At 55.6% G+C, this 43124-nt stretch carries 42 protein-coding genes and 1 other RNA gene; 34 read left to right on the forward strand and 9 right to left on the reverse strand.

The window, feature by feature from the left end; translation table 11 throughout:
* Positions 1-167 precede the first annotated feature (167 nt).
* The 5 genes from AB8B76_RS07540 (at position 168) to hisD (ending at position 4479) form a co-directional block, all read left to right on the forward strand.
* Positions 168-869 carry a phospholipid-binding protein MlaC gene (locus AB8B76_RS07540; RefSeq protein ID WP_405271414.1) on the forward strand — a complete coding sequence of 234 codons (702 nt, stop codon included), beginning with the start codon at positions 168-170 and terminating at the stop codon, positions 867-869.
* Positions 870-994: 125 nt separating this feature from the next.
* Entirely contained in the window at positions 995-1237 is a 243-nt protein-coding gene (locus tag AB8B76_RS07545; protein WP_405271415.1) for a BolA family protein, read from the forward strand.
* 15 nt (positions 1238-1252) lie between these two features.
* On the forward strand, positions 1253-2515 hold the full coding sequence (murA, locus tag AB8B76_RS07550) for a UDP-N-acetylglucosamine 1-carboxyvinyltransferase (protein ID WP_405271416.1): 1263 nt from the start codon (positions 1253-1255) through the stop codon (positions 2513-2515).
* 21 nt (positions 2516-2536) lie between these two features.
* Entirely contained in the window at positions 2537-3187 is a 651-nt protein-coding gene (gene hisG, locus AB8B76_RS07555) for an ATP phosphoribosyltransferase (RefSeq protein ID WP_405271417.1), read from the forward strand.
* The gene (gene hisD, locus AB8B76_RS07560) at positions 3187-4479 is read left to right on the forward strand and encodes a histidinol dehydrogenase (protein WP_405271418.1); all 1293 of its coding nucleotides are present in this window, start codon (positions 3187-3189) and stop codon (positions 4477-4479) included. Before hisG ends, hisD begins: the two co-directional genes overlap by 1 nt.
* A gap of 69 nt (positions 4480-4548) precedes the next feature.
* Here the strand turns inward: hisD and AB8B76_RS07565 are convergent, their stop codons facing one another.
* A complete protein-coding gene (locus tag AB8B76_RS07565) occupies positions 4549-5643 on the reverse strand; it encodes a trypsin-like peptidase domain-containing protein (RefSeq protein ID WP_405271419.1) in 1095 nt (364 codons plus the stop codon).
* A 75-nt stretch (positions 5644-5718) separates the two neighbouring features.
* On the opposite strand from AB8B76_RS07565, the gene AB8B76_RS07570 reads away from it, so the two are divergent.
* Positions 5719-6480 (forward strand): Nif3-like dinuclear metal center hexameric protein, encoded by a 762-nt coding sequence (locus AB8B76_RS07570; protein ID WP_405271420.1) that lies wholly within the window; start codon positions 5719-5721, stop codon positions 6478-6480.
* A 70-nt stretch (positions 6481-6550) separates the two neighbouring features.
* Here the strand turns inward: AB8B76_RS07570 and AB8B76_RS07575 are convergent, their stop codons facing one another.
* On the reverse strand, positions 6551-7027 hold the full coding sequence (locus AB8B76_RS07575; protein ID WP_405271421.1) for a YhcB family protein: 477 nt from the start codon (positions 7025-7027) through the stop codon (positions 6551-6553).
* Between the two features lie 200 nt (positions 7028-7227).
* On the opposite strand from AB8B76_RS07575, the gene zapE reads away from it, so the two are divergent.
* The 7 genes from zapE (at position 7228) to AB8B76_RS07610 (ending at position 13656) form a co-directional block, all read left to right on the forward strand.
* Positions 7228-8325, forward strand: a complete 1098-nt coding sequence (gene zapE / locus AB8B76_RS07580; protein WP_405271457.1) for a cell division protein ZapE — start codon at positions 7228-7230, stop codon at positions 8323-8325.
* Between the two features lie 165 nt (positions 8326-8490).
* Complete coding sequence (rplM, locus tag AB8B76_RS07585; RefSeq protein ID WP_405271422.1) at positions 8491-8919, forward strand: 50S ribosomal protein L13; 429 nt, start codon at positions 8491-8493, stop codon at positions 8917-8919.
* A gap of 8 nt (positions 8920-8927) precedes the next feature.
* Positions 8928-9320, forward strand: a complete 393-nt coding sequence (rpsI, locus tag AB8B76_RS07590; protein WP_405271423.1) for a 30S ribosomal protein S9 — start codon at positions 8928-8930, stop codon at positions 9318-9320.
* A 339-nt stretch (positions 9321-9659) separates the two neighbouring features.
* Entirely contained in the window at positions 9660-10283 is a 624-nt protein-coding gene (petA, locus tag AB8B76_RS07595; protein WP_405271425.1) for a ubiquinol-cytochrome c reductase iron-sulfur subunit, read from the forward strand.
* A complete protein-coding gene (locus tag AB8B76_RS07600; RefSeq protein ID WP_405271426.1) occupies positions 10283-12313 on the forward strand; it encodes a ubiquinol-cytochrome c reductase in 2031 nt (676 codons plus the stop codon). Before petA ends, AB8B76_RS07600 begins: the two co-directional genes overlap by 1 nt.
* A 326-nt stretch (positions 12314-12639) precedes the next feature.
* Positions 12640-13245: a glutathione S-transferase N-terminal domain-containing protein gene (locus tag AB8B76_RS07605; protein WP_405271427.1), complete on the forward strand. Its 606-nt coding sequence runs from the start codon at positions 12640-12642 to the stop codon at positions 13243-13245.
* 15 nt (positions 13246-13260) lie between these two features.
* Positions 13261-13656, forward strand: coding sequence for a ClpXP protease specificity-enhancing factor (locus tag AB8B76_RS07610; RefSeq protein WP_405271428.1), 396 nt, complete (start codon positions 13261-13263; stop codon positions 13654-13656).
* A 98-nt stretch (positions 13657-13754) separates the two neighbouring features.
* Here the strand turns inward: AB8B76_RS07610 and AB8B76_RS07615 are convergent, their stop codons facing one another.
* The 4 genes from AB8B76_RS07615 to AB8B76_RS07630 form a co-directional block, all read right to left on the reverse strand.
* Complete coding sequence (locus AB8B76_RS07615; protein ID WP_405271429.1) at positions 13755-14417, reverse strand: BON domain-containing protein; 663 nt, start codon at positions 14415-14417, stop codon at positions 13755-13757.
* 7 nt (positions 14418-14424) lie between these two features.
* On the reverse strand, positions 14425-14967 hold the full coding sequence (locus AB8B76_RS07620) for a phosphoheptose isomerase (RefSeq protein ID WP_405271430.1): 543 nt from the start codon (positions 14965-14967) through the stop codon (positions 14425-14427).
* A 53-nt stretch (positions 14968-15020) separates the two neighbouring features.
* Positions 15021-15377 (reverse strand): YraN family protein, encoded by a 357-nt coding sequence (locus AB8B76_RS07625; protein WP_405271431.1) that lies wholly within the window; start codon positions 15375-15377, stop codon positions 15021-15023.
* Positions 15378-15457: 80 nt separating this feature from the next.
* The gene (locus AB8B76_RS07630; protein WP_405271432.1) at positions 15458-17272 is read right to left on the reverse strand and encodes a penicillin-binding protein activator; all 1815 of its coding nucleotides are present in this window, start codon (positions 17270-17272) and stop codon (positions 15458-15460) included.
* A 69-nt stretch (positions 17273-17341) separates the two neighbouring features.
* On the opposite strand from AB8B76_RS07630, the gene rsmI reads away from it, so the two are divergent.
* The 21 genes from rsmI to mutT all read left to right on the forward strand — a co-directional run bounded on the left by rsmI (position 17342) and on the right by mutT (position 41271).
* Positions 17342-18181, forward strand: a complete 840-nt coding sequence (rsmI, locus tag AB8B76_RS07635) for a 16S rRNA (cytidine(1402)-2'-O)-methyltransferase (RefSeq protein WP_405271433.1) — start codon at positions 17342-17344, stop codon at positions 18179-18181.
* Positions 18182-18260: 79 nt separating this feature from the next.
* Positions 18261-18642: RNase P RNA component class A (gene rnpB / locus AB8B76_RS07640), an RNA gene on the forward strand.
* Between the two features lie 377 nt (positions 18643-19019).
* Complete coding sequence (gene mraZ, locus AB8B76_RS07645; protein ID WP_405271434.1) at positions 19020-19475, forward strand: division/cell wall cluster transcriptional repressor MraZ; 456 nt, start codon at positions 19020-19022, stop codon at positions 19473-19475.
* Entirely contained in the window at positions 19476-20402 is a 927-nt protein-coding gene (gene rsmH / locus AB8B76_RS07650) for a 16S rRNA (cytosine(1402)-N(4))-methyltransferase RsmH (protein ID WP_405271435.1), read from the forward strand.
* Complete coding sequence (gene ftsL / locus AB8B76_RS07655) at positions 20399-20677, forward strand: cell division protein FtsL (protein WP_405271436.1); 279 nt, start codon at positions 20399-20401, stop codon at positions 20675-20677. The genes rsmH and ftsL overlap by 4 nt, the downstream gene beginning before the upstream one ends.
* Positions 20674-22398, forward strand: coding sequence for a peptidoglycan D,D-transpeptidase FtsI family protein (locus AB8B76_RS07660; protein WP_405271437.1), 1725 nt, complete (start codon positions 20674-20676; stop codon positions 22396-22398). Before ftsL ends, AB8B76_RS07660 begins: the two co-directional genes overlap by 4 nt.
* Positions 22395-23870: a UDP-N-acetylmuramoyl-L-alanyl-D-glutamate--2,6-diaminopimelate ligase gene (locus AB8B76_RS07665; RefSeq protein ID WP_405271438.1), complete on the forward strand. Its 1476-nt coding sequence runs from the start codon at positions 22395-22397 to the stop codon at positions 23868-23870. Before AB8B76_RS07660 ends, AB8B76_RS07665 begins: the two co-directional genes overlap by 4 nt.
* Entirely contained in the window at positions 23867-25243 is a 1377-nt protein-coding gene (gene murF / locus AB8B76_RS07670; protein ID WP_405271439.1) for a UDP-N-acetylmuramoyl-tripeptide--D-alanyl-D-alanine ligase, read from the forward strand. The genes AB8B76_RS07665 and murF overlap by 4 nt, the downstream gene beginning before the upstream one ends.
* Positions 25237-26319: a phospho-N-acetylmuramoyl-pentapeptide-transferase gene (mraY, locus tag AB8B76_RS07675; protein ID WP_405271440.1), complete on the forward strand. Its 1083-nt coding sequence runs from the start codon at positions 25237-25239 to the stop codon at positions 26317-26319. Before murF ends, mraY begins: the two co-directional genes overlap by 7 nt.
* 20 nt (positions 26320-26339) lie before the next feature.
* On the forward strand, positions 26340-27689 hold the full coding sequence (gene murD / locus AB8B76_RS07680; RefSeq protein WP_405271442.1) for a UDP-N-acetylmuramoyl-L-alanine--D-glutamate ligase: 1350 nt from the start codon (positions 26340-26342) through the stop codon (positions 27687-27689).
* Positions 27686-28840 (forward strand): putative lipid II flippase FtsW, encoded by a 1155-nt coding sequence (ftsW, locus tag AB8B76_RS07685; RefSeq protein ID WP_405271443.1) that lies wholly within the window; start codon positions 27686-27688, stop codon positions 28838-28840. The genes murD and ftsW overlap by 4 nt, the downstream gene beginning before the upstream one ends.
* Complete coding sequence (gene murG, locus AB8B76_RS07690) at positions 28837-29910, forward strand: undecaprenyldiphospho-muramoylpentapeptide beta-N-acetylglucosaminyltransferase (RefSeq protein WP_405271444.1); 1074 nt, start codon at positions 28837-28839, stop codon at positions 29908-29910. The genes ftsW and murG overlap by 4 nt, the downstream gene beginning before the upstream one ends.
* Complete coding sequence (murC, locus tag AB8B76_RS07695; RefSeq protein WP_405271445.1) at positions 29907-31331, forward strand: UDP-N-acetylmuramate--L-alanine ligase; 1425 nt, start codon at positions 29907-29909, stop codon at positions 31329-31331. The genes murG and murC overlap by 4 nt, the downstream gene beginning before the upstream one ends.
* Complete coding sequence (locus AB8B76_RS07700; RefSeq protein ID WP_405271446.1) at positions 31328-32275, forward strand: D-alanine--D-alanine ligase; 948 nt, start codon at positions 31328-31330, stop codon at positions 32273-32275. The genes murC and AB8B76_RS07700 overlap by 4 nt, the downstream gene beginning before the upstream one ends.
* Positions 32275-33081 (forward strand): cell division protein FtsQ/DivIB, encoded by an 807-nt coding sequence (locus AB8B76_RS07705; protein WP_405271447.1) that lies wholly within the window; start codon positions 32275-32277, stop codon positions 33079-33081. Before AB8B76_RS07700 ends, AB8B76_RS07705 begins: the two co-directional genes overlap by 1 nt.
* A gap of 7 nt (positions 33082-33088) precedes the next feature.
* Complete coding sequence (gene ftsA / locus AB8B76_RS07710) at positions 33089-34321, forward strand: cell division protein FtsA (protein WP_405271448.1); 1233 nt, start codon at positions 33089-33091, stop codon at positions 34319-34321.
* Between the two features lie 61 nt (positions 34322-34382).
* Positions 34383-35564, forward strand: a complete 1182-nt coding sequence (gene ftsZ, locus AB8B76_RS07715; protein WP_405271449.1) for a cell division protein FtsZ — start codon at positions 34383-34385, stop codon at positions 35562-35564.
* A gap of 91 nt (positions 35565-35655) precedes the next feature.
* Positions 35656-36576 (forward strand): UDP-3-O-acyl-N-acetylglucosamine deacetylase, encoded by a 921-nt coding sequence (lpxC, locus tag AB8B76_RS07720; RefSeq protein WP_405271450.1) that lies wholly within the window; start codon positions 35656-35658, stop codon positions 36574-36576.
* A 279-nt stretch (positions 36577-36855) separates the two neighbouring features.
* Positions 36856-39576 carry a preprotein translocase subunit SecA gene (gene secA, locus AB8B76_RS07725; RefSeq protein ID WP_405271451.1) on the forward strand — a complete coding sequence of 907 codons (2721 nt, stop codon included), beginning with the start codon at positions 36856-36858 and terminating at the stop codon, positions 39574-39576.
* Positions 39577-39594: 18 nt separating this feature from the next.
* The gene (gene argJ, locus AB8B76_RS07730) at positions 39595-40833 is read left to right on the forward strand and encodes a bifunctional glutamate N-acetyltransferase/amino-acid acetyltransferase ArgJ (protein ID WP_405271452.1); all 1239 of its coding nucleotides are present in this window, start codon (positions 39595-39597) and stop codon (positions 40831-40833) included.
* Positions 40834-40839: 6 nt separating this feature from the next.
* Positions 40840-41271 carry an 8-oxo-dGTP diphosphatase MutT gene (mutT, locus tag AB8B76_RS07735; RefSeq protein WP_405271453.1) on the forward strand — a complete coding sequence of 144 codons (432 nt, stop codon included), beginning with the start codon at positions 40840-40842 and terminating at the stop codon, positions 41269-41271.
* Here mutT and coaE read toward each other — a convergent pair.
* The 3 genes from coaE to AB8B76_RS07750 form a co-directional block, all read right to left on the reverse strand.
* On the reverse strand, positions 41268-41888 hold the full coding sequence (gene coaE, locus AB8B76_RS07740; RefSeq protein WP_405271454.1) for a dephospho-CoA kinase: 621 nt from the start codon (positions 41886-41888) through the stop codon (positions 41268-41270). The two genes, mutT and coaE, sit on opposite strands and share 4 nt — an antisense overlap.
* Positions 41885-42766 carry a prepilin peptidase gene (locus tag AB8B76_RS07745; protein ID WP_405271455.1) on the reverse strand — a complete coding sequence of 294 codons (882 nt, stop codon included), beginning with the start codon at positions 42764-42766 and terminating at the stop codon, positions 41885-41887. Before AB8B76_RS07745 ends, coaE begins: the two co-directional genes overlap by 4 nt.
* Before the next feature lie 52 nt (positions 42767-42818).
* Positions 42819-43124: type II secretion system F family protein (locus AB8B76_RS07750; RefSeq protein ID WP_405271456.1), on the reverse strand; the 306-nt coding region annotated here is incomplete at its 5' end.

Genomic DNA, 43124 nt, shown 5'->3' on the forward strand with positions numbered 1-43124 from the left:
GTAGCGGGGGCTGAATTGAAGATTGAACCTGAAGGGTGTCGATGCTGTCATACGAGTCAGAGGGAAAAGCGTGTACACTTTTCGCCCCGATTTGGCTCGGTCCAAGTTGCGGGTTGCCGAGTATAACCGCTCTGATCAATCAGGCCAGCAGTCTTAAGGAAGGAAACATGTTTTCGCAAAGGAATTGGGCACGTTCGATGGTCGCCTCTGTTGCGCTTTTAGCGGGGCTGCTTGTCGTGTCGCTCGCGCCAAGCGTGGGGGCTCAGGATAACACCGAGTCGTCGGCTATGACCGCACAAGAAACACTTCGCCAGACAACCGATGAGGTATTGGCGGTTATCGAAGAGGCACGAGCCTACGTCGATGATGATCCCGAGCGTTACTATCAGGAAGTGCACACAGTGCTTGACCCCATAGTCGACTTTCGCGGTTTCGCCCGAGGGGTTATGGGGGAGTACGCTACCGGCGCCCGTTACCGAAGTTTGGATGAGGCAGGGCGGGAGCAGCTTAAAGATCAGTTGGAGCGTTTTACCGATACCATGCGCGCGGGTTTGGTTCGCACCTACAGCAAAGGATTGCTCGCTTTTGGCGGATCTCGCGTTGAGCTGGACGATAGCGAGCCGTCGGATGCTTCGTCGAACCGAGCGACGCTCAGGCAGCTGATTTACAGCGACGAAGCACAGCCCTACGTGGTTGTTTACCTGATGGCCCGCGACAAGGCTGGAGATTGGCGGATGCGCAATCTGATTGTGGAGAACGTGAATCTTGGGCAAATTTTCCGCAGTCAGTTTGAGTCCGCCGCCCGCCGTTACGACGGGGACATCGATAAGGTGATAGCCAACTGGTCGGTGGAAACTGCCGCCGAATAGGGATTTGCTGCAGCCTGGGGTGTCGCGAATCGATTGTTGAAATTCGCGATTTTTTGGGCGCTTTACCCTACAATCGCCACCCTTTTTTATCATTACCCGCTTTGCCGGGATATAGGAGTACAGCAGTGGACGCTAAAACTGTTGAGGCAATGGTTAGCGACGCTATTGAGGGCGCTACGGTAAATGTTGAAGGTTCTGGCGCGAATTACGATATCACTGTGGTGAGTGACGTGTTTGCCGACATGCGACCGGTGCGCAAACAGCAAACGGTTTACGCCACTATTAACGAGGCCATCGCCTCGGGCAGTATTCACGCTGTCAACATACGCACGTTTACTCCTGCAGAGTGGGAGGAGCAGGGCGCCTGATAGCGCTCTTCGAGTATGGATAAGTTATTGATTAAAGGGGGTGCACGTCTCGAAGGCGAGCTGCGTATCTCTGGCGCCAAAAATGCCGCTCTACCGATACTTGCGGCGACGCTTCTGTCTGATGAGTTGGTAACCATCGGTAATCTTCCGCACCTGCACGACATCACTACGATGATCGAGCTGCTGGGATGCATGGGTGTCGGGCTTACCATCGACGAGAAGATGAGCATTGAAGTTGATGCCAGTACCCTTAGTGACTGCTCAGCGCCCTATGAACTGGTGAAAACCATGCGCGCGTCGATTTTGGTCTTGGGGCCGATGGTGGCGCGTTTTGGCAAAGCCCGGGTTTCTTTTCCCGGTGGTTGCGCGATTGGTAGTCGACCGGTGGACCTGCACTTGCGTGGCCTCGAGGCCATGGGGGCCATCATTGATGTAGAGGGTGGTTATATCAATGCGTCAGTAGAGGGACGTCTTCGCGGTGCACACATTGTCATGGAGACTGTCACGGTCGGTGGTACAGAAAATCTGATGATGGCCGCAACGCTTGCTGACGGCCAAACCGTACTGGAAAACGCGGCTCGTGAGCCGGAAGTAGTTGATTTGGCCAAGTGCCTTATCGCCATGGGTGCACGAATCACAGGACACGGCACCGATCGAATGGTGATCGATGGTGTGGAAAAGCTCCACGGTTGCCACTTTGATGTCATGCCAGATCGTATTGAAGCCGGTACCTACCTGGTCGCAGCTGCTGCAACGGGTGGAAAACTGCATTTGCGTGAGGCGCGAGCCGAGCACCTTGAAGTCGTGCTACAGAAGCTCGAAGAAGCGGGCGCAGATATCAGTTGCGGCGAAGACTGGATCACTTTGGATATGCATGGGCATCGCCCTAAAGCAGTGAGTATCCGTACCGCGCCTTACCCGGGGTTTCCCACCGATATGCAGGCGCAGTTTACCGCGATGAATGCTATTGCTGACGGTACCGCAACGGTGACTGAGACCGTGTTTGAGAATCGCTTGATACAAACCCATGAAATGAACCGCATGGGAGCCAAAATCACCATTGAGGGCAACACAGCGATTATCGTTGGTCAGGAAAGCATTGCGGGTGCGCCCGTGATGGCCACAGATTTGCGGGCTTCTGCAAGTTTGGTGATCGCGGGAATGGTGGCCACCGGCGAAACCTTGATTGACCGTATCTACCACATCGATCGCGGCTATGAATGTATCGAAGAAAAGTTACAAGCCCTCGGCGCCGATATTCGGCGACTCGTGGACTAGTGCAACGATTGGGCTGAAGGCATGAAAACGGGCAAACTCACTCTGGCTCTGACCAAGGGACGGATTCTCAAAGAAACCCTACCGCTTCTGGCGCGGGCGGGAGTTGAGCCTCTTGAAGACATGAGTAAGAGTCGCAAGCTGGTGTTCCCGACTACCCGAGATGACGTACAGCTCGTGGTTATGCGAGGCGTGGACGTGCCTGTATATGTTCGCCACGGTGCAGCTGATTTGGGTGTGGTAGGCAAGGATACGTTGCTTGAGCAGGGGAGCGAGGGCGTTTACGAGCCGCTGGATTTGGGTATTGCGCCCTGCAGGCTCATGACGGCAGCGCCGGTAGATTTTGACTGGCCTGCCCGTCGCATCCGTGTTGCCACCAAGTTTGTAAATGTCGCGAGAGACTATTTTGCTCAGCGTGGCGTGCAGGTGGAGCTAATCAAACTCTATGGCGCCATGGAGTTGGCACCTGCGATGCAGCTTGCGGATATGATTGTGGACATTGTCGATACAGGGAATACCTTGCGAGCCAATGGCATGGAGCCTCTCGAAGAGATCGCGCAGGTCACTTCCCGGCTCATCGTCAATAAAGCCTCCATGCGCTCGCGGCACGGCGCCATTAATCACCTTATCGATGCCATCGATCGTGCGGTGACTGAACTGGAGCCAGCAGCCTAATGCGTCGCCTTGATGGTAGCGCCGTAGATTTTGAGTCGGCACTGGCTGATCTCGAGGTGCCTACAGAAAGTGGGGAAAGCGACGTTACGTCAACCGTCGCTGGAATCATTGCAGATGTTCTGAGCCGCGGTGACGCAGCGCTTCTTGAATACACCCAACGCTTTGATCAACTGGATGTGGCAAGCCTCGCTGATCTTGAGGTCTCCCGGGGCGAGCTTGAGGACGCACTCCGCGACCTGCCCGAGACACAACGATCGGCTCTGAGTGAAGCTGCAGGTCGCATAGAGGTCTTTCACCGCAAGCAACTGGGGGAAGACTGGAGTTACGACGACGGTCTGGGTAATCGCCTGGGCCAACGTGTGACGCCGTTGGAGCGCGTCGGCGTATATGTTCCGGGTGGCAAGGCTAGTTATCCCTCGTCGGTGTTGATGAACGCTATTCCCGCTCGGGTCGCCGGAGTCTCTGAAATTGTTATGGTTGCGCCGACCCCTGGTGGGGAGCGTAATCCATTGGTGCTCGCCGCAGCGGCACTTGCGGGAGTTGATCGCTTGTTTTGCGTGGGTGGGGCCCAGGCGGTTGCCGCCCTCGCTTACGGGACCACGGGCATACCCCGAGTCGATAAGATCGTAGGCCCGGGCAATCGCTTTGTGGCCGAGGCCAAGCGGCAGGTTTTTGGCAAAGTCGGCATCGATATGATTGCCGGACCTTCAGAAATACTGATCATTGCCGACGGTAGCGCAGACCCCGAGTGGATGGCGATGGATCTCTTTTCCCAGGCGGAGCATGACGAAAGTGCCCAGGCTCTGATGCTGTGTCCCGATAGTGATTACATCGATGCGGTGGATGCTGCCGTCGATAGATTGCTACCGCAAATGGAGCGCTCTACGATCATCAAAGCATCGCTCGAGCGTCGCGGGGCCCTGATCAAAACGCGAGACATTTCCCATGCGGCGGAGATTAGCAATCGCCTTGCACCAGAGCACCTGGAGCTCTCCGTTGGGGACCCGGAGGCATTGCTTCCACTAATCGACGCGGCGGGAGCGATCTTTATGGGGGTCCACAGCTGCGAAGCGCTGGGGGATTACTGCGCGGGACCTAATCACGTATTGCCTACCTCGGGCTCAGCGCGTTTCTTCTCACCTTTAGGGGTGTATGACTTTCAAAAGCGCAGCTCGATTATTCACTGCAGTCCTGAAGGGGCTGCGCCCCTCGCTCGAATAGCCAAGGTTTTGGCAGAGGGAGAGTCGCTAACCGCTCATGCCAGAAGTGCGGCAATGCGGATAGCTGATTAAGCGGCGATTCAGGTCAGCATCAACTCAGCCGGTTTTTTTACCCGCCATCCAGCTGGTCTCAGCTTGGGCTTACTCAGCTACGTCGGGTTGTGTGCCTATAATCGCGGTGAGTTCCACCGGGACAGATTCTCGAGAAACGCTCATCATGAGTTTGTCTCCCGGGCGAAGTAGTGATACCTCGTACATCGCCAAACGAACGTCTTCAATAGCATCGTCATTGAAGTGGGTGATGATATCGCCCGCTTGAAGACCGGCGCGTGCCGCGGGACCACCGTTGGCCACGCCACGTACCAGTAAACGCTGATCATTTAGCGCGTCTCCCGGTATTTGCTCTACCTGCACTCCCAGCCAGCCTCGGATGACTCGTCCGAAGCGAATCAAATCGTCCATCACAAATTCTGCAAAGCTCGAGGGGATTGCGAGGGAAATACCGATGCCCACGGAGCTTCCGCTGCCGCCCTCGTTGGAGGCGTAGATCCAGCTGTTGATGCCTACCAATGCGCCGTTTACGTCTACCAGCGCACCGCCGGAGTTGCCGGCATGAATGACGGCATCAGTCTGGATGAAGCCCTCGTAGGTGCCAGGGCTGAGGCCAAAACGACCCAGTCCGGAAACGATCCCCTGTGTCACAGAATGGCCAAAGCCCAGGGGATTGCCAATGGCGAGCACCACGTCCCCCACAGACAAAAGGTCGGAATTCGCAACAGTCACAGCGCTTAGTCCGTCGAGATCAACCTTCAGAGCCGCTAAATCCGTCGCTCGATCGCTGCCAACTACCTGGGCAGCGGCAGAGCGCCCGTCACTTAGCAGAACTTGAATCGCATCAGCGCCATCAATGACGTGGTTGTTAGTCAGGATGTAACCGTTTTCCCGCATGATGACGCCTGAGCCAAGAGACCGCTCTACCTGCTGTCGCGGTGCGCCCCGGGGAATGGGCATAAGGGGGTTATTGAGCATACGGCTGTTTGCTGACGCGACGCGTTTTTCCGTGTAGATGTTGACCACCGAGGGGGTGGCGCTGGCTACCGCCTGTCTGAAGCTGTCGCGAGCAACTGCACTGCGCTCCGCGCTGGGTTTAGGCAGCACCCATTGCTGCAAGATCAGCAGCGCGCAGAGAACACCGGCTATTGCCGGCCACGTAAAGAATTTAAGAAAAGCGCGCATGCGCCCTCTCTAGTCAGAAAGAAACGCGATTGTATATGATGCCCGAGCCCCATTCATATTACCTTTGGAAGCTGCATGACAGTTGAACTCAAGGATTTGCTCAAGCATTGCGATAGCGTGCTGGAATCCCAGCGCTTTAATGATTATTGCCCGAATGGCCTGCAGGTTGAGGGCCGCACAACGGTTGCGCGCCTAGCAGCGGCGGTCACCGCTAATCAATCAGTGTTGGACGCCGCTGTAGCCTGGGGGGCAGATGCGTTGATTGTGCATCATGGGTACTTCTGGCGTGGTGAGTCCGCCGAAATAGTTGGCATGAAGCGCAAGCGTCTTGGCACACTGTTGACGGCGGATATGAGTCTCATGGCCTATCACTTACCCCTGGATGCGCATCCTGAGTTGGGTAACAACGCGCAGTGGGGAAAGCTCCTTGGTTTTACCGATGTTGAACCTCTGGATAAGGAAGATACGAGGGCCGTGGGTAATCTCGGCCGACTGGCTCAACCGATGGAGCTGGAGGAGGTGGTCGGCAAGGTGCTTACACTAACGAGTCGGCGTCCCTTGTTGATTGGGGACCCTAAAACATTGGTTGAGCGGGTCGCGTGGTGTACCGGAGCAGCACAGGGTTACATTGAGAAAGCCGCAGCGGCGGGAGCGGATCTGTTTATCTCTGGGGAGATATCTGAGCCCACGGTGCACGCAGCGCGAGAATTGGGTATAGCGTATATCGCTGCGGGTCATCACGCGACCGAGCGCTATGGTGTCCAGGCCCTGGCGGCTTCACTGGCGGAGACCTTTGGCCTGGAATGGTCGTTTATCGATTGTGATAATCCGGCCTGATATGACCGGGTGGGCTATTCTGCAAGCGCGCTGCTTCCAGAAGTGCACTAATGGCGCCTTAGCCTTAGCCCTAGCTACGCGTGCTTGAGTCCTCGGGCGGCTTCTCTTCGCCGTCTAAACCGAAGCGCTCGTCGAGCACGCCGGGATCATCAGGAGATGTTTTGGCTGCGTAGTCGCGAGGAGGCTCTACCACCACGCTGTCTGCCTCAATGGTGTCATGTTCCGGTTCTTTTGGTGCTTCGAGAGCCTGAAAACGAGAGGCCTCATCATCTGAGCACAGCTCTGCGGCGCTTCCTGCAATATGCTCATAAACGTCCCGATAGTTGGCGGTGAGGGCGTTAAGTTTGCTCGCTGTATCCGCAAAGTGTGAATTCACTCGCTGCTCATAACGCTCCCGGGCGGACTCCGCCTGCTCCAGCTTCTCGCCAAGCTCCCGTGCGGTTTCGCTGCCGGGTGCCGTGCGTCGACCGGCAAAGTAGCCAATCAGCAGGCCGATAACCGCGCCCGCAATTGCGAAGACAAAGGATTCATCCATACCGGTGTTCACAAGCAATTCCTCAAAATTCTGTAGTGGCCTGTGAGTATAGCGTTGCTTCGGGACAGCTTGGTAGCGAGATTGCCAAAAGTAGAGCTCCGCGAGTAAGGTATCGCGCTTTGATCCTTAGAGTAGAAGGTCGCGAGCAGTTTGTACGCGACAACTTTGGACGCGACAACATTGGACGCCATGACTGCGGACGCCACAAAAACGTGCTGACACCCTGGCAGCGTTACCAAGAAGACTTAAAGCGAGACGACTTCAGCCACGATGAGGCGCAGGAGGCGGCGGTGCGTCGTCTGCAGGATCTTTATGATCGCTTGGTGGATCGTCATACGCGGAGCCAGACTGTTGCCGCTCGGCTCGGACGCAGGTTCCGCAAGTCTGTGGAGCCCGAGAAGGGCCTCTATTTCTGGGGTGGGGTAGGGCGAGGTAAGACCTACCTCATGGATGCGTTTTATGAAAGCCTGCCCTTCGAAAAGAAGCTACGCGTGCACTTCCACCGGTTTATGCAGCGCGTGCATAGGGAGCTTGCCGAGCTCGAAGGGGAGAAAAACCCCATCGATCGAGTTGGCGAAAAGCTCGCCGCCGAGGCTGAGATTATTTGCTTTGATGAGTTTTTTGTCAGCGACATAGCTGACGCTATGATTTTGGCGAACTTTCTTGAGGCAATTTTCCAGCGTGGTATTGCTTTGGTTGCTACTTCAAATATTGCTCCGGCCGGCCTTTATGAGAATGGCCTGCAGCGCGCGCGGTTTCTCCCCGCTATCGCGCTCCTCCAGCAGCACACGGAGGTGCTTACCGTTGATGCAGGCGTTGACTACCGTTTGCGGACCCTTGAGCAGGCCAAGTTGTACCACTATCCTCTCGATGCTGAGGCGGATGCCAGTCTGACCGATAGTTTTCAACGTTTAGCGCCGGACGCTATCCAGCACTGGCAAAGAATTGAGATAAATGGGCGGTATCTCACCTGCCGCTGTCTTGCAGATGATGTGGCCTGGTTCGAGTTTCCCGAGCTATGTGATGGCCCGCGGTCTCAAAATGACTACATAGAGCTGGCGAGAGAGTTTCACGCAGTAATCCTTTCGGGGGTGCCAAAGATGGGCTCTGCTCAAGATGATCTTTGTCGGCGCTTCATTAATCTTGTTGATGAGTTCTACGACAGGAGCGTAAAACTCGTGATTGCCGCCGAAGTCCCTGCATCAGAGCTATACCACGGTACGCGTTTGAGCTTCGAATTTGCCCGCACTGAGTCCCGTTTGTTCGAAATGCAGTCCCACGACTATCTGGCCTTAGAGCATCGCCCTTAAAAAGAAGCGGTAGGCGGGGGCAGGAGTCGCCGCCCGCGAGCAGGGGTTTCCTTCAGTGGTAAGGCGGTCAAAAAGAGTATAAATCTTATTGAATTACAGCTTGCCAAGACCGTGGGGTTTCAGTAGTATTCGCGCTCTTTTTTTGGCCCTTTTGAGGCGAAACCCATGAAAACTTATAGCGCTAAAGTCGGCGAAGTCAGCCACGACTGGTATGTCGTTGACGCCACCGATAAAACGCTCGGCCGTCTGGCCAGTGAAATCGCCCACCGCCTGCGCGGGAAGCACAAGGCCGAGTACACACCGCACATAGACACTGGCGATTACATCGTTGTGATCAATGCGGAGAAGGTTCACGTAACCGGAGCCAAGCGTACCGACAAGATGTATCACCGTCACACGGGATATCCCGGTGGCCTCAAGTCCATGTCTTTCGAAAAGTTGATCGACAAAGCCCCTGAGCGTGTTATCCAGGGCGCTGTTAAAGGCATGTTGCCGCGCAACCCCTTGGGCCGCGCGATGTTCAGCAAACTCAAGGTATACGCCGGTGATGCACATCCGCACGCCGCGCAGCAGCCTCAGCCGCTGCAGGTTTAGGAGAAACAATGAGCGCAACTCAGTATTACGGAACCGGGCGTCGTAAGACCTCCACAGCGCGGGTTTTTCTGCGCAATGGCGGCGGCGATATCACAGTTAACCAGCGTCCTCTGGACCAGTACTTCGGCCGCGAAGTGGCACGAATGATTGTTCGCCAGCCACTTGAACTGGTAGACCTGATTGGCAAATTCGACATTAAGGTGACTGTCGAGGGCGGTGGCAGCTTCGGTCAGGCCGGTGCGATCCGTCATGGCATCACCCGTGCTCTCATGGAATATGACGAAGCTCTTCGCGGCACCTTGCGTGGTGCGGGCTTTGTAACCCGTGATGCCCGTGAGGTTGAGCGTAAGAAAGTTGGACTGCGTAAGGCGCGTAAGCGTCCACAGTTCTCCAAGCGCTAACACGTCTAGCAACGCGGCCTCTTCCAATGAGGTCGTGGTTTGTCAGAAAAAGCCCGACCGGAATAACCGGCCGGGTTTTTTTTGTGCGGTAGCTTTTGTCCAAGTTTTGAGATAAATCAAGGGTTTGTGACGTAAAAACGGTGCACATTCCTTGTTTGAGGCGCCTAAAGTCTTTACCATTCGTGCGCCCGGTTTACGGTAGAACAGACGCTGTGGGATTTGGCGTGTGGGTGATGTTTTTGCTGCGTAGAACCAATCGCAGTTCGACCCAACTGCGTACAAATGTTTGTAGTGTCGCACCCAGTGTGTTGGCATCGAAGTAACAGGAGACCAATCAATATGTCCAGTGTCACAGCGACCAGCGAAAGCGCTGAGTCAGAAGTCGACAATAACCGTCGTCGTTTTCTGACGGTAGCCACAAGTGCAGTAGGTGCAGCGGGTGCCGTAGGTATTGCCGTGCCGTTTCTGGGTTCCTGGAATCCTTCAGCCAAAGCAAAGGCTGCGGGAGCGCCAGTAAAAGCCGATATCGGCAAACTGGAGCCCGGTCAGATGGTTGTCGTTGAGTGGCGTGGCAAGCCCGTGTACGTGGTTCATCGTACTCCGGAAATGATCGCTAACCTCGACAAGGTCGATGGAGAGCTCAAAGACCCTGATTCGGCTATCTCCAAGCAGCCCGCTTATATCTCCAGCAAAGAGCGGAGCATACGCCCTGAGTTGTTGGTGGTTGAGGGACTTTGTACGCACCTTGGTTGCGCGCCAAAGTTCCGACCCGAAGTAGGTGCGGCAGATTTGGGTGGTGATGCCTGGGTAGGCGGCTTTTTCTGTCCCTGCCACGGTTCAAAATTTGATTTAGCGGGGCGCGTGTACTCGGGCGTGCCAGCTTCATCTAATCTGGTAGTTCCCCCTTACTCATTCGAAACACAAAGCGTCCTTGTTATCGGCGTTGATGCGGAGGCAGTCTGATGGCCAATATGCTGGTCGGATTACGCGATTGGGTTGACGAGCGTCTTCCCATCACTCGTGCGTGGAACACGCACATGGGTGAGTATTACGCACCCAAAAACTTTAACTTCTGGTACTACTTTGGCGTTTTCTCGCTGCTAGTGCTGGTTAACCAGCTGCTCACGGGCGTGTGGTTGACGATGAATTACACGCCAAGCGCTGAAAACGCCTTCGCGTCCGTCGAATACATCATGCGGGACGTGGATTACGGCTGGATTCTGCGCTACATGCACTCCACGGGTGCGTCAGCATTCTTTATTGTCGTGTACCTGCACATGTTCCGAGCCATGATTTATGGTTCTTACAAGAAACCCCGGGAGCTACTCTGGGTCTTTGGCATGTTGATCTTCGTGCTCTTGATGGCTGAAGCTTTCGTGGGCTACGTACTGCCTTGGGGGCAGATGTCTTACTGGGGTGCGCAGGTGATCATTTCGCTGTTTGGCGCCATACCGGTAGTGGGCGAAGACATCGTTACATGGATTCGCGGTGACTATCTGATCTCGGGTATTACGTTGAACCGCTTCTTTGCACTGCACGTTGTCGCATTGCCCATAGTGTTGCTTGCGCTGGTCGTCCTGCACATTCTAGCTTTGCACGAAGTGGGTTCTAACAACCCGGACGGCGTGGAGATCAAGAAGAACAAGGGGCCGGATGGTATCCCTCTGGATGGTATTCGCTTTCACCCCTATTACAGCGTGCATGACGTACAGGCGATTGCGGTCTTCCTCTTCGTGTTTTGCGCAATCATGTTTTTCATGCCGGAAATGGGCGGATTCTTCCTTGAGTATGCGAATTTCGAAGAAGCTAATGCGCTGAAAACACCGGACCACATTGCACCGGTATGGTATTTCACGCCTTTCTACTCGGTGTTGCGCGCAGTGCCAGATAAGTTCTGGGGCTTTGTTGCCTTCGCCGCCAGTGTAGCGATTCCGTTTGTATTGCCATGGCTAGATCGGTCGCCGATCAAGTCCTGGCGCTATCGCGGTAACCTGAACAAGGTGATGTTGGTGTTGTTTGTTGCATCGTTCTTGATCTTGGGCGTTCTGGGAGTGAAGTCGCCGACTCCGGCGAGAACCTTCCTTGCGCAAATCTGCTCAATCTTCTACTTCGGCTTCTTCTTGTTCATGCCGATCTGGTCGAGTATGGATAAAGCCAAGCCCGTACCCGAGCGTGTGACCATGGACGGTGGTATTGGAATCTTTGGATCTCTTGCCGGCCTGATTCTTATCCTGGCTCTGACGATTATTCCTCTCAAAGTTGTTGGTGCTGAGTCGGCATTCGATTGCGGCACTATGCCTTGCGACAAGGTAGAGATGGATATTGGAAATACCAGCTCGCTGCAAAACGGCGCTAAGGTTTATATGAACTACTGCATGGGTTGTCACTCGCTGCAGTACGCTCGTTATAACCGCGTGTCAGAAGACCTCGGTATTCCTGAGGACTTGATGCGCGGCAATATCATTGCTGATCCAGAGGTAAAGGTCGGGTCGCTGATGAATAACGCGATGGATAAGGATCGAGCGAAAGTGTGGTTTGGTGCTGCACCTCCTGATCTGACACTGGTTGCGCGAGCGAGAAATCCTAACTGGCTTTATACCTATCTTCGGGCATTCTACGAAGATCCATCACGCCCCTACGGTGTTAATAACCGGGTTTTTCCAAACGTAGGCATGCCTCATGCTCTGCTTGACCTTCAGGGCCTGATGGCCTGCGCTCCGGCTGCGGGGCATGGTGAAATGGAGCCGCTGTCGGGTACGCAAATGTCTGACCACAGCGATCCATGCGGCACGCTCGAAGTCGTTGAAGCTGGCACGATGTCGACTGAAGAGTTTGACGAGGCAACCTATGACCTGGTGAACTTTCTCGCCTACGTCGCAGAGCCTATCAAGGCCGATCGTCAACGTATCGGGATCTATTCATTGCTCTTCATTGCTATCTTCTTTGTGTTTGCAACGCTTCTCAACCGCGAATACTGGAAGGACGTTCACTAATCGCGTCGGATCTATAGCAGTTTAACTCGAGCGGCTCGGCTGGCGTTACAAGTGCTGGTCCTGCAGAAAACGGTGGCGATGGGGATAGAAACCCTGCGCTGCCGTTTCTTGGTTTAGAATACCGCTTCGGCGTTTAAGGCGATCATGCACGGAAGGTCGGGAACGCCAGATAAAAACGTTCCAATACTTGCGTCTGAAGGACGCGCGTTTCAAGCAGATAATTTAAGGGAAGCTCGCTCGGGTTAAGATCCACAAGCTCGAGCCCATGCAAATCAGCTCAAGTTCAGGCATATCAGCGAAAGCACAATACAGGCGTATAGACATCCATGATTTTTTATTCAGATCCAACTTCACACTTCAGTCACCGAGTACGAATTGTATTGGCTGAGAAAGGCGTCACCGCCGACATTATCGATGTGGATCCTGCACACCCACCCAGGGAGATGTCCGAGCATAACCCTTACAACTCCTTGCCAACGCTGGTTGATCGAGAGCTTTCTCTATACGAAACCCGCGTGATGATGGAGTATCTGGATGAGCGTTTTCCGCATCCACCACTCCTGCCGGTTTATCCCGTGGCGCGTGCGGAAAGCCGCTTGTTCATGCATCGCATTGAGCACGACTGGTGCACACTCATAGATTCGATTCAGAACTCACGTAGCGATAATGTTGTTAAACGTTCGGTAAAAGAGCTTCGTGAGGGCATCCTCGCGATCGCGCCAATTTTCGCCGAGAAGCCGTTTTTCATGAATGACGAGTTCACTTTGGTCGATTGCTGTATTGCACCCATCCTCTGGCGGCTGCCCGCCCTGGGCATCGATATTCGCCCCAGCAAACAGTCCAAGCCCTTGTTCGCCTACATGGATCAACTCTTTAAGCGGGAGTCTTTCCAGCAGAGCCTTACAGAGCAAGAGCGTGAAATGCGTCTCTAGACGCGGACTTTATCGGTGAACTCCAGTCGACCTTATCTCCTTAGAGCTCTCTACGAGTGGATCGTCGACAACGACTGCACGCCTCACGTAATTGTGGATGCAACTGCACCTGGTGTGGATGTTCCTGAGGAGTACGTTAAGGACGGTCAAATTGTTCTTAATCTATCGCCCTCGGCTGTGATCGAACTCCAGCTGGCTGACGACTGTGTGAGCTTTAACGGTCGTTTTGGCGGCAAGCCTACGGATGTGTTCATGCCGATGGCGGCTATTTTGGGTATTTACGCTCGCGAAAATGGACAGGGCATGGCCTTTGAGCCGGAGGAAGACGATGACGATCCGGCGCCAGAGGGCGGAAACGAGCCCACTCCATTTCGACGCGCCGGAAAACCGAGTCTTACCGTCGTAAAATAGCCTCCTTATTGATTGCGGAAGGCTCTTTGATTGCGGAAGGCTCTTTGATTGCGGACGGCGATCTAGCGGCAGATGGCTCTCTAGCGGCGGATGGCTCTCTAGTCGATGTACTCAAACAATCTGACTACGCGCTGAACCCCTGAGGTGTCTGCTGCCTCTTCGGCTATGCGATCGCCTTCCTCACGGGTCACCATGCCTAAAAGGAAGACCACGCCGTCCTCGGCCACGACCTTCACGCGAAGTCCCGGCGTATCGCCGCTGGTGAGAAGGAAGGTCTTTACCTTGTTGGCGATCCAGGTGTCGGATGCTCTGGTCATCGCAGAGCTCGCGGCGGCGACTTCCAGTTCGTTGTAAATACGCCGCACATCGCGAATCTTACGGACAACATCGTTTGCCTTTTGCCGGAGCTCTTCTTCAGGCACCTGTCCAGCGATTAAGACGTAACCGTTGTAGCTCTGAATCACGAGATGGCCCTGATCGAACCTGTCATCGGCTGCGTGTAGATTTACCACGGCCTTTGTTTCGATAGATTCGTCGGCGATGCGCTGAGAGAAAGTGCGCTCGCCGGGATCATCTTCTATCGCATCTGATTCGAAGGTCGCCAGCAGGGAGCCACATCCTTGCAGGACCGGCAGGCAAACCACGAGTAAAACTCCCAAAGCGATTTTCGAAAAAGACGCTGTTTTCGAAGAAGAGGCGGTCTCCGAAAAGAGGGTATTCGTTGAAAACAAGGTGGTCGCTGAAAATAGGCGGCGCGACATAGCTAGTTCATTCTCCCAGTAGCATTTGTTTTATGTGTTCCCGAAGGCAATGGCTGGCCATAAACGCGAGCTCACTTCTAAGGTCTTGATCCTCTGCGTGCAATTCTATGCAGGCGCCGCCGGGAAGTTCCACTTTCTCAGACAGCGAGATCGCGACTAGGTTTCTTGTTTGAGCGAATTGGATGTACTTTCGGGCCACTGCGATATCGGAGCGGGTATCTATGCACAGAAGTATGTCGCCGTCGCGAGATAAGGTGCGTAAGTCGCGCCAGTGGCTAGCGTCCCCACTATCATTGTCGCTGTGAAACGCGATCGCCGGCAGAGCCGGGGCGGCGTCCATGGGGGTTCTCAGTACAACGGCAACATGGCTCGCAAGCGATGCATCTCGGCCGCAGGCGCATACCAGTATCTTACGATCGTCCAGCATGGCTTGCGTCAGGAGGGATGTCGCGGCCGCCAAGCCCGGCGCCATAGTGTCCACGGCATTGGCAATCGTTTCTATCCGCCGGTGAAAGCTCGAGGCGGTGCGCTCGTAATCTTCTTCGTTCATTCGTGTCTATACTCGACAGTGCCGCGGGGCCAGGGTGCTAAGAGAAGGCGCTCTCAGGTGAGAAACGCAGCCTGAATCCATCGGGCTTCGAAACTCTGCGCAGCAGGCTGAGGTTCCCAGGCAATCACGTCGAAGCGACAGGGTAGGTGGCGCCACTGCGGGTGACATTTGAGAAAATAAGCTGCACACCGCGCAATTCTACACTGCTTTGATCGGTTCACCGAGGCCGCTGCACCTCCGTGGCTGCGGTGACGACGGGCACGGACTTCTACAAACAAGAGCCGATGGTCATCGTAGGCGATGAGGTCGATCTCGCCCCCTTTGCATCGATACTGGCTTGCCAGAATCTGCAGTCCATAGGAACGCAGCAGGTCCGCACTGCGCAGCTCAAACTCGTCACCGCTGAGCACTTCCTAAGCTCCTCCTATGCAATTGCCTCGCCGATAAATGCCCCTGTTGAAGCACCCGGCGACTGAGGAGTTAGTCTAGGTTAGCGAGGGCGCAGTTCGCCTCGGTTAAATTCGGCCATGTTTAATCGTCGCTCTAGAAGGCCGTCGGGCGTTGAGCGCAGTTCGGCGGTGAGTCCAAAGTAAAGGGGGGTAGCGGCACTGCGCATACGCCACCAGCGGCGGGCAAGAGCATAAGCATCGGTGCCCAGGGCATGAAGCGCTGCGGAGTTATCCTCGGCACTGATTCCTCGGGGGTTCATTCTCCAAGGCATAGCTAGCAGCTTTAGACCACCAAGGTCTCGATTGAGCGCGGTGTTACCTGTGCCGCTGTCTGCTGTCGATAATGCATAAACGGGTAGGTCGCCCGCATAGTGGTAGTTGATGAGCGGTTTGAGTGCCCGTGCTTCGTCGCTGCTCTTGCTTAGTAAAAACACGGCATCCAGATCTTCCCTGCGCCGTCCGGCTGTTTCTACTTTCTCGTTGAAGAGAGAGCGGATCGCGGTGCTTCGCCGCGCACTATCGCCAAGCCCGAGTGCGTCGCGGATCGCCGGAGAGTGAGTGCTGGCTTTATCATAGATCGCCGTGCTTGGAACCTGTCCTCCGAGTCGACGCCAATGCTCGCCGAGGGCGGCTTCCATGCGCTCACCCCAGTCGCCTTCAGGTCGAATCACCAAGGCGCGACGAGAGCCGCTCGCGAACGCATCTTCGGCTAACTGACGCGCCTCATCTTCGGGGGCCAGAGATAGGAGCAGAGCACTGGGGTTCGGTCCTGTAGGGAATGTTGGGCGATTGAGTGTCAAGACGGGCACGTTTAAGTCAGGCTGCGCTAACAATTCCTCTACCTGTAACTTGCCTAGCGGCCCCACTATGACACTGGCTCCGTTTTCCTGGGCCTGAAGGTAGGCTGCGCTGATGGTCTCAAATCGGCGGCTGTCCAGTACATCAATGGTGAGACCTGCCTGTTGTGCCGCAAAGAAGCCGTCAATAAACCCTTGGCTTACAGCGGCTCCCGCTTTCTCAAGGGGGCCCGAAAGAGGGAGGACGAGTGTTAGTTTGCTTGTCTGTGCATCTAAAAGAGCTGCGTCCCGCAATGACTCAGCATGAGTTCTTGCGCTGTGTTCCGGGTATTGTGCCTCCCATGCAGCCAGGGCGGCCGCGTTCTCCAGAGGGCTGTCGATAATGCTTGCGGTGGCGAGATCCATCCATCCTTGAGTCTGCGGATCGAAGGCGGCAGGTGCGGAGTTCTCATTGCGAAGTCGCTGGGCGGCGCTCCAGACAGCGTCGCGTAGTTCTGTGTCAGCGGCCGTATCTGTCCTGGGCATAGACGATAAGAGGAGGCTAAGCCCCAGTTGCCGGGCACTGTCTCCCTGTTTCTTCGCGACGTCCAGTTCGTGAAGAAGGAGGTCGCGGCGAAGATCGCTCGGTAACGACTGTTTCTTTAACGCGCTCATCGCCGAGTCGTGGGTCGAGAGGTCGCCTCTTAAATGGGCAATACGCGCTTTGTAGTAGTCGATCCACAGCGCAGTTACGGCGGTTGATGCTGCGCTTGGTTCAAACGCAATATCCGGGCCTTGCGCTTCCAGCGCGGGGAGTGCCAGCGTTGCCGCGAGCCAGTCACCGTCGCGCAGGGCGGCTCGCGTTGCAGCAAACAGTTCTTCATCCATCGTGACAGTCTCAACCAAGAGAGGGTCAGTGGTCGTGTCTGGTTGCGATGGCTTTGTCGCTATGGTTGGGGATTCGCCAGGAAAGCCGGCTCGATCCGGTAGGTCGCCGGGCGTTGATGCGCAGGCGCTTAGCAGGGCGGTAAAAATCGCTCCGATTAGACCGTTCCGCCAGCAGTGGGACAAGCTCAGCATGCTATCCTCGATTCTAAAGATGCGGCCTTCGCCGCGCAGATCATCGCATTATAAGGAAGCCTGTCTCACTTGGAACCGGCGCTCTACATTGTAGCTACGCCCATCGGCAATCTCGGCGATGTTTCCCGGCGGGCAATAGAGGTTCTCTCTGGCGTGAGTTGTATCGCTGCGGAGGATACGCGGCGCACGGGTCAGCTATTGAGTGGCGAGGGCATCAAGACCCCCATGCTCGCTTACCACGAGCACAGTGCGCCGCAAGTTGCGGAGCAGTTAGCCGCGCGCATTGCTGGAGGCGAGTCAATCGCGCTGGTCTCTGATGCCGGTACTCCAACGATTTCCGATCCCGGGTACCGACTGGTTCGGGTTATGCAGGAAGCAGGCTTGAAGATCGTCCCTTTGCCAGGGCCCTGTGCCGCAATAGTGGGGCTTTCCGGCTCCGGCTTACCCAGTGATCGTTTTGCCTTCGAGGGTTTTCTGCCAAATCGCGGTGAAGCGCGGAAGCGCCGACTGGAAGCGCTCGCACATGCGGATGCGACGCTCATTTTTTACGAAGCGCCCCACCGAATCGTCGCGACACTGGAAGACATGCAATCTGTAATGGGGGGTGACAGGGAGGCTGCGCTCGCGAGAGAGCTGACCAAGAGCTTTGAAACTATCCGGCGCGCACCTCTTCGAGAGCTCTGTGACTGGGTGCGGGATGACACCAACCAAAGTCGCGGTGAAATAGTGCTTCTTCTGGCACCCGGCAAAGATGAGCGGAACGCTCAATTGGACCCCGCTTTGGGCGAGTTGCTGCTAGGGATCGCCGAGCATATGCCTGCGCGAAAAGCCGCGAAGCTGGTTGCGGGCTACTCGGGTCTGCCCAGCCGGCAGCTCTACGACTATCTACTGCAGCATCGCCCGGGCTGACCCCCGGCGCTTTTGAGGATTGTGGCTTTTGAGGACTGTGGCGCTTGCGCCTTTGCCGCCGTGTCGATACTCTGCGCGCGGAGTTGGCCAGGCGATCGCGGTATGTCGTGTCTTTGACACGAGGTACGGAGGAAAGTCCGGGCTCCATAGGGCAGGGTGCCAGGTAACGCCTGGGGGGTGTGAGCCCACGGAAAGTGCAACAGAAAGGATACCGCTTTTTTTACAGGGCCGCTCAAGGCTGTTTTGTGACGAAAGTAAGGGTGAAAAGGTGCGGTAAGAGCGCACCGCGCGGCTGGTAACAGGCGTGGCGATGGTAAACCCCACCTGGAGCAAGACCAAATAGGAATCCGTTTGCTGCGGCCCGCAGTGGATTCGGGTAGGTCGCTAGAGGCGAGCGGTGACGCTGGTCCCAGATGAATGATCGTTCTCGACAGAACCCGGCTTATCGGCCAACTCCTCTAATTTCCCCTGCGTCATGAGAGTTCTTCAGCCCTGTTGTAGTGCTCTCGTGGCAGCATTTTCTTTGTTCAGGTGAAACGTTTAGACGGAATTCGCCTAAAACCGCCCTGCAAAATAATCAAACGAACTTTAAGTTAAAGTAAAAACTCAGGTTAATGCCTTAGAGTGCTGTTTTTGTGATTTTTTACCGCGCCACGTGGGGCGGAAAAATGCCTCGAAACCCCCGCCGATTGACGCCCAAACCCCTGAAATAACAGGCTTTTTTGCGGATTCCGGCTTGACTTCAGCTTTCCCGTACACCTATAGTGTCGGGAAGTGGAGAGAAGTGGGTAATTCTGGTGATTTGTGGAATTCATCAGAATAAAGGGGTTAATAACTAGTGTTCCGTGGTGTTCAGCACATCAATATGGATGCAAAGGGTCGCCTTGCGATACCTTCGCGTCAGCGTGAACCGCTGCTGAGTCAGTGTGCCGGCGAAATTGTTGTGACTATCGATACCCAGACCTCCTGTTTGTGTATTTATCCTCTCCCAGCCTGGGAGCGTATCGAGCAAGACCTACAGAAACTACCCTCTCTAAATCCTGCCGTAAAACGATTCCAGCGATTGATGCTGGGATATGCAACCGACATTCAGCTCGATAGTAATGGAAGGATGCTGTTGCCGCCCTCGCTTCGCGAATATGCGCAGCTCGAGAAGAAGCTCGTGCTGGTTGGTCAGGGCAACAAGATGGAACTCTGGAGTGAGGAGCTCTGGATCGTTGAGCGTGATAAGGCGCTGGAAGATGTCGGGGTGGATGAGCCATGGCCCGACGAGCTGATGAATCTGCCCCTCTAGATGGCAGCCCCCCATGAAACTGTATTGTTGCACGAAGCGGTGGACGCGCTGGTAAGCAGCCCCGCCGGCCTTTATGTCGACGGTACCTTCGGCCGTGGCGGGCACAGTCGCGAAATTCTTAGCCGCCTTGACGAAAAAGGCCATCTCTTTGCCTGTGACAAAGATGAAGAGGCGGAGCGTGAGGCGCTTGACCTTGCAGCGCATGACAATCGTTTTACCTTTGCGCGAGATTCTTTTGCCGCACTGCCTGAGCTTCTTAAGGCGCGGGGCCTTGGTGAGGTGGATGGGATTCTTTTAGATCTCGGTGTGTCGAGCCCTCAATTAGATCAGGCCGAGCGGGGCTTTAGCTTCCAGCAAGATGGACCGCTGGATATGCGCATGGACCGCAGTCGCGGCGAGTCCGCTGCTGATTGGATCGCATCAGCACCAGAGCAGGAGATAGTCGATGTGCTTCGTGACTACGGTGAAGAGCGATATGCCAAGCGTATTGCTGGAGCCATTGTTAAAGCACGGGAAGAGTCTCCGCTTACCCGAACAGCGCAGTTAGCGACGATTGTTCGCGACGCGCACCCTCGCTGGGAAAAGCACAAGCATCCTGCGACGAGAGCTTTTCAGGCGATCCGCATTCGCGTGAACCGTGAGCTTGATGATCTCGCCGATTTGTTAGCGCTGGCGCTGTCAGTGCTCAGTGTTGGCGGTCGTTTGGTCGTGATCAGTTTTCACTCTCTGGAAGATCGTCTCGTGAAGCGCCATTTTCGAGACATGAGTCGTGGCCCTCAGCTGCCTCGAAACCTACCTGTCAGAGATGCGGAGTCGGGTGCTCAAATGCGTCTCCTTGGCAAGGCGATGCGAGCCAGCGATAGCGAAGTGTCAGGTAACCCAAGATCTCGTAGTGCCATTATGCGATGTGCGGAGAAGCTCGCATGAGCGCCGCGCTGGTGAAGCCCTTGTGGGCTGCGTTGGCGCTGACGCTTGTGCTGATAAGTGCGTTTTCGATTATCGGAAGTACGCACAGCAGTCGCAGCTTCTATGCGCAGCTTCAGGACCTGGAGGCGCAGCGTTGGTATCTGGAGGAGGAGTACAGTCGTCTGCTCCTCGAGCAAAGCACCTTGGCCTCACACTATCGGATTGAAAGTGAGGCAGGTGAGGCGCTGGGTCTTGTTGCTCCTGGTCACGATCAAACCCGTTTGGTGGCGAAATGAGTAAGGCCACCAAAGCAAGCGTGCAGAGCTGGCGAGCCTATGTCGTCATTGCCATGCTGGTATTGATGTTTCTTGCGCTGGTTGGTCGAGTCTTGTCTCTTCAGGTTCTGGATACGGGCCGCGGCGTTGATTTTCTCAAGCGTCAGGGCGATATGCGCATGTTGCGCACCGCTGAGCTTCCAGCCTATCGCGGTCTGATTACGGATCGCAGAGGCGAGCCTCTGGCTGTGAGTACGCCGGTTATCTCTCTGTGGGCAAATCCTAAGGTACTCAAGGGTAGTGATCGCCTGCCTGAGCTTGCTTCTGCGCTGGATCTTGGTGCAGGAGAGCTTGAAGACCGCCTGTCGCGGTATTCCGGTCGTCAGTTTATGTATTTGCGTCGGCATTTGATCCCGGATCAGGCGAGAGAGGTGCTCGCACTGAACATCCGTGGGGTCCGTGCGGAGCGTGAGTATCGTCGCTTTTACCCAGCGGGCGAGGTTGCAGCGCAGCTGGTGGGAATGACAAACGTAGATGGCAAGGGTGTTGCAGGTCTCGAGCTGGCCTATGACGAATGGCTTCGTGGGCATGCAGGGAAAAAGCGCTACATCAAGGATCTCCATGGAGATGCCGTGCGCGATATTGGCGTTGTGGAGCCTGTGCGTCCCGGGCGCAACCTGCAATTATCTATTGATCTGCGTTTGCAGTACTTGCTCCACCGTGAGCTTAGTCGTGCAGTAAAAGTGACGGGTGCCGAAGCGGGGGTGATCGTCACCATTGATAGTCAAACGGGTGAGGTCCTCGCGAGCGCTAGTTATCCTGATTTTAATCCCAACAATCGCAGCACCGTCACCATGAGTCAGACGCGCAATCGCGCGTTGACTGACGTATTTGAGCCCGGCTCTACAATGAAGCCTTTGACTCTTGTGGCGGCCTTGGAGTCCGGCCGTTACGACACCACCACGCTCATTGACACAAGTCCCGGCCGCATTCGCGTGGGACGGAAGGTTCTGCCGGACCCCCGCAATTACGGAGAAATCACGCTGTCGCGCGTGGTGGAGAAATCCAGTCAGGTGGGGATCACCAAAATCGCACTGGATATTGGTCATGAGCCAATCTGGGATGTATTTAATCGTTTTGGTTTAGGGCAGGCGACAGCTACGGGCTTTCCTGGAGAGAGTTCAGGTCTGCTTCCCCAGCGTCCAAAGTGGCGTCCTATTGAGCAGGTTACTCTGGCTTTCGGCTATGGCCTGACGGCAACACCCTTGCAGATTGCCCGGGCTTACGCAGTTTTTGCGAATGGTGGTTTATTGCCAGAGCTCTCGTTGCTACAGAGAGAGGCGGTGGATGTTCGCAGTGAGCGTGTTGTTGATGCTCAGATAGCTGCCAAGGTGCGTGATGTTCTGCACGAAGTCACGGGCTCTCAGGGGACAGCTCGTAAAGCCCGGGTCCCAGGCTACGAAGTGGGCGGAAAAACGGGCACGGTACACAAGGTCGGTGCAGGCGGCTATCTGGATGACCAGTACGTTGCGCTATTTGTAGGCATGGCGCCCATTGAGGACCCACGGTTTGTCTCTGTTGTGGTCCTTGACCGACCGAAGGGCGACAACTATGGCGGAGGCTCCGCGGCGGCGCCCGTGTTTGCGCGAGTCGCGGCAGAGACGCTTCGCCTCTTGGGTGTAGCACCCAGTCTGGAAGCCCCCGAAGAAATGCTCGCCGTTGCAGCAGGAGGGGGAGCATGACGTCCGCCATTGCTGATACCTGCCGTGCACTACCTCTATTGCTCGATGGTATGGCGAGCGATGTTCCACAGCTTGATATTGCCGGCATAAGTCTGGATAGCCGCACGGTCAAAAAGGGTGATTTGTTCGTCGCTTTGCGCGGGGCGTCGCAAGACGGTCGGGAGTTTTTAAAGCAAGCGGCTGACCTGGGTGCCGCAGCGGCGTTAGTAGAAGATGCTATTCCTGGGGAGGGTGCGCCGCTTCCGGCCGTAGTCGTTCCTCGCTTGCGCCACAAGCTTTGCGAGATCGCCGGACGTTACTACCGGGATCCGAGTCGGCAGATGCATGTGGCGGCGGTGACCGGAACGAACGGTAAAACCACAGTGAGCCAGTTGTTCGCGCAACTTGTGCGCAGCGCAGGTTATGACTGCGGCGTAATAGGTACCCTCGGCTCGTCTCTAACCGGGGACGTGCAAGACAGTATCCACACCACGCCAGACTCCATCGCTCTGCAAGAGATTCTGGCGGGCTGGGCGGGGCAGGCTGTGCCTTTCGTCAGTATGGAGGTGTCATCTCACGCGCTTGATCAGGGTCGTCTGAACGGCCTCGATGTTGACTCGGCGATCTTTACGAATCTGACCCGCGATCATCTCGACTATCACGGTGACATGCAGTCCTACGGCGAAGCGAAAGCCAGGCTGTTTGCATTTGATTCACTACGCACGGCTGTTCTCAATGCCGATGACCCTTTTAGTGAAGACCTCGCGCAGAAGATTTCGGCTGATGTGGCGGTCCTTCGTTACGGCGTTCATACGCAGTCTGCCGATGTGCGACTCAGTAACTTGCGGCTGAGCAGTGCCGGGCTTCAGCTTAAATTCGAGAGCCCCTGGGGCAACGCATCGCTCAAATGTCCCTTGTTGGGTAAGTTCAATGCTGCGAACTTGCTTGCAGCGCTGACAGCAGCGTTGCAAGCCGGTGTGCCATTCGATTCCGTAATGACGGCCGTTGAAGGCCTGCAGTCAGTGCCGGGCCGTATGCAGCCCATTCGCGGTGCGGGCGGCCCCTTGGTGGTTGTGGACTACGCGCATACACCTGATGCCTTGAGGCAGGTGTTGCTGGCGCTACGGGAGCAGTGTGCAGGTTCTCTCATCGCAGTCTTTGGTTGCGGCGGGGATCGCGATAAAGGTAAGCGTGCGTTGATGGCTGAGGTGGTTTCGGCTAACGCTGACAATGCGGTTATCACCAGTGACAACCCTCGTGGTGAAGATCCTATGGCGATCATTGCCGACGTGGAAGCAGCAATGTCCGGTAAATACATCGTCTGCGCTGATCGAGCGGATGCCATTCGTATGGCGCTTGAGTCCGCAGGGCCGGATGACTGTGTGCTCATTGCGGGGAAGGGACACGAGGATTATCAAATTGTTGGTGATCAGCGATTCTCATTCAGCGATACGGCCATTGCACAGCAAATACTGGCGAGGAACGCGGCATGATGTCCGCATTGACGCTGCCAGTTATTGCTGAACGTGTAGGCGCCGCCTACACGGGGTCAGCTTTAGCAGTATCTGGCGTGGCCATCGATTCCCGTGCCATTGGCCGCGGTGACTTGTTCGTCGCGCTGCCAGGGGAGCGCGTCGATGGCCATGACTACATCGATGCAGCCATAGCCAATGGTGCCGTTGCTGCGTTGGTGGAGCGACCAGTGGATGCGAGCATTCCCTGCCTTCTTGTCTCAAGCTGTCTGTCGGCACTATCAGAGCTTGGGCGAGCCAGTCGTGACTTGTCGCAAAGCATAGTTGTCGCCATCACTGGAAGCTGTGGAAAGACCACAGTGAAAAATCTGTGTCGCAGTATATTCAGCCAGGCGGGAGCCACCGTAGCGACCTCGGGTAACTACAACAACGAGATCGGTGTACCTCTCACTCTTTCTCGAATCGAAGATCAGACTCGCTACGCGATCGTCGAAATGGGGGCTACTCGTCGCGGCGACATCGCTCATCTTTGCGCACTGGCTCGGCCATCTATTACCACTGTTTTGAATGCTATGGAGGCTCACCTCGAGGGCTTCGGGAGCGTCGCAGACGTGGCGGACATTAAGGCCGAGATCTATGACGGCCTGGGCAGCGATGGTTTCGCGGTTTTGAATCTCGACCAGCCCTGGGTGGACCTTTGGCGGGAGCGTGTTGCGAAAGCCGGCGCTGCCAGTGTGACGTACTCCCTTGCCAGTGGCGGCGACATTACTATTTCTGATCTGACCGACCATGGCCTTAAGGGCAGTGACTTCGTATTACACATGGGCGGCGAAAGTCGGGGCGTGAGTTTCCCCCTACCGGGTCGCCACAACGTATCTAACGCATTAGCGGCGGCAGCACTCGCACGAGCCTCAGGTCTAAGTCTTGGGCAGATCGTCGCGGGACTGGAATTGGCCGAGAGTGAGCCGGGTCGCTTGCAGGCCGAGCAATTGGGCAGTGGCAAAGTTCTTATCGACGATAGCTACAACGCCAACCCGGGTTCGGTGCGCGCTGCTATTGATCTATTAGTAGGCACTCAAGGCAGAAGCTTGCTGGTTCTTGGGGAAATGCTGGAGCTGGGTGAAGAGAGTCCGCAACGCCATGCGGAGATGGGCGCGCTCGCCAAGGAGCGGGGCATCTCGCAGTTTGTGGGAATAGGCGATGCACTGAAGCCGGCGGTAGATGCCTTTGGTGCCTCTGGACACTGGTACCCCTCGCGGGAGGCCGTGACGCCGGATCTGCCGGTACTGCTTGAGCACAGTGACACCGTTCTGGTGAAAGGCTCTAGAGGTGCTGCCATGGAGTCAGTGCTCGCGGAGCTTCGCGGCCTCGCGTCGGAGGGTCGCTCATGCTGATGATCCTGGCAGATTACCTGGCGCAGTTTGAGTCTGCCTTCCGCGTGTTTCAGTACCTGACGCTTCGAGGGATTCTTGCCGCAGGCACGGCACTGCTTATCTCGCTGCTGGTGGGCCCCGTGATGATTCGTCGCCTCAGCTATCACCAGGTGGGGCAGGCGGTACGTAGCGACGGTCCCCAGTCCCATCTGGAAAAATCCGGAACGCCCACTATGGGCGGCGCATTGATTCTTGTCGCTATTGCAATCAGCACGCTGCTCTGGGCCGATCTGTCTAACGCGTATGTCTGGGTTGCCCTCTTGGTGACAGCCGCCTTCGGTGCGGTGGGATGGGTAGATGACTATCGAAAAGTCGTAGAGCGAAATCCCAGAGGCTTGCCTGCGCGCTGGAAATACCTCTGGCAGTCTGTAGCAGGACTATCTGCGGCCGTTTTTCTGTACATGAACTCCGACAGTCCGGTAACGACGCAGCTTTACATTCCCTTCTTTAAAGATATCGCGATTTCTATGGGAGTGCTGTTCGTCGTGCTCACGTACTTTGTGATTGTAGGCGCCAGTAACGCCGTGAATCTGACCGATGGCCTTGATGGCCTGGCTATCCTGCCCACGGTGTTGGTCGGGACTGCGCTTGGTCTGATCGCGTACTTGACGGGTAATGTCAATTTTGCAGACTACCTGCAAATTCCCTACGTAGCGGGCAGTGGAGAGCTTTCCGTGTTCTGCGGGAGTATCGCCGGCGCGGGTCTTGGCTTCCTTTGGTTTAACACCTATCCCGCACAAGTGTTCATGGGTGATGTGGGAGCGCTTGCTCTCGGAGCCGCGCTGGGTACCGTTGCAGTCATCACGCGCCACGAGATCGTGTTCTTTATCATGGGCGGCATTTTTGTCCTCGAGACAGTGTCCGTTATTCTTCAGGTGGCCTCGTTCAAGCTAACGGGTCGTCGACTTTTCCGAATGGCGCCCATTCATCACCACTACGAATTGAAAGGTTGGCCTGAGCCGCGAGTGATCGTCCGCTTCTGGATTATCACTGTCATGCTGGTGCTGTTCGGTCTAGCCACGTTGAAGCTGCGGTGATGGGTGTGGTGGCCAAAGATATGTCGTCTCTCATCAGCAGTACACGTCGCAAAGTCGTGGTTGGTCTCGGTGTGACAGGTTTGTCCGTGGCTCGATACTTGGCGCGCCAAGGTGAGGAGTTCTCGGTGGTGGATACCCGGGAAAGGCCTCCCGGGCTCGAACAGTTGCGTGATGAATTACCGCAGGTGCCGGTAATGCTTGGTAACAACGTTCAGGATGTATTGGATACCGCAGCCGAACTTATCGTCAGTCCCGGCATTTCCATCGATGAGCCGTGGCTAAAGCAGGCGGTGGATGCGGGAGCCAGGCTTTGTGGCGATATAGATCTCTTTGTCGCAGCCGCGAAGGCACCGGTCATTGGTATTACTGGTTCAAATGCCAAATCCACAGTGACAGAAATGCTGGGCGCCATGATCAAAGCGGCCGGCCATCATGTGGGTGTGGGGGGGAATCTTGGCGTTCCCGCGCTGGATCTGCTTTCCGATGACAACGAATTCTATGTGTTGGAGCTGTCGAGCTTTCAGTTAGAGCGCGCGAGTGCTTTGAACCTGGAGGTTGCTACGGTGCTTAACGTGACGCCCGATCATTTGGATCGTCACGGCAGTATGCCGCGCTACCACCAGGCCAAGCACAGAATCTTTAATGGTTCGCGCAAGGTGGTTTTCAATCTTGATGACCCTCTCACCATTCCTCCGCTGGCAGCGGATCGTTCCCAAGTGAGCTGGCGTCTGGGAGAGCCCGATTTCCATGGTTTCGGGCTTAGAGACATAGATGGCGAAGCGACTCTAGTGAAGGGGTTCGAGCCGTTGATCAAGGCTGCCGACCTGGCTTTACCTGGACGACACAATATCGCCAACGCCCTGGCCGCCCTGGCTTTGGGGTCGGCTATTGATCTCCCTGTGAAGGCCATGTTGGAGGTGCTTCGCAGTTTTCCGGGTTTGGAACATCGCTGTGAGTTGGTGCTGGATCATGATGGCATACGCTGGATTAATGACTCCAAAGCGACAAACGTTGGTGCAGCACTCGCAGCCATTGAGGGTATGGGGGCGTCCCACCGCCTTATCTTGATCGCGGGTGGGCGGGACAAAGATGCGGATTTTCGAGTGTTGAAGCCAGCTGTTGCAAAGCACTGTGATCGCGTCCTGCTGATCGGTGAGGCATCCGATGCCCTGGCGGGAGCTCTGGGCGATGCGAGCGAGCTGGTTAGCGCCGGCACTCTTGAAAACGCGGTCAAGCTTGCCCGCGGTTCTGCGAAGCCTGGAGACATAGTGCTGCTCTCGCCCGCATGCGCAAGCTTCGATCAGTTTGATAGCTATGGGGCGCGGGGCGAATGTTACAAGCAGTTGGTTCTGGGGGCGGTTGACTCATGAATACCGCGCGGACAGCAGCTGTCGTCGATGTGGGTCGGCTGCCGGATCTGATGTTGCTTTCTATAGCGGTGGCTTTGTTGCTCATAGGGTTGATTGCTATCACCTCGGCGTCAGTGGGTTATGCCGAGGCAACCTACGGGAACATGTGGCATCACAGCTATCGCCATTTGGTGTACCTCGCCCTTGCGCTTATGGCTGGTGTTATCTGCTATCAGGTGCCTATAGAGCTCTGGTATCGCAGCGGCTGGCTCCTACTGTTGCTCTCAAGCTTGCTGCTGATTCTTGTGCTCATCCCCGGAGTAGGTCGCAACGTTAATGGTAGCCAGCGATGGTTGGCGCTGGGTTCCATGACTCTTCAGCCGTCAGAGCTGGCCAAGGCCGCAATGATCGTATACCTGTCCGGCTATGTGGTCCGTCAGGGTAAAGCCTTGCAAGAGAGCTGGCAGGGTGTGCTTAGACCCCTAATGATTTTGGGTCTGGTCGCTGTTCTGCTTTTAGCTGAGCCGGACTTCGGTGCTGTAGTGATCATGTTTGCCACCGCTTTTGGAATGCTATTTCTGGCGGGCATGCGACTCATGCATCTGGGCCTGATTATCGCGGCTACGGGTGTTCTTGGCGCGTTGTTGATTCAAGCGGCACCTTATCGTCTTCAGCGCCTCATAGCCTACACAGATCCCTGGGCAGATCCTTTTGGTTCAGGTTTTCAGTTGATTCAATCACTGATCGCCTTTGGGCGTGGTGAGTGGTTCGGAGTGGGGCTGGGCAATAGCGTGCAAAAGCTCTTTTATCTCCCTGAGGCTCACACCGATTTTGTGTTTTCCATCTGGGCGGAAGAAACGGGGTTTGTGGGTGCCTTTGTGCTTATCGCTTTGTTTCTCGCGCTGGTGCTACGCATTTTCCATCTGGGCCGGGAAGCTCAGAAAGACGGCCAGTTGTTCTCTGCCTATCTCTGTTTCGGCGTGTCACTCATGTTCTCGGGGCAGGCTTTTGTAAACATGGGCGTGAGCGCCGGTCTATTACCTACGAAGGGGCTGACGCTGCCTCTCATCAGTTACGGCGGTACCAGCCTGATTACGGCCTGCGTGCTATTGAGCATGGTGCTTCGGGTTGCTCACGAGCGGCAGCAGCCCGCGCGAGGACGTAAGCGATGACTGCGCCTCTTGCCATGATGTTGGCCGGTGGAACTGGTGGTCACGTGTATCCCGCTCTGGCGGTGGCGCTTGATCTGCGTGAGCGCGGTTTTCGGCTCGCCTGGATTGGCACTCGCCGCGGGCTTGAAGCGCGAGTGGTGCCCGAGGCTGATATATCGTTCTTTCCTCTTCCAATGCGAGGACTTCGGGGTAAGGGCTTTCTGCAGCAGATTCTCGCGATCTTGCTGTTGGGTTTTTCGTTACTGCAGTCGCTGTGGTTGATGTTGCGAATGCGGCCTGCGCTCGTCGTAGGTATGGGAGGTTATGCGTCGTTTCCCGCAGCTTTCGCTGCCTGGCTGACGCGCCGCCCTCTGTTGCTACAGGAACAGAACGCCGTGCCCGGGAGCGCCAACAAAGCGCTGGCGCGTTTTGCATCGGTTATTGCCACGGGCTTTCCAGAGGTGCTCACGCAGTATGCAAAGACGCAATACCTGGGGAACCCTGTTCGCAAGGATTTGCTTGCCGTGGCTAGCTTATCGCCCTGGGCGCCCAGGAAGCTGTCCCCTTTACGAGTGCTGGTTCTGGGGGGAAGTTTGGGCGCACGGCCATTGAATGAAGCTGTTCCTGTTTTAGCAGCTTTGCTGGGCTCAAACTGCGAGTGGCGCCACCAGTGCGGGCCCGAGCATGCCGACAGCACACGCACGAGTTACGCCGCGGTCACCGATGCAAAATGGCAGGTCGAGCCCTACGTGGAAGATATGCCCGAAGCTTATGCCTGGGCACAGCTTGTTATTTGCCGCGCAGGTGCCTTGACTGTTGCTGAGCTCGCTGTGACCGCTAGGCCATCGATACTTATTCCATTGCCTTACGCCATCGATGATCACCAAACTGCGAACGCGCAATTTCTGGTTGATGCCGGTGCGGCGATTTTGCTGACCCAGGAAAGTATCGAGGAAGAACTGGAAGCGTCATTACGCAAGCTGCTTGCCGATGACAGCACGCTTTCGGCTATGTCTGTTGCGGCGGGCAATTGTGCCCGGCCTGATGCGACCAAGGCGATTGCGGATCGTGCGGAGGCATTGACTCTATGACGGCGTCATCAATGCCAGGAGCTTCCGAGATGCGCCGGGTACGTCGTATCCACATGGTAGGTGTGGGTGGTAGCGGCATGAGTGGTATTGCCGAGGTGCTGGTTAACCTGGGGTTCTCTGTCAGCGGTTCAGACCTTATGGATGGGGCTGTGACTCGGCATCTCGCAGAGATGGGCGTGACGGTGACTATTGGACATCAGGCAGAAGCTGTCAGCGATGCGGACGTCGTTGTCATATCCAGCGCGGTGCACGGGGACAACGATGAGTTGGTCGCAGCGAAGGAGCGACGAATTCCCGTGGTTCGCCGCGCGGAAATGCTTGCCGAGCTTATGCGCCATCGCTACGGCATTGCGGTCGCGGGTACCCACGGGAAGACTACTACTACCAGTCTTATCGCCGCCATTTTTGCCGCGGCCGATCTCGATCCAACCTTCGTGATTGGTGGACGGGTTAACAGCACCGGCACACACGCGCAGTTAGGAGCAGGCCGGTTTCTTATTGCCGAGGCCGATGAAAGCGACGCATCGTTTTTGCACTTGCAGCCCATGGTGACTGTGGTGACGAACATCGAGGCGGATCACATGGAGACCTACGGAGGGGACTTTGCGCAGCTTCGGAAAACCTTCGTCGAGTTCTTACACAATCTTCCCTTCTACGGTCTCGCTGTTCTTTGTGTCGATGATGCAGTGCTCGCGGAACTGGATGCAGATCTTGGCCGCCCGATACTAGGCTATGGATTCAGCGATATCGCCGACTATCGCATTACAGGTCTGAAGCCCGACGGGCTGATGACACGATTCACCGTTGAGCGACCGGAAGGTCACCCAGCGCTTGCCATCTCTCTCAACATGCCCGGGGCACATAATGTCCTGAATGCAACAGCGGCTGTGGCAGTCGCGACTGATCAAGGTATCGATGATCAGGTGATTCAGGACACCCTCGCGAATTTCGGCGGGGTAGGTCGTCGATTCAGCGTGTATGAAGACGTGAAGCTTGGGAGTCATCTCGTGACTCTGGTGGATGATTATGGGCACCACCCTACGGAGGTGGCTGCCACTTTGGCCTCGGCACGACAGGCCTGGCCCGAGCGCCGCGTTGTGATGGTGTATCAGCCACACCGCTTTACACGTACACGGGATCTTTACGACGACTTTGTGGGTGTCTTGTCCGACACAGATTTCCTGGTGCTTTTGGAGGTGTATCCCGCTGGTGAAGAGACGATCACGGGTGCGGATAGTCGCTCCTTGGCTCGCTCCATCCGACAGCGCGGACAGCTCGACCCGCTGTACGCAGCGACGGCCTTGGAAGTCCCAGCGTTGCTCATGGATGTGCTTGAGCCGGGTGATGTGCTGGTGACACAGGGTGCTGGAGACATCGCCCGTTTGGCTGTGCAGCTTCGCGAGCGGGAGGTTCAGCTATGAGTGAAGTCGGCGCCTTGCGCGATCTCAATTTAGCGGTGCTCTTCGGCGGAACCTCCGGGGAGCGCGAGGTCTCTCTTGCGAGTGCAGAGACTGTGCTTGGTGCTCTGCGCAAAGGAGGCTACCAGCCTCTGGCACTAGATACTGGTGAGCCGAGGTGGTGGGAGCGTCTCGGTAACACAGATATTGCCTTCAACATTCAGCACGGTGTTGGTGGTGAGGATGGTAGTACCCAAGGCTTACTCCAGTGTCTTGGTGTTGTGGGTACAGGGAGCAATGTTTTGGGCTCAGCGCTGGCTATGGACAAGCTCCGTAGCAAGCAGTTGTGGCGCAGCCTGGGGCTCCCGACCGCGGACTTTGCGTTGGTGAAAGCTGACACCGATGTTGACGCTCTGCTGTCTAAGTGGGGGGCGGCATTCGTCAAGCCGGTCGCCGAAGGTTCCAGCCTGGGTATGACTCGGGTCGACAGTGCAGCCGCCTTCGCTGTGGCTTGTGAGTCAGCAGCAGTTTACGGCGAGAGGATTCTTGCCGAGCAATTCATCGATGGACCCGAGTACACCGTTGCGATTCTAGGTGACCGTGCCCTACCACCGATTCGCATCGAGGCGACGCGCGAGTTTTATGACTACGAAGCGAAATACAAGGGCAGCAGCACGAGCTATCACATTCCCTGCGGCTTGAGTGTGCCGGACGAGGAACTACTCTGCGAGCTGGCGCTGGAGGCTTTTAATGCGCTGGATTGCTCTGTTTGGGGTCGTGTAGATCTCATGCGCGATGGTAACGGCGAGTTTCAGCTTCTCGAGGTGAACACGATCCCGGGTATGACTGACCATAGTCTGGTGCCCATGGCGGCCACGGCCGGAGGCATATCACTTCTAGAGCTCCTCGAAGAAATACTGTTGCTGTCCTGGGGAACGGTCAGCATCTTGGATGGAGGGGCACGTTGATGGCTGCATCACGAAGAAACTCACGCCGTCGACCGAAGCAAACTGCCAGTTCGCGAGCTAAGGCGATTCTGGCAAGGCTGAAGAGCGGAGTCAGCGTTTTAGTGTCTGTCACAGCCCTGTGTGTCCTCGGTAGTGTGATGTATTTGGGGGCTGAAGGGCTCCGAAGCCTGCCTGTTGAGCGCATCGTCGTCACCGGCAAGCTCGAGAATTTACGTCAGGAGGCACTTCGCGAGGTCCTATCCGACGAACTGGAAGACGGCTTGTTGTTCCTCAATCTGAGTGATTTACAGAGCACTCTCGAAGATTTGCCTTGGGTGTACGCCGCACAGCTTCGTCGTCGCTTTCCCGACACTTTGGAAGTCAGTGTCGTAGAGCAGTTGCCCATCGCCCGCTGGGGCAATGAGGCTTTCCTGAATCACGAAGCTCGAATCATTGAAGTCACCGATGGGGAGCGTTGGCAGGACCTTCCACAAATCCGCGGTCCCGTCGGCAGCGAAGCACGGCTTATGAATCACTATCAGCGATTGCTTGAGCGTCTGCGCCCACTATCACTGACTCCCGTTGCGCTGAGTGAAGACGACTACGGACAGCTCTATGCGAGTTTGGATAACGGGCTTGAGCTGCAGCTTGGCGATCATGATTTCTCGCTTCGATTGCAGCGGTTTTTGAAGCTATGGAGAAGTGACCTCCAGGATGCTGACCGAGTCGTGCGGCGTGTAGATATGCGTTACGACGGCGGTGCGGCCGTGGCATTTGACCAGACTCCGCAGTTGGCGGGTCTGACTGAAAACACCCAGGGTAGGTAGGCAGCGAATGGCAGCGGCAAAAGACAGAAGAATGATTGTCGGACTGGATATCGGAACCTCCAAGGTGGTTGCGATCGTTGGTGAAGTGACCGCCGATGGAACTATCGAAGTTATCGGTATTGGCTCGCATCCGTCCAAAGGCATGAAGAAAGGCGTCGTGGTCAATATTGAGTCCACGGTGCAGTCTATCCAGCGAGCTGTTGATGAAGCGGAGCTCATGGCGGGATGCCAGATTCACTCTGTCTATGTCGGCATTGCGGGATCGCATATTCGCAGCTTGAATTCCCACGGCATTGTGGCGATCAAGGAGCAAGAGGTTGTTGGTCAGGATTTAGAGCGCGTTATTGATGCGGCCCGAGCGGTTGCAATTCCTGCGGACCAGAAGGTTCTGCATGTGCTCCCGCAGGAGTACGTGATCGATAATCAGGAAGGCATTAAAGAGCCCCAGGGGATGTCCGGTGTCCGCCTCGAGGCAAAGGTCCACCTCGTAACCTGTGCGGTAAATGCTGCGCAAAACATTGAGAAGTGCATTAGAAAGTGCGGTCTTGAAGTTGAGGACATTATTCTCGAGCAGCTGGCGTCCTCCTACTCGGTGCTCACCGACGATGAGCGAGAGCTTGGTGTGTGTTTGGTAGATATTGGCGGTGGTACCACGGATATCGCGATTTTTACGGAAGGCTCCATTCGTCATACGGGGGTTATACCGATTGCTGGCGACCAGGTGACCAATGATATTGCTATGGCGCTGCGCACGCCGTCCCAGTACGCCGAAGAGATAAAAATTCGCTACGCATGTGCCTTGACGCAGCTGGCCGGTGCTGACCAAACCATCAAGGTTCCCAGTGTGGGAGACCGGCCACCCAGAGATCTGTCGCGACAATCTCTGGCTGAGGTGGTGGAACCCCGCTACGACGAACTTTTCACATTGATTCAGGCAGAGCTTCGTCGCTCTGGTTTCGAAGATTTAATCCCGTCTGGAATCGTGCTCACCGGAGGTACTTCCAAGATGGAGGGTGCTTCGGAGCTCGCGGAGGAGATCTTTCACATGCCCGTGCGTGTGGGTTACCCGGCAAGTATCGAAGGGCTCGCGGATATCGTTCGAAACCCTATTTATTCAACGGCTGTTGGTTTGCTGCTGTATGGCAGCAGTCACGCCGGTGAGATACACACGGGCCGTCCTCGGACATCGGGCGATTCCTGGTGGACCCGTGTTACGCAATGGTTTCGAGACAGTTTTTAGAACAGTTTTTTTGGGGAAGGAAGGTCACCGTCAGGTGACGTAATCAAAGGGGAAGGAAGCTATGTTTGAACTCGTAGACAACGTACCGCAGAGCGCTGTCATCAAAGTGATTGGTGTGGGCGGCGGTGGTGGTAATGCCGTTAAGCACATGATCAGTAACAGCGTAGAGGGCGTGGATTTTATCTGTGCCAATACAGATGCGCAGGCTCTATCCGATGTCGATTCGCCGACGGTGCTTCAGCTCGGTGGCGAAATCACCAAGGGCTTGGGTGCTGGCGCGAATCCTGAGATCGGTCGAGCCGCCGCTATGGAGGATAGAGAGCGTATCGCTGAGTCTCTGAGGGGCGCCGATATGGTGTTTATCACCGCTGGTATGGGTGGTGGCACAGGTACAGGTGGCGCTCCAGTGGTCGCAGAAATAGCCAGAGAGATGGGTATTCTCACCGTTGCTGTGGTCACCAGACCCTTCACTTTTGAGGGTCGGAAGCGTCTTTCCTTGGCCGAAGCAGGTCTTGGGGAACTTCAGCAGCATGTTGACTCTCTAATCACCATTCCGAACGAGAAACTGCTGGAGGTTTTGGGAAAAAATACCAGTCTCTTGGATGCCTTCAAAGAGGCCAATGATGTATTGTTGGGCGCGGTTCAGGGTATTGCTGACCTGATCATTCGCCCGGGCATGATTAATGTCGATTTTGCGGATGTTCGGACAGTAATGTCCGAAATGGGTATGGCCATGATGGGCACGGGAAGCTCTCGCGGCGAGAACCGGGCGCGTGAGGCAGCCGAACGCGCTATCAATAGCCCGCTGCTGGACGACATAGATCTGGAAGGTGCACGCGGGATTCTGGTCAATATTACTGCCGGGCTTGATTTGTCGCTCGGTGAGTTCTCCGAAGTGGGCGATACCATTGAGGAGTTCGCCTCTGAAGAGGCCACCGTTGTAGTCGGGACAGTGATTGATCCCGAGCTAAACGACGAATTGAGGGTTACGGTAGTCGCTACGGGACTTGGCAATACGGCGTCTCGAGCAACGTTGCAGGTAGTGGAAACACCAAGAGCCGCGCGAGCTGAAGAGCCGCAGAGCGAGGTTGATCCTCTGTCCGCGCCCGACTATCGGGATTACGAAAAGCCGCCGGCCAGGCGCGCAGCAGCGCGTGGGGGCTCGGCAGCCGCAGCGACCGCGGAAAAACTGGGAGATGACTATTTTGACATCCCGGCATTTCTGCGGCGACAGGCCGACTGATCGAAACGACTGTCATCCTGTCTACTGCGTGACAGGCGCCATGGCGCCTGGCGGCACCCCTGAGTAAAAGGGGCATTGACAAGGAGGTTGTATGATTCGACAGCGGACGTTGCGTAACGCCATTAAGGCGACAGGCGTTGGTTTGCATACGGGAGAAAAGGTGTATCTGACTCTGGCGCCCGCGCCAGTGGACAGCGGCATCATCTTTCGTCGTGTCGATCTCGACCCGATTGTTGAGATTCACGCCAAGGCATCAAATGTGGGTGATACCACGTTGTCGACGACGCTAGTTCACGACGGACATCGAGTGTCCACTGTGGAACATTTGTTGTCCGCAATGGCCGGTCTCGGTATCGATAACGCCTATGTCGATGTCAGTGCTAGTGAAGTGCCGATTATGGATGGTAGCGCTGGACCTTTTGTTTTTCTGATCCAATCTGCGGGGATCGAAGAGCAGCCAGCAGCTAAGAAATTCATCCGTATCAAGCGTCCGGTAACGGTAGAGGACGGAGACAAGGTAGCCAGCTTTCTTCCCTTTGATGGCTTCAAGGTCTCCTTCACTATCGATTTTGATCATCCGGTATTTAGAGACCGCAAAGCACATGCCGAGATCGACTTCTCCTCTACGTCCTTCGTGCGTGAGATCAGTCGCGCACGAACTTTCGGGTTTATGCACGAGATTGAGTATCTTCGCTCGAAAGGACTTGCTCGGGGCGGCAGCGTTGACAACGCGATTGTTGTTGATGAGTACCGAATCCTCAACCAGGACGGCCTTCGTTACGAAGATGAATTTGTAAAGCACAAGGTTCTCGATGCCATTGGCGACGTCTATTTGCTGGGTTACAGCCTGATTGGGGAGTTTCGCGCGCACAAATCAGGACACGCGTTAAATAACGCATCTCTTCGCGCATTAATGGAGCAAAAAGACGCTTGGGAGATGGTCACATTTGACGATCCCGAGACGGCTCCAATTTCTTACGTTACCGCGCCTTCAGCCCCCGCTGCTGTTTAGACTGTCCAGTCGCCTACCGATGGAAAAAACGGTGTGGCTATGGGACAATTTCGCGCCGGTTTTTTTGCTTCATTAGCGCTCGGTAAGGCTTGATTTGTGGGCCATTGGCCCCATGAATAGCCGACATACTTTTTATTTTCCCGGATGCATCACGAGGCGTGACTTTGTGCGGCACCAGGGCTTGCTCGGAATCAGGCAGCAGCCGTTCCGAAAGACTTGCCGGGAGCCACACACTGATGGACTGCACAGGCCTATGGTCGGCAGCGGCGCAACGATTTAATGATTAACTCTGCACTTAAAAAAGTTTTTGGAACACGCAATGATCGCGAGCTTAAGCGCATGCGCAAAGTGGTTCGCCAGATCAATGCAATGGAAGAGGGTATGCAAGCGCTGGATGACGAGGCTCTTGCGGCTAAAACCGGAGAGTTTCGTGAGCGCCTGAGCTCTGGAGAGACCCTCGATAAAATTCTTCCCGAAGCATTTGCCGTAGCGCGTGAGGCCGGTAAGCGCGTTATGGGTATGCGCCACTTTGATGTACAGCTCGTCGGTGGTATGACTCTTCACGAAGGACGCATTGCGGAGCAACGTACCGGTGAGGGAAAAACGCTGGTAGCGACCTTGGCGGCCTATCTGAATGCACTGAGCGGCAGCGCGGTACACCTCATCACCGTGAATGATTACCTCGCTGGTCGAGACGCCCAATGGATGTCACCGCTATATAACTTCCTGGGACTCAGTGTCGGCGTAGTTCGCTCTGGGCAGACCCCCGAAGAGAAGCGCACGGCTTATCAATCCGACGTGATTTACGGCACAAACAATGAGTTTGGCTTTGATTACCTTCGCGACAACATGGCGTTCTCTCTTGAGGACAAAATGCAAGGAGATCTCAGCTTTGCCATCGTCGACGAGGTGGATTCGATCCTCATTGATGAAGCGCGGACGCCGCTCATTATCTCTGGTGCAGCACAGGATAGTTCCGAGCTTTACAAGCGCATCAACAAGCTGGTGCCTTCATTGCAGCGCGAAGATGAGGGACAGGAAGGGCACTATACCGTCGACGAAAAGTTGCGCCAGGTAGAGCTGACGGAAGCCGGGCATGAGTTTGTAGAGGAAATGCTGGTTCGCGAGGGTATGCTCGAAGAGGGAGATAGCCTTTACGCATCGACCAATCTGTCTCTTCTTCATCATGTGCACACAGGCTTACGAGCCCATGTAATGTTTAGTCGCGATGTGGAGTACATCGTACAAGGTGGGCAGGTGGTGCTCATCGATGAGCATACTGGACGGACCATGCCGGGTCGCCGTCTTTCCGAAGGCCTCCACCAGGCTATCGAAGCCAAGGAAGGTGTGGAAATTCAAAGCGAGAGTCAAACCCTCGCATCGACAACATTTCAGAACTACTTCCGGCTCTACGACAAACTCTCAGGGATGACGGGCACAGCGGACACTGAAGCTTTTGAGTTTCGGCAGATTTACGGTCTTGAGGTGGTCGTGATACCGACTAACAAGGATATGGTTCGCAAGGATATGAACGACCTTGTGTACCTTACCAGCGAGGAGAAGCTGGACGCGATCGTTGAGGATGTTAAGCACTGCATGGAGATTGGTGCGCCCGCACTGGTCGGTACGGCTTCAGTGGAAACCTCCGAGGAGCTGTCTGCTCGCTTTAAGAAGTCGGGTGTAGCTCACAAAGTACTGAATGCGAAGTATCACGAGCAGGAAGCGGAAATTATTGCTCAGGCGGGGCGCCCTGGTGTGGTGACAATCGCAACCAACATGGCCGGTCGAGGCACAGACATTGTTCTGGGCGGAAACCTCGAAGCCGAGCTGCGTCAAGCCGGGGATATCAGCGAAGAACAACGCGAAGCAATGCAGGCGGATTGGGAAGAGCGGCACGCAAAGGTTCTCGAGGCGGGCGGCCTGCATATTCTTGGGACAGAACGCCACGAGTCGCGCCGGATCGATAATCAGTTGCGGGGTCGTGCGGGACGTCAGGGTGATCCTGGAGTATCACGCTTTTATCTGTCTCTTGAAGATAACCTCATGCGCATCTTTGCTTCAGATCGCGTTAAGAACTTCATGCAGGCTTTGGGCATGGAGAAAGGTGAGGCTATCGAGCATCGCATGGTGACCAATGCGATTGAGAAGGCCCAGCGTAAGGTCGAGGGGCGCAACTTTGATATCCGCAAGCAGCTGCTTGAGTACGATGACGTCGCGAATGATCAGCGTCAAATTATCTACCAGCAACGCAACGACCTCCTGACGGAGGCAGAGATCTCCGACACGATCACGGCCATCCGTCATGATGTTGTGAACCAGGCCATCGACAGCTTCATACCTCCCATGAGCGTTGAAGAGCAGTGGGACGTACCAGGACTCGAACGCCAGCTTGAGGCGGAGTTCGCCATAACATTGCCAATTCAGCAGTGGTTGGACGAGGATGACAAACTCCACGAGGATGCCATTCGTGAGCGTGTCCTGGCGGAGATACAGCAGGCCTACAATCTCAAGGGTGAGAACGTTGGCCCCGACATGCTACGTATTGAAAAGCAGATAATGCTGCAGGTTTTGGACACGCTCTGGAAGGAGCACCTCGCGACCATGGATCATTTGCGACAAGGCATTCACCTTCGTGCCTACGCACAAAAGAATCCTAAACAGGAGTACAAGCGGGAGTCCTTTGAGCTGTTTCAGGAACTGCTTTCCAGCCTTAAGTACGAAGTCGTGAAGTTCCTCAGTCACGTGCAGATTCAGAAGAAGAATGAGGCTGAATTGATAGAGCAGCAGCGTCGCCACGAAGCAGAGCAGGCTAAGCTGGCGTTTCAGCATGCTCAGGCATCAGGTATGGCACCGGAGCAACCCTCTGACGTGCCTAACCCGGAACAGGCTGAGGCTCCTCCTGCGCAGCCGATTACCCGTAGCGAGCCTAAAGTGGGTCGTAACGATCCTTGCCCCTGCGGCAGCGGCAAAAAGTACAAGCAATGTCACGGTGCGCTCTAAGCGCCTCTCCCAAGGATAATGACCTCCACGGACTCTGATGGTTTCGAGAGTGCCTCCAGACCGCTTCCGGTCCCTGGAGTCACGGTTGCATCGGTGGAGGCGGGGATCCGTTATCCGGATCGCCGTGACCTTGTAGCGCTGAGCTTTGTTGAAGGTACGACTGCTGCCGCAGTCTTTACCCGAAACGCCTTCTGCGCAGCGCCGGTCATCGTCGCACGGGAGCATCTTCTTCAGTCTGAATTCAAACCACGCGTGCTTCTCATCAATACAGGCAATGCTAATGCCGGGACCGGTGAGTCAGGAATGGAAGTGGCACGCCGAAGTTGCGATGAGGCTGCTGCACTCCTTGGGCTAAATCCGAATGAAGTGTTGCCGTTTTCGACAGGGGTCATCGGCGAAGATCTACCTTTGGAGAGGTTAACTACGGCGCTACCTTCCTTGTTTGCCGAGCGATCTCCCGAGCAATGGGATGCAGCCGCCATCGGTATTATGACTACCGATACGCGTCCAAAAGCAGGCTCCCGAGAGTTCTCTGCAAACGGGAAGAGCTACGTGCTCACTGGCATAGCGAAGGGTGCGGGGATGCTTCGTCCTGATATGGCGACGATGTTGTCCTTTTTGGCGACCGATGCCCCCGTTGCCGATCGTGTTTTGGACACCTTGCTTCGTCGTGCTGTGGAGGGTTCTTTTCACAGGATCACCGTTGATGGTGACACATCCACTAACGACGCAGTGGTTCTCGCAGCAACGGGTATCGGCGGCGACTCTCTTTGTGACGATCCTGATTCCGAGTTGGCTCTAGCGCTCGCGACGGCGCTGGAATCTCTGTGTATTGAGCTCGCCCAAGCTTTGGTGAGGGACGGGGAGGGCGCGAGCAAATTCGTTGAGATTAATGTGAGCGGTGGAGCGAATGAGCAGGAATGTCTGGATGTGGCCTTTACTATCGCGCACTCGCCTCTTGTAAAAACTGCTCTGTTTGCCGGGGACCCAAATTGGGGCCGGGTGCTTGCGGCAATCGGTAGGTCGGGCCTGTCTGAACTCGACGTTACCGGAGTGCGTGTTTTTATTAACGATTTAGTTATTGCCGAGAAAGGGGCGCGTTCCAAGGACTACGTCGAAGCCGAGGTGGCACAGCTGATGGCGGGCGAGGAGTTAAAACTGGGCATAGAGCTTGGGCGCGGTTCGGTTAGTGCTTCTGTTTGGACATCAGATTTTTCCTATGACTACGTAAGAATCAACGCCGAGTATCGGAGTTAGAAAAGCGTGTCTGGCATTCCTGACAGCGACGCCGACGATGTAGCGGCTCTAGTGCATGTTGCGGTTGCAGTTATTCTTGGGGACCACGAGCAGGTTTTGCTCACCCAGCGACATGCTAATAGCCATCAAGGAGGACTCTGGGAGTTTCCCGGGGGAAAGCTGGAGCCAGGAGAAAGCCTTTCCAGCGCCTTGATTCGGGAGCTTCGGGAAGAGTTAGGCATCGAGGTATCTGCACACTACGCTCTCCTGCAGATTGAGCATGATTATGGCGATAAGCGGGTGTTACTTGATGTTCATTGCGTGACCGAGTTTGACGGTGAGCCCTCACCCTGTGAGGGGCAGCCGATGCGCTGGGTCGATGTTACGGAACTCGGTGACTACGCTTTTCCTCAAGCCAACGAACCGATTCTGAGAGCTCTTACAAACGGACAGCGTTAAATCTCAACATTGGTGTTCGCAGCGAGAGCCAACAGTTTTTCGTGCAGGGCTATGACCTGAGCGTCAAGGTCTTCGAGAGTGCCATTGTTGTCGATCACACTATCGGCCTTCGCTAGTCGGTTCTCACGAGACATCTGTGCAGCCATTATGGAGCGCACGAGTTCTTCACTGTTGCTGTCGCGAGTAATCGTTCGTGCGACTTGAGTCGATTCGGGAACATCGATAACGACTACGTGCTCTACAAATTCACTTTGAGATCCCTCCAGCAATAAAGGAGAGCTCAGTACCGCGTAGGGTGATGTGGCATCTTTGAGCTGTTGGGCGATGCTCTGTCTTATTAGTGGATGAGTAAGCGCCTCCAGCCACTGCCGCTCTTTCGGATCAGAAAATACGATGCGCCTCAATGCCGCACGATCCAGAGTCCCGTCGTCCAGAAGAATCTCTTTTCCGTAGCGACCTGCGATTTCTTTGAGTGCTGGGCTGCCCGCTTCTACTACCTCTCTAGCTACAATGTCCGCATCAACAATGTGCACTCCAAAAGGGAGTAGTCGATCGGTGACAGCACTTTTGCCGCTACCTATACCACCGGTGATACCGACGCGAAGGGGATTAGTCATGGGCTGCCTAAGAGCATTGCACTAAGGGCTCCGCCCCAGAGCAGACTTATCCATCCCGCCGCAACCAAATAGGGACCAAACGGTAGGGGACTCGAGCGATCTTTTCCTTGCACAGCGAGAATTAGAATTCCCAGGACGGCGCCTACCGCAGATGAGAGCAGAATGATGATCGGCAGGCTTTGCCATCCAAGCCATGCGCCGAGAGCGGCAAGTAGCTTAAAGTCCCCGTAACCCATGCCCTCCTTACCGGTGACGAGTTTGAAGGCCCAATAAATAGTCCAAAGTAAAAGATAGCCCGCGGCGGCGCCAAGGATGGCGTCAACGGGCGATACCGGTCCCCAAAACACGTTGAACAGCAGTCCAGCCCATAACAGCGGTAAAGTGATGTCGTCGGGCAGCAGTTGCGTATCAATATCGATTACTGCCAAAGCTATAAGCGCCCACGTAAACAGCAGGTAGGCAAGCAGTGCGGGCTGTACACCGATGTGGACCGCAACGACCAGCGAGGCGATGGCGCTGGCAAGTTCTACCAGCGGGTACCGCCAGCCGATACGCGTAGCACAGTTCGAGCAGCGGCCACGGAGCGCTACGAAACTGATAACAGGGATGTTTTCCCAGGGTTTTATCGCGTGTTGGCAGTGGGGGCAATGGGAACCGGGAAAGGCCAGTGAGAACTTCTCTTCAGTAGCCTCGTGGTCGTCATCAATCTCAAGCAGAGCGCGGCAGTCTTTTCGCCATTCCCTCTGCATCATCTCGGGCAGGCGAAGAATGACGACGTTGAGAAAACTACCTACCAAAAGACCAAGCGAGCCGACCAGCAAGTAGAAATACGCGGGGTACTCGATTAGAAACTCACTGAGCATGGGTGATTGGCTCATTATCTGTCGCCGAAGGGCAGCTTTAGGCCGCGGATAATCAAGCTTGGTTCGCTTAGATTACGGATCCCAGCATGAAGATTGGTAAGTACATAGCGATCATGAGGCCGCCAACTAACACTCCCAGAATCGACATGATCATTGGCTCCATCAGGGAGCTGAGGCTGTCTACCGCATTGTCGACGGCTTCTTCATAGTGAGTAGCCACTTTATCCAGCATCTCATCGAGCTGGCCGGATTCCTCACCGATGGAGATCATCTGTAACAGCATGTTGGGGAACAGCCCCGTACTTTTCACAGAGTTGTAGAGTGTGGAGCCGGTGGTGACGTCGTCGCGAATTTGAAGAATAGCCTCGGCGTA

This window comes from Congregibacter sp., assembly GCF_045107095.1.
Lineage (GTDB): Bacteria > Pseudomonadota > Gammaproteobacteria > Pseudomonadales > Halieaceae > Congregibacter.

What these genes read in the sequence shown, in the direction of transcription:
- AB8B76_RS07540 (WP_405271414.1), top strand. Translation starts at nt 168, where the DNA reads ATGTTTTCGCAAAGGAATTGGGCACGTTCGATGGTCGCCTCTGTTGCG.
- murA (WP_405271416.1), top strand. Translation starts at nt 1,253, where the DNA reads ATGGATAAGTTATTGATTAAAGGGGGTGCACGTCTCGAAGGCGAGCTG.
- hisG (WP_405271417.1), top strand. Translation starts at nt 2,537, where the DNA reads ATGAAAACGGGCAAACTCACTCTGGCTCTGACCAAGGGACGGATTCTC.
- hisD (WP_405271418.1), top strand. Translation starts at nt 3,187, where the DNA reads ATGCGTCGCCTTGATGGTAGCGCCGTAGATTTTGAGTCGGCACTGGCT.
- AB8B76_RS07565 (WP_405271419.1), bottom strand. Translation starts at nt 5,643, where the DNA reads ATGCGCGCTTTTCTTAAATTCTTTACGTGGCCGGCAATAGCCGGTGTT.
- AB8B76_RS07570 (WP_405271420.1), top strand. Translation starts at nt 5,719, where the DNA reads ATGACAGTTGAACTCAAGGATTTGCTCAAGCATTGCGATAGCGTGCTG.
- rplM (WP_405271422.1), top strand. Translation starts at nt 8,491, where the DNA reads ATGAAAACTTATAGCGCTAAAGTCGGCGAAGTCAGCCACGACTGGTAT.
- rpsI (WP_405271423.1), top strand. Translation starts at nt 8,928, where the DNA reads ATGAGCGCAACTCAGTATTACGGAACCGGGCGTCGTAAGACCTCCACA.
- petA (WP_405271425.1), top strand. Translation starts at nt 9,660, where the DNA reads ATGTCCAGTGTCACAGCGACCAGCGAAAGCGCTGAGTCAGAAGTCGAC.
- AB8B76_RS07600 (WP_405271426.1), top strand. Translation starts at nt 10,283, where the DNA reads ATGGCCAATATGCTGGTCGGATTACGCGATTGGGTTGACGAGCGTCTT.
- AB8B76_RS07605 (WP_405271427.1), top strand. Translation starts at nt 12,640, where the DNA reads ATGATTTTTTATTCAGATCCAACTTCACACTTCAGTCACCGAGTACGA.
- AB8B76_RS07615 (WP_405271429.1), bottom strand. Translation starts at nt 14,417, where the DNA reads ATGTCGCGCCGCCTATTTTCAGCGACCACCTTGTTTTCAACGAATACC.
- AB8B76_RS07620 (WP_405271430.1), bottom strand. Translation starts at nt 14,967, where the DNA reads ATGAACGAAGAAGATTACGAGCGCACCGCCTCGAGCTTTCACCGGCGG.
- AB8B76_RS07630 (WP_405271432.1), bottom strand. Translation starts at nt 17,272, where the DNA reads ATGCTGAGCTTGTCCCACTGCTGGCGGAACGGTCTAATCGGAGCGATT.
- rsmH (WP_405271435.1), top strand. Translation starts at nt 19,476, where the DNA reads ATGGCAGCCCCCCATGAAACTGTATTGTTGCACGAAGCGGTGGACGCG.
- ftsL (WP_405271436.1), top strand. Translation starts at nt 20,399, where the DNA reads ATGAGCGCCGCGCTGGTGAAGCCCTTGTGGGCTGCGTTGGCGCTGACG.
- AB8B76_RS07660 (WP_405271437.1), top strand. Translation starts at nt 20,674, where the DNA reads ATGAGTAAGGCCACCAAAGCAAGCGTGCAGAGCTGGCGAGCCTATGTC.
- AB8B76_RS07665 (WP_405271438.1), top strand. Translation starts at nt 22,395, where the DNA reads ATGACGTCCGCCATTGCTGATACCTGCCGTGCACTACCTCTATTGCTC.
- murF (WP_405271439.1), top strand. Translation starts at nt 23,867, where the DNA reads ATGATGTCCGCATTGACGCTGCCAGTTATTGCTGAACGTGTAGGCGCC.
- mraY (WP_405271440.1), top strand. Translation starts at nt 25,237, where the DNA reads ATGCTGATGATCCTGGCAGATTACCTGGCGCAGTTTGAGTCTGCCTTC.
- murD (WP_405271442.1), top strand. Translation starts at nt 26,340, where the DNA reads ATGTCGTCTCTCATCAGCAGTACACGTCGCAAAGTCGTGGTTGGTCTC.
- ftsW (WP_405271443.1), top strand. Translation starts at nt 27,686, where the DNA reads ATGAATACCGCGCGGACAGCAGCTGTCGTCGATGTGGGTCGGCTGCCG.
- murG (WP_405271444.1), top strand. Translation starts at nt 28,837, where the DNA reads ATGACTGCGCCTCTTGCCATGATGTTGGCCGGTGGAACTGGTGGTCAC.
- murC (WP_405271445.1), top strand. Translation starts at nt 29,907, where the DNA reads ATGACGGCGTCATCAATGCCAGGAGCTTCCGAGATGCGCCGGGTACGT.
- AB8B76_RS07700 (WP_405271446.1), top strand. Translation starts at nt 31,328, where the DNA reads ATGAGTGAAGTCGGCGCCTTGCGCGATCTCAATTTAGCGGTGCTCTTC.
- AB8B76_RS07705 (WP_405271447.1), top strand. Translation starts at nt 32,275, where the DNA reads ATGGCTGCATCACGAAGAAACTCACGCCGTCGACCGAAGCAAACTGCC.
- ftsA (WP_405271448.1), top strand. Translation starts at nt 33,089, where the DNA reads ATGGCAGCGGCAAAAGACAGAAGAATGATTGTCGGACTGGATATCGGA.
- ftsZ (WP_405271449.1), top strand. Translation starts at nt 34,383, where the DNA reads ATGTTTGAACTCGTAGACAACGTACCGCAGAGCGCTGTCATCAAAGTG.
- lpxC (WP_405271450.1), top strand. Translation starts at nt 35,656, where the DNA reads ATGATTCGACAGCGGACGTTGCGTAACGCCATTAAGGCGACAGGCGTT.
- secA (WP_405271451.1), top strand. Translation starts at nt 36,856, where the DNA reads ATGATTAACTCTGCACTTAAAAAAGTTTTTGGAACACGCAATGATCGC.
- argJ (WP_405271452.1), top strand. Translation starts at nt 39,595, where the DNA reads ATGACCTCCACGGACTCTGATGGTTTCGAGAGTGCCTCCAGACCGCTT.
- coaE (WP_405271454.1), bottom strand. Translation starts at nt 41,888, where the DNA reads ATGACTAATCCCCTTCGCGTCGGTATCACCGGTGGTATAGGTAGCGGC.
- AB8B76_RS07745 (WP_405271455.1), bottom strand. Translation starts at nt 42,766, where the DNA reads ATGAGCCAATCACCCATGCTCAGTGAGTTTCTAATCGAGTACCCCGCG.